We start from the raw sequence: 56,284 nt of genomic DNA, 5'->3' as shown, positions 1-56,284 counted from the left end.
CGGCGCGGGATTGTTCGGCGCCTTTCCCCTGGCCTATTCGGTATTGCTCAGCGCGCTCTACCTGCCCCTGGTGCTCATGCTGCTGGGGCTGATCTTCCGCGGCGTGGCCTTCGAGTTCCGCTTCAAGGCCAGCGACAGGAACCGCCACTGGTGGGACAAGGCCTTCATCGGCGGCTCCATCGTGGCGACCTTCGCCCAGGGCGTGGCGCTGGGCGCCTTCATCGACGGCATCCCGGTGGCCAACAACGCCTATGCCGGCGGCAGCCTCGACTGGCTGAGCCCCTTCCCGATCTTCTGCGGCTTCGCCCTGCTGGTGGCCTACGCGCAGCTGGGCAGCACCTGGCTGATCATGAAGACCGAAGGGCAGCTGCAGGCGGAGATGTACCGCTATTCCTCCTACTTCATCTGGATACTGCTGTTCGCCATCGCGATCATCAGCATCTGGACGCCCCTGTCGCACCCGCAGATCGCCCAGCGCTGGTTCAGCCTGCCGAACCTGGTCTACTTCCTGCCGGTCCCGGCGCTGCTGCTGTTCAGCTTCTTCGCCACCCTGATCACCCTCGCCCACCGGGCCACGGTGACACCCTTCATGCTCACGCTGCTGGTCATCTTCCTGGGCTACAGCGGGCTGGGCATCAGCGTCTGGCCGAACATCATCCCGCCGGCGGTCTCCATCTGGCAGGCGGCCTCACCGGTGCAGAGCCAGCTGTTCGCCCTGATCGGCGCGCTGTTCATCCTGCCCTTCATCCTGATGTACACGTCCTGGAGCTATTACGTGTTCCGCGGCAAGGTCAAGGTCGGCGAGGGCTACCACCACTGAGCAACGGGTGGCGGCATGGGATGGAATGCGAACCGGCAGGCGACCCCTGCCGGTTTCGGCCAGCCGATCTAGGCAACCGGGGACGCCACGCCCCTGCCCCGCTCCGAGGACGGCAGCGCCCACTGGAAGCAGGACTTGCCCAGGGCCTTGGCGACCAGCATGGCCGAATCCGCGGCCAGGACCAGTTCGTCGGCCTGCCGGCCGTCGCGGGGAAACTCGGCGACACCGATGCTGACGCCGATCTGCAGGGCCGGGAACTCTTCCAGCAGGCTGGCTTTCGCCACCCCCAGCAAGCGTTCGCAGAGCGCTTCGACCTCCGCGCCGGTGGCGCCGGTGATCAGCGCGAACTCATCCCCGCCCAGCCGCGCCAGCAGGTCGCCGCCGCGTATGGTCCTGCTCCACTTGTTCGCCACCACCTGCAGCAGGCGGTCGCCCATGGCGTGGCTATGCAGGTCGTTGACCTGCTTGAAGCCATCCAGGTCGAGGTAGAGCAGGGTCAGCGACTTCTTCTGGTGCCCCGCCGCCGACATCGCCTGGCGCAGCGACAGGTCGAAACCACGGCGGTTGAGCACGCCGGTCAGCACATCGTGGCCGGACTCGTATTCAAGGCTCGACAAGAGTTTCGAACGGGTTTTCATGGTGCGGTGCATGCGCACCGCGACCAGTACCAGAAAGAACAGTTGCACCGAACTCAGGCAGGCTCCCAGAACGAAACAGGCGAATGACTTCACACCCAGGGCCTGGCCATGTAGCCAGATGAATATCAATAGCCCGGCCATCGTCGCCCAGGAGAACAGTGATACGCCCAGAAGTGCATTGAACTGATGACGAAGATGGCGAACCAGACTTTCCTGACTAATCTGCAAGACACAACCCCTGGCAAAAATTTTCTACCGCAATGAATCGTCAGCCAATTGAAATACTTGAGCCATACGGACGGACGGCAGTTCCCTGCGTGCACACTAATGGCGCAGCGGAGAAATACCGCCGAAATTCTGGAATAAGAACGCGCGGAAACTCAGTGGCGGGCACTGAATCGGTGATCGAGCGCGGCGCTTTGGCTAACTCTGCGTAAAGTGGTTACTTCTTCTGCAGCCAGGCGTCCACGACATCGCTGCCATATTCCGCCTTCCAGGCCTTCAGAACTTTATGGTTGCCGCCCTTGGTTTCAACGACCTCGCCACTGTGCGGGTTGCGGTAGACCTTGACCGCCCGCGCGCGCCGCTTGGCGCGCACGCCCCGCCCCGCGCGCGCAGGCGCTTCGCCATGGGCCCGGGGGTCGAGGATGGCGGTCACGTCGCCCAGGGACTTGCCGTATGCCTGCATGAGTTCATTCAGTTTCTGCTCGAACTCGATTTCCTTCTGCAGATTGACATCGTTCTTCAGCGACTCCAGGTGGGCCATCTGTTCTGCGAGCGCTTTCTCGACAGCGCGAAACTCTGCCAGCTTGGACATGGGAAACTCCTTCAGCAAAAGTTTTTCCAACCGATGAATATACCGGACAATTTCTGCGAATCCAAACGCCCGAAGTCCTGAAGCCATACATCCGCAAAGGTCTTTCGAACCATAAGGCAGGCCTCCACGGAGTTCACCTCGTTTTCAACGATCATTCCGGGCCCGGTAATTCGATACAGCGATATCGTATATTCGCCCGCGGCTCTCCGCGCTTTATCTGGAGTCCTGGAACATACCTGCCGCTGCGATATCCGGATGCGCTTATAAGCAACTGTCTATTGGGTTATTCCCCTTCGGGCCAGCGCAAGCGCTGTTCGCGATGGAACCGAGAAAACAATGCAGGAACAACTGTCTTGCAGGCCGCGCCGGGGGGGCTCTTCGTAGGAGCGAGCTTGCTCGCGAACAGACTCCGCTGCGGGGCTCATTCGCGAGCAAGCTCGCTCCTACGAGAAGCCATGCGCGCTCCTACAGGGCAATACGGACCACCCCGGAACGTAGGGCGTATAACCGTTCGCGGTTATACGCCGCTGGCCGATGCACCAATACTCGACGAAAACGTCATGGGACTGGATCACTCCTCCCCCAACTGCCGCCACATCCGCTGCGTCAGGCGCTGGCGGACATCGCCCCAGGTAGCCCAGGGATCGTCCCCGCCACGCAAGGCCAAGCGCTCGTCGATATTCTGCAGGGTCCAGGCATTGGCCCCCCGCAACCTCTCCAATTCCTCCGGCGCCACCGGCACCGACACCGGCAGGCCCTCGCGGGCGCGCACCGACCAGGCGCACACGGTGCTGGCGCCGCGGCTGTTGCGCAGGTAGTCGACGAAGATCCTGCCGACGCGGTTCTTCGGCCCGGATACGGCGCTGAAGCGCTCCGGCATCCGTTGCGCCATGTGCCGGGTGATGGCGTGGGTGAAATCCCTGACCTCCTCCCAGCCATGGCGGCGCTCCAGCGGCACCAGGATGTGCATGCCCTTGCCGCCGCTGGTCTTGAGGAAGCTGGCCAGCTCCAGTTCCTCCAGCAGCGCGAGGATTCGCCGGGTGGCCTCGATCATCCGCGCCCAGGGCAGGCTGGGGTCGGGGTCCAGATCGAGGACGAAGCGGTCGGGGTGCTCCAGGTCGTCCACCCGCGCATTCCAGGTGTGCAGCTCCACCACCCCCATCTGCGCGGCGCCGGCCAGGGCCCGGGCGCTGGCGATGCGCAGCAGCGGCGCGTGGCCGGGGTCCAGCCCGGGGTCGAGCTGCTCCACGCCGGCCATCTCGGTGTGCGGGGCATGGCGCTGGAAGAACACCTCGCCACCGACGCCGTCCGGGGCGCGCAGCAGCGACACCGGGCGGTCGTCGAGCCAGGGCAGGATGCGTTCGGCGGCCCGCTCGTAGTAACGCGCAAGGTCCAGCTTGCGCAGGCCGCTGGCGGCGTCGATCACCCGCTCCGGGTGGGTGATGACGATACCGGCGACCCGCTCGCCGCGTTCCTCCGGGTCCGTCGCCGGCTTCTTCACCTCGGGCCTCCCGGGCGGCCCTGTTCGCCGGGCAGCGTTCGCCCACTGAGCACGCTTTGCGGCTGCTCGGCGAGGATGTCGTGGCGGGGAAAATCGCGGGCCTCGTCGTCGCGGCCCTTGACCAGGAACCACTGCGGCTTGCGCCCGGCCATGCGGGTGCGGATCAGGCTCCAGCTGCCGTGCAGCTTGCTCCCCTCCAGACGGAACTTCAGGTGGCCGCTCTCCAGGCCCTGGCGCGGGTCGCCCAGCGGCACCCAGCGGCCGCGGTCCCAGACGATGACGTCGCCGGCGCCGTAGTGCCCCTCGGGGATGTGCCCCTCGAAGCCGGCGTACTCCAGCGGGTGGTCCTCCACCTCGATGGCCAGGCGCTTCACCGACGGGTCCAGGCACGGCCCCTTGGGCACCGCCCAGCTCTTCAGCACTCCATCCAGCTCCAGGCGGAAGTCGTAGTGCAGGTGACTGGCGGCATGCTTCTGGATGACGAAGTCCAGCGCCCGGCCCCTGCGGGACGGGGCTTGCCCGCGAGGCTCCGGCGTGCCGCCGAAATCGCGGCGGCGGGCGTACTCCTCCAGGCTCGACTGATCATTGGCCATCGACGTCTCCATCAACTGGCGGCCCCGTCACTATAGCCGCCCTGCCCCTGCCGCCATGGCGCTGCCGGGCGGCGAGGCGGTTGCCGAAAGGAGCGTTCGCTGGTTGCAGATAAGAAATCGTTATAACGGCAACTCGCTAGCAGGCTACTGTTCATTTCCTGACGTCGGCTTTTCGGCGTGATCGGACGACCGATCCCAGCTTCGCCGTACCCTGCGGACCCGCTTCAATCAAGTCGATAACTCGGGAGCCACCCGATGCAAACCTATTTGCAGGCCAAACGCATTCTCGAAGACAGCTTCACGCCCTACCGCTGCCAGTGCACCCTCGAAGCGGACGGCTCGATGACCGTGCAACTGCTCGCGCCCAACAGCTGCGACGTGGAACTGACCATCCCGCAGATCCCCCGCCACGACTGGGACAGCCTGCGCGCCGTGGCGAAACTGGCGCTGGAGCTGCGCCAGGCGCTGGACATGGCGCTGTCGGAACAGCAGCGGCCGGCCAAGCCCCTGAGCCTGGCGCCCGGCTAGCCACTCTTCGGGCCACCCTGGAGCCCCCGATGCAGGCAACCCCGCCCGGACTCTCCCGCGCCACCGCCTTCACCCTGGCCCTCTGCTGCGCCTTCTCGGTCGCCACCATCTACTACAACCAGGCCATGCTCTCGCTCATCGGCGACAGCTTCGCCCTCGGCACCGCCCAGGTCGGCCAGGTGGCCATGCTCACCCAGGTCGGCTATGCCGCCGGGCTGCTGCTGTTCGTGCCCCTGGGCGACCGCCTGGTGCGCCGCCGGCTGATCCTCGCGCTGCTGGTGGGCAACGCCCTGAGCCTGCTGGCCGCGGCCCTGGCGCCGAGCTTCGCCCTGCTGCTGGCGGCCAGCGCGCTGGTCGGCCTGTCGGCGGTGAGCGCGCAGGTGATCATCCCCGCGGCCACTTCGCTGGCCGCCAGCGAACAACGCGGCTGGGCGCTGGGGTTGATGGTCAGCGGGCTGTCGGCCGGCGGCCTGCTGGCCAGGACGCTCAGCGGCGGCGTCAGCCACTGGCTGGGCTGGCGCGGCATGTTCCTGCTGGCGGCGCTGCTGAATGCCCTGCTGTTCGCCGCCATCCTGCTGCGCATGCCGCTCACCCGGCCCACCAGCGACCAGCCCTACCCGGCCCTGCTGCGTTCGATCCTCGACCTGCTGCGCGAGCACCCGGCGCTGCGCTGGTCGTCGCTGGCCGGCGCCCTGACCTTCGCCGCCCTCAACGTGTTCTGGGGCTCCATGGCGGCGCTGCTGGCGCAGCCGCCCTACGGCTACTCCAGCGCCCAGGCCGGGCTGTTCGGGCTCTCGGCCATCGCCGGCATCCTCGCCGCCTCCTACCTGGGCCGCCTCACCCAGCAGCACGGCATGCGCCTGAGCTACCTGGGCGCCGGCGCACTGCTGGCGACCTTCGCCGGCCTCTACCTGGCCGGTCCCCTGGGCCTGTGGCTGCCGCTGCTGCTCGCCGCCACGCTGCTGGACATCGGCAACCGCGCCAACCAGTTGGCCAACCAGGCCCGCGTGCTGGCCCTGGCGCCGGACGCAGTCAGCCGCCTGAACACCGCCTTCATGGTCAGCTACTTCGCCGGCGGCGCGGCCGGCTCGGCCCTGGGCGCGGTGGCCGCCGGGCATGCCGGCTGGCACGGCCTGGCCCTGGTCGGCGCGGGCTTCGCCCTGGCCGCGCTGCTGGCGGTGTGGCTGTTCGACCGGCGCAGGTACGCGGAACGCGCCGGATGACCTCCGGTCGGCAAAAACAATAACGGCATTTAAATATGCTGAAATTGCCCTTGTAGTGTTATCGACCTGCAAGAGGCTACCGCCATGAACGTCAGGACACTGCTTTTCCTCGGACTCGCCGCACTCTGCGCCAGCGCCGCCCTGCCCATCCAGGCCAACGCCGCCGACGCGCCCGCCGCGGCCTCGGCGCTGGACACGCGCCTGGCATTGCGCGACCTGTGGCTGGAACACATCTTCTGGATCCGCGACTACGCGCAGGCCAACCAGGCCGGCGACAGCCGCCAGGCCAAGGTGGCCGGCGAACAGGTGGTGGCCAACGCCACGGCCATCGCCAACAGCATCGCCCCGCTGTACGGCCAGCCGGCCGCCGACCAGTTGCTGAAGCTGCTGGCCGGGCACTGGGGCGCGGTGAAGCACTACAGCGACGCCAGCGTGGCCAAGGACGCCAACGGCCGCAAGGCCGCGGTCAAGGACCTGCAGAGCAACGCCGGAGCCATCGCCCACTTCCTCGCCGGGGCCAACCCCAACCTGCCGGAGAACGGCCTGCAGGCCATGCTCGGCACCCACGGCGCCCAGCACATCGCCCAGATCGACCAGTTGGCCGCCCACGACTACGCTGCCGAAGCCAGGACCTGGGCAGCCATGCGCGGGCACATCCTGATGCTCTCCGACGCCCTGGCCAGCGCCCTGGTCAAGCAGTTCCCCGACAAGTTCGCAGCGAGGTAGGCGCATGCTTCAGGGATTGGGCCGCACCCAGCAGGACCTGCTCAGCGCCCTGCTCTACCGCGCGCAGGGCATGAGCATCGACGAGTTGGCCGAGCAACTGGCGGTGACGCGCACCGCCGTGCGCCAGCACCTGGCGGCGCTGGAGCGCGACGCCCTGGTCCTGCGCGGTCCGTTGCGCCCCACCGGGCGCCGCCCGGAGCAGCTCTACCAGCTGGGCCCGCGCGGCCGCGAGCTGTTCCCGCGGCAGTACCAACTGCTGGCCGACCTGCTGATCGGCGAAGTGGCGCAACTCATCGGCCACGACGCCCTGGTAGCGCTGATGCGCAAGCTGGGCGAACGCATGGCCGCGGAACTGGAGCACGCCCCGGTGGACGAGGCACGCATCGTCGAGCACATGAACGCCGCCGGCTACGAGGCGCAACTGATCGCCCGCAGCGGCGGCGAACCGGAGATAGTCGCGCACAACTGCGTGTTCCACCACCTGGCCAGCCGCCACCCGGAAGTCTGCGAACTCGACCTGGCTCTGCTCGGCCGCCTCGGCGGCGCCGTCGTCGAGCACCGCGAGTGCATGCTGCGCGGCGGCCAGGTCTGCCGCTTCCAGCTGCAACGCGGCGACTAGCCCCGCTGCGCCGCCAGCGTCCGGCTGGAGGGCTCGATCTCGCCGATCTTCTCCAGCCGCGCGCGCACGATGTTGCGGCTGATGCCCAGCAGGCGGGCGGTCTGCAACTGGTTGCCGTGGCAGTAGTGGTAGGCGGTGCGGAACACGGTTTCCTCGATGTGTTCGTACAGCTCCGGCAGGTTGCGTTCGTAGAGCGCCAGCAACGCCGCATCCAGGCTCGCCTCCCCAGGCGTGGCGGCCGGCGCCGGAAGCTCGGCGCGGGCCGGCGTGGTGCGCAGGTCGGCCAGGTAGAGGTCGCCCGGCTGCACCTGCTGGTTGCGGCATACCAGCAAGGCATGGTGGATGGCGTTTTCCAGTTCGCGGATGTTGCCCGGCCAGTTGTGGCCCAGCAGCTTGCGTTCGGCTTCCGGGCTCAGGCCGGCGCGCTGGTAGCCCAGGCGCTGGCAGTGCTCCTCGAGGAAGAATTCGGCCAGCGGCAGGATGTCCCCGGGGCGCTCGCGCAATGGCGGCAGGCGGATGGTGGCGACGTGCAGGCGGTAGAACAGGTCCTCGCGGAAATGCCCGGCCACCACGGCATCGGCCAGGTTGACGTTGGTCGCCGCCACCAGGCGCACGTCGATGGGAATGGGGTTGCGCGAGCCCAGGCGCACCACTTCGCGCTCCTGCAGCACGCGCAGCAGCTTGACCTGCATGTTCAGCGGCAGGTCGCCGATCTCGTCGAGGAACAGGGTGCCGCCGTTGGCCGCCTCGAACCAGCCGGCCTTGCTGCTGGTCGCGCCAGTGAAGGCGCCCTTCTCATGACCGAACAGTTCGCTTTCCACCAGGGTTTCCGGGAAGGCGCCGCAGTTCACCGCGACGAAGGGCGCCTTGCCGCGCCGGCTGAGCTGGTGGATGTGCCTGGCCACCAGCTCCTTGCCGGTACCGGTCTCGCCGATGATCAGGGCATTGGCCTCGCTGGGGGCCAGGCGTTCGATGCGGCTGAGCAACTCGCGCGAACGCGGGTCCTCGAAGACCAGCACGGTGGCCCGGACCGATTTGCTCAGTTCGCGGGCGTGGGGATGGGTGAGCAGCGACATGGCGGCAGGTCCTTTGGCAGGCAGTGGCCGGATAGTGCCTGAAAATTCTTATTACCAAAAAATCATAAATAGTCATTTCAATATTCCACTTTGCGATTTGCTGCTCCAGCAGCACAGCAGCAGCAACGCCTGCTGCCAGCGCAGACTCGCCAGGGCGCCTCGGCGGCGCCGCCTTATTCAAATAAGGCCTTTTAAATCAATTATTTATATAGATTTTCAGTAAACCGGTACGGTTGTTGCCCTACCCCAGATCGCGCCCCGTCGTTCGGGACGCAGCGGATGCCATGCGCGCCAGCCAACGGACGCACGCACCGTCACTACGACAACGCAGCGCGACGCCGCTGCACGACGTCCGCACTGAATGCCATTGGGGAGCAACATGTTCAAACGCACCGCACTTTCCACCGCCGTCGCCCTGGTCCTGGGGGGCCTGCCAGCACTGACGGCGCTGGCCGATGAAACCGCCGCCTCCGGCAATGCCGAACAGGCTTCCGACGAAGGCGGCTCCACCCTGGCCAAGGTGGTGGTCACCGCGCAGAAGCGCGAGGAAACCGCCCAGGAAGTCCCGTCCTCGATCTCCGTGCTCAGCGGCGACAAGGTCCGCGACGACTCGCTGCAATCGGCCAACGAGGTCACCCGCTACATCCCCAACGCCTCCGCCGGCACCACCGAGGGCCATGGCCGGCCGCGCTGGTGGATCCGCGGCCTGGGCACCGGCGACCAGGGCGCCAATACCGTGAGCCCGGTGGGCATCTACGTCGACGACGTGTACATCGCCAACATCAGCGCCACCGGCTTCCCGCTGTTCGACCAGGAGCGCGTCGAGGTGCTGCGCGGCCCGCAGGGCACCCTGTGGGGCAAGAACACCACCGCCGGGGCGATCAACTTCATCTCGCGCAAGCCCACCTTCGACAAGTCCGGCTACTTCAAGGTGGCCGCCGGCAACTATGACGACCGCGTGGTGGAAGGCGCGATCAGCGACGCCCTGGTGGACGACCGCCTGGCCGCGCGCCTGTCCTTCCGCCACCAGGCCCGCGAGGGCTACAGCGAGAACATCGCCGACAACCACGACCGCGGCGGCCTGGAGGACGACGCCGCGCGCCTGCAGTTCCTGGCGCGGATCAACGACGAACTGGAGGCCAACCTCAACCTGCACGCCCGCAGCTACCACGACACCGCCGGCTACAGCACGGTGAACTACGGCCTGCGCCCGGACGGCAGCAACCAGTTCGGCTACCGCATCGACCCCGAGCAGGGCAAGGTCAACTACAACGCCAAGTACCTGGTGCAGATCGACCAGGTGGGCAGCAACCTCAACCTGAACTGGCAGTTGGGCGACCTGACGCTGACCTCCGTCAGCGCCTTCGAGCACTTCAGCCGCGACGGCTTCAGCGACTCCGACAACACCCCGCTGGAGCTGCAGCGCAGCTACGCCTACGCCGACAGCCAGCAATGGTCGCAGGAGTTCCGCCTGGCCTCGCCGCGCGAGGACCGCCTGAACTGGGTGCTGGGCTTCCACTACTTCAACGAGGACCTGGACTCGCGCAACGCCAGCGCGGCGCTGGATAACCCGTACGTCCAGCGCTACTACAACAACCTCATCTACAGCCAGGGCACCGAGAGCTACGCGCTGTTCGGCAGCAGCACCTTCCGCTTCACCGACGACTTCAGCGTCACCGCCGGCCTGCGCTGGACCCGCGAGACCAAGGACATCGACCTGCACCGCCTGCAGAACCAGGGCCAGGCCAGCTTCGCCGGCGGCGACTGGTGGAAGCCGGGCAGCGTGACCACGCCGCTGGTGGTCAACGCCGTGCAGGACGAGCGCAACACCTGGAGCGACTGGACCTACGACCTGACGCCCGAATACCGCCTCTCCGACAACGCCCGGGTGTACTTCCGCTATGCCTATGGCTTCCGCTCAGGCGGCTACAACACCGGCGCCACCAGCCAGGCCACGGTGGCCACGGTGGACCCGGAATACCTGACCGCCTACGAGCTGGGCCTGAAGTCGGAATGGCTGGACGGCCGCCTCAACGCCAACGCCGCGCTCTTCTACTACGACTACGAGGACATCCAGCTGAACATCGTCAGCGCGGTGAACAACCAGACCGTCTCGCGCCTGGCCAACGGCGCCCAGGGCGAGGCCTACGGCGCCGAGTTCGAGCTGGAGGCCATCCCGCTGCAGAACCTGCACCTGAACTTCGCCCTCGGCCTGCTGCACACCGAGTTCACCGACTACACCTCCGGCAGCAGCGACTACTCGGGCAACAAGTTCGTCCGCGCGCCCAACGTCTCGGCGGTGATCGGCGCCGACTACCGCATCCCGCTGAACGTCGGCGGCGCGCTGATCCTCGGCACCGACTGGAACACCCGCAGCCGCCAGTACTTCTTCTCCAACGACCAGAGCCAGAACATGCGCAGCGGCGGCTACACCCTCGGCAATGCGCGGGTCACCTACGAGCTGCCCGGCGAGACCACGCGGGTCACCGCCTACGTCAACAACCTGACCGACAAGGAATACCGCAACCACACCCTGCCGGGCGGCTTCCAGAGCGCCGGGGTGATGTTCGGCGACCCGCGCACCTTCGGCGTCTCCGTCACCACCGACTTCTGACCTGCCCGCCCGCGGCGCCGGCCGCGGGCCCCTTCGAGGAGAGCACCATGCACGTCCCTTCCCTATCCCGGCTGCTGCGGCGCCTGCTGCTGGTCCCCGCCGCCCTCCTGGCCAGCCAGGCTCCGGCCGCCGAGGCGCCGCAGAGCATCCGTATCGCCACCGTCGCCTATGCCAACGCCGGCAAGGTCACCTTCAACGGCCCGGCCTACGTCATGGACCGCGACAAGTGGCTCGAGCAGGAACTGGCCAGGCGCGGCATCAAGCTGGAGTGGGTACCGGCGGCCACCGCCTCGGTGGGCACCTTCGTCAACGAGGAATTCGCCAACCAGCGCATCGACTTCGCCTTCTACGGCGACCTGCCCTCGATCATCGCCAACGCCTCCGGCGTCGCCACCCGGTTGATCGTCCCCGGCGGCAGCGGCAACAACGTCTACCTGGTGGTGCCGCCGGGCTCGCCGGCGAAATCCATCGCCGACCTCAAGGGCAAGCGCATCGCGCTGCACCGCGGCCGCCCCTGGGAACTGTCCTTCGCCAAGCTGCTGGAGGCCAACCACCTGGGCTTCGACGACTTCCGCATCTTCAACCTCAACCCCCAGGCCGGCGCCGCCGCCCTCAGCGCCGGCCGCGTCGATGCCTTCTTCACCCTCAGCGACGCCTACCTGCTGGAAGACAAACAGGTGGGCCGCATCATCTGGTCCAGCAAGCAGGTGCCGGCCGACTGGAAGATGCGCGCCGAACTCTGGGGCGCCCGCGACTTCGTCGCCCAGCAGCCGGAGCTGACGCAGTTGGTGGTGAACGCCTACCTGCAGGCCGCCCACTGGACCGCCCAGGAAGCCAACAAGGACACCTACCAGGGCTACCAGGCGCAATCCGGCCAGCCGCTGAGCGTGCTGCAGCGCGAGGCCGAGGGCGAGCCCTGGGCGCAGCACTTCAGCCCGCTGTACGACCAGTCCTTGCGCCAGCACTACGCCGACGCCATCGCCTACAGCCTCAAGGCCCGGCTGATCCGTAACGAGGTGAAGGTGGAGGAGCTGCTGGAGCCGAAGTTCGTGGAGCGCGGGTTGGAAGAGCTGAAGTTGCAGGGTTACTGGAAGGATGATTCGGCGAGTGTGGCCGGGCGGCCGTGACTAGTTTGTGAAGGGTGTTTCCCGGACGCACATGGTGCATGAGGTTACCTCCGCCCCTCTCCCCAGCCCTCTCCCTGAAGGGAGAGGGAGCTTGTCCGTGCCGACGTGAAGCGTGGCATTCGCCGGATAGCCCATGATTGCCGACTAACTCAGAAATACCAGCACGCTCCGAACGGTCCCCTCTCCCTTCAGGGCGGGGCGCGCAGCCGAGGGTTAGGGAGAGGGGCGGTATCGAACCCACACACCTCCATCCCAGTGAGCACCTCCGCGCCAATCTGGACCATCGACGCCAGGGCAAACCGCAAGCGCTTGTTCGCCTACGCACCCGGCCGCTTCCTACGGTGCTCCACGACTTCGCTGGCATGAACTGCTATCATTCAACGATAGCATTCGCCGAATGAAGAGCCGTCACGCCAAGACACTGGAAGCCCTCTTTCGCACGCCCACGAGTGCGTCGCTGGCCTTCGCCGACATCGAAGCGCTGGTCCTCCACCTCGGGGGTGAAGTTCAGGAGCGCGAAGGTTCGAGGGTGAGGCTGGCCCTGGGTGGCTGCATCTGGCGATGCCATCGTCCCCACCCGGGCAAGGAGGCGAAGAAGTACCAAGTCGAAGAGGCCCGCGAATTTCTTCGCCGGGCCGGAGTTGAGCCATGAATTGCATGACCTACAAAGGCTACACGGCACGTGTCGAATTCGACGACCGCGACGACATCTTCGTCGGCCGCCTGCTCGGTGTCCGTGACATCATCAGCTTCCATGCCGACAGCGTGGCCGAGTTGCACACGGCCTTTCACGCAGCCGTCGAGGACTACCTGGCCGACTGTGCCGAACGGGGCGTGACGCCGGAGAAGCCGGCCTCGGGAAAGGTCATGCTGCGTATCCGCCCCGAGGTTCACGCCGCCGCCAGCCTCGCCGCACAGGCCGAAGGCAAGAGCCTCAACCAATGGGCAGAGAGCGTCTTCGAACGGGCGGCGAGCAAACGCGCCGGTTGATCCGGTCGCAAGCCGCGTATCGCTTCCAGACCGTACAAGTACAAGAAAGCCCTCGTTCGAGGGCTTTTTGCCGAACGGGCCTAAGCTCAGGCCACCGCTTCCAGCAACTTCTGCCCCTCCGCCCACAGCCCGGTCATCTTCCACTGCTGTTCCAGCACCCCGGGGCCGAACTCCTTGGAGCCGCCGAACTGCTCGGCCAGGCCCTGGAAGTAGGCACCCTCCTCGATCAGCAGGATCAGCTTCGACACCTGCAGCAGGTCCGCGCCCCAGAAGGTCGCGCCGCCGTTGGCCTCGAGGATCGCCGAGGTGTGCGGGTTCTGTTCGATGCGCTCGACGATGAAGGCGTGCTCGGGCTGGCGGCGGTCGATGTAGATCGGCAGCTCGCGGGCCAGGGTCACGCGCTGGGACGCCGCGTAGCGGATCGGCAGCACCCGGTGGGCACTGGCCCAGCCACCCAGGTAGGGGGTGTGCACGTGGATCACCACGTTCACCTCCGCGCGTTTCTGGAAGATGCCGGCGTAGCGCTGGCCGTTGCCGCCGGCCTTGCGCCCGCTCAGCGGCGAGGCGCCCTCGGCGGTTTCGTCCAGCACCACCTCGCCGGCGTAGCTGGCGACCACGGCGCGGATGCCCTGGTCGTCGGCCCAGGGGCTGGGGGCGTGCAGGGCGATCACCAGGTCGCTGTCGGGCACGCGGATGTAGGCCTGGTAGGTGTTGGTCGCGGTCAGGGTGCGGGTGTCGCGGAGCACCCGGAAGGCCTTGGCGAAATCGCGCCGGGCCTGGTCCAGCTGGGCGAGCAGCGCTGGGGTGAGTCGGTTGGTCATGGTGCAATTCCTCTGTGGTGAGCATCGAGCCTCGGAAAGTCGGGCTGCAAGCGCTCCAGCAGGACTTGTGCCAGCCTGGATACCCATTACGAATCAATAGTTTACGAACCAGACATCAAACGAAGGCAGCCGGCGCGAGGCAACCTGCTGCGGCCTCAGCAACGATTGCTGGCGGAGTGTTGCTGGATCAGCAATCGCAGCCGCCAGGACACCTGGGATATCGCCGAAAGCCTTGCACCACGGGGCCTCCAGGCTTTCGGCACAGGCCTTGCTCCAGTACCGGCAACCCCGAGCGCATGGCGCTGAGGCCACCTTCCACGCAGCCACTGGAGCACAAGCATGAGCACCGAATTCTTCTGGCGCCTCCCCCTGGGGAGCGACGGCCCCTACCTCGCCACCGACAAGAACAACCGCGGCGCCCCCGTCCACCGCCCGGGCAACATCGCCCCCGGGCGCCTGCCCAACGGCGAGCCGGACGGCTTCACCTACATCGACTACATCGCCCAGGTGGCCAAGGCCGCCGAGATCGCCGGCTTCGAGGGGGCGCTGCTGCCCACCGGGCCGGAGCCCTGGATCGCCGCCGCGGCCCTGGCCCGGGAAACCCGCCGGATCAAGTTCCTGGTCGCCTTCCAGGCCACCTGGACGTTGCCGGCCTATGCCGCGCAGCAGGCCGCCATCCTGCAGAACCTCAGCCGCGGCCGCCTGGAGTGGAACATCATCACCGGCGGCAACCCGGCCAGCCAGCGCGCCAATGGCGACTTCCTGGAACACGACAAGCGCTACCAGCGCACCGGCGAGTTCCTCGACATCATCGACGGCCTGTGGAGCCACGAGCAGTTCAGCTACCAGGGCGAGATCTACCAACTGGAGAACGGCTCGCTGCCCCCGGGCCTGAAGCACGAACGCAAGCCGGGCATCTACTTCTCCGGTTTCTCCGACGCCGCCCTGGACGTGGCCGCGCGCCACGCCGACGTGTACCTGAACTGGGCCGAGCCGGTCGACAAGCTCAAGCCGCACATCGAGCGCGTCCGCGAGCTGGCCGACAAGCAGGGCCGGCAGGTGCGCTTCGGCCTGCGCATCGACCTGTTCGCCCGCGAGACCGAAGAGGCCGCCTGGAGCGAGCTGCGCAAGCAATACGAGCGCATCGACGCCCGCACCAGCGCCGCCATCAAGCACTTCGCCAGCGGCTCCGACTCGGTGGGCGCGGCGCGCCAGAGTGCCTATCACCAGAACGTCGAGCGCTTCGACGACCTGATCCTCGGCCCCAACCTCTGGGCCGGCTTCGGCAAGGCCAAGCCGGGGCCGACCATCGGCCTGGTGGGCAGCCACCAGAACGTCGCCGAGCGCCTGGCCGAGTACCGCGACGCCGGCTTCTCCACCTTCATCCTGGCCGGCAACCCGCACCTGGAAGAGGCCCTGCGCATCGGCCAGGAAGTGCTGCCGCTGGTTCACCAACGGCACGACGCCCGCGCCGACCAACCCACCGCGCTGAAGGCCAGCGCCTGACCCCGCAAGGAACCGCATCATGAGTCAACCGCTCGACACCCTCTGGTACACCCGCTGCCCGGTACCCACCGGCCTCGGCATCGCGGTACAGAAAGGCTGGCTGGAACAGGCCCTGGGCGACCAGGGGACGCGCATCCAGTCGCTGCGAGAGTCGGACAACCAGGCCGTGCGCGAATCGCACTTCGACCACAGCCTGCAGAACTCGGTACGCCACGGCGGCAGCATCCCGGCCATCTGGGCCCGCGCCAGCGGCCGCGAGACGCGGGTGATCGGCCTGTCGTGGGCCGACGAGGTGCAACTGATCCTCAGCCTGCCCGACAGCGGCATCCGCAACGTCAAGGACCTCAAGGGCCGGCGCTTCGGCCTGCCCGACTGGGCCGGCGCGCAGATCGACTTCACCCGCGCCCAGGCCATCCGCGGCCTGGAGAACGCGCTCAAGCTCGAAGGCCTGGAAGTGCAGGACGTGGAACGGGTGGACTTCCGCCAGGGCGGCACCTTCAGCGACGAGACGCCGCACAGCATCGCGGGCCTCGGCGCCTTCGGCGGACGCCGCCGCGGCGGGCAGAACCCGGAACTCACCGGCCTGCTGCGCGGCGAGGTGGACGCCATCTTCCTCAAGGGCGCCCACGCCGTGCAACTGGCCCAGCAGTTCGGCCTGCACACGGTGATCGACACCGGCTCCCACCCGGAGCCGCTGATCCGCTCGAACAACGGCACGCCGCGCACCCTGAGCGTGGACCAGCACCTGCTCGACACGCACTTCGACACCGCCGTGGGCATCCTCGGCTCGGTGCTGCGCGCCGAGGAATGGGCCCAGGCCCATCCCGAGGACACCCGCCGCTACCTCGCCCGCGAGTCCAACAGCAGCGAGTACTGGGTAGCCCAGGCCTACGGCGAGGACGCCCACCAGCGCCTGCGCACCAACCTCGACGAGCGCTCCATCGCCGCCCTGCAGGACTTCACCGACTTCCTCCGGCGCTGGAACTTCATCCCCCAGGGCTTCGCCGTGCGCGACTGGATCGATCCGCGCCCGCTGGAGGCCCTGCGCAGCGCCGTCGCCAAGCGCGCCGGCTGAGCGCCGCCCGGCCCCGGCCGCTGCCGGGGCCGACCGCCCACCAGGAAAGGCTCCCTGATGAACACTCCTCTCGATACCCTCTGGTACACCCACAGTCCGGTACCCACGGGGCTCGGCATCGCCGTCGAATCCGGTCGCCTGGCCCAGGCCTTCCGCCCCTGGGGCACGCGCATCCAGGCCCTGCGCGAATCCTCCGACCGCGAGGTGCGCGAGGCGCACTTCGACCATCACCTGCGCAACTCGGTGCGCCATGGCGGCAACATCCCGGCCATCTGGGCCCGCGCCAGCGGCCGCGACACCCGCGTGCTGGGCCTGTCCTGGAGCGACGAGGTGCAGTTGATCGTCACCACCGCCGACAGCCCGGTGCGCGATATCCGCGACCTGCGCAACCGCCGCTTCGGCGTGCCCAAGTGGGCCAACGTGCAGATCGACTTCACCCGCGCCCAGGCCATCCGTGGCCTGGAGAACGCCCTCAGGCTGGAAGGCCTGCAGGTCGCCGACGTCGAACTGGTGGACTACCCCTACGGCGGCACCTACAGCGACGACCCGGTGCGCCACGTGCACGGCGCCCAGGTCAGCCTCGGCGGCAACCGCGTGCGGCGGCGCAACAACGAGCTGATCGGCCTGCTGCGCGGCGACATCGACGCCATCTTCCTCAAGGGCGCCCATGGCCTGCACCTGGCCGACGAGTTCGGCCTGCGCGTGGTGGTGGATGTCGGCTCGCACCCCGACCCGCTGATCCGCGCCAACATCGGCACGCCACGCACCCTGACCGTCGACCAGCACCTGCTGGACGAACACTTCGACGCCGCCGTGCTGATCCTCGAAACCGTGCTGCGCGCCGAGCAATGGGCCTGGGCCCACCCCGAGGAGACCCGCCGCTTCCTCGCCCGCGAGCTGAACACCAGTGAGTACTGGGTGGCCGCCGCCTACGGCGAGGACGCCCACCTGCGCCTGCAGACCAACCTGGCCGAGCGCTCCGTCGGAGCCCTGCAGGACCTCACCGACTTCCTCGAGCGCTGGGACTTCATCCCGCGCCGCTTCGACGTGCGCCAATGGATCGAGCCGGGGCCGCTGGAGCAATTGCTGGAGAAGGTCAATGTCGCCATCTAGGCCGCCGGCCTTCCTCGCCGGCTTCATGCTGCTGGCGGCCTTCAGCGGCGCCACCATCGGCATGGCGAAGATCGTCACCACCCTCTACGCCCTGCACATAGGCGCAAGCCCCATGCAACTGGGGGTGATCTCGGCCATGGAGTCGCTGGGCATGGTCCTGCTGACGCTGCCGGCGGGCTTCGTCATCGCCCGCTACGGCGCGCGCCGGGTGTACTTCCTGGCCAGCCTCGGGCCACTGCTGCTGAACCTGGCCATCCCGCTGTTCGGCACCTGGCTGTGGCTGGCCGCGGCGCGCCTGCTGATAGGCCTGTGCATCCCCTTCCGCATCGTCGCCATGAACAGCGCCTTCCTCCGCCAGCTACGGCACATCGGCAACGACAAGGCCGGCTGGTACCGCGGCGCCCTGACCCTGGGCATGGGCCTGCTCGGCCCGCTGCTGGGCAACTGGCTCAGCGGCGGCGGCTTCACCCTGGGCTTCGTGGTGATCGGCCTGTGCTTCGGCCTGATGGCGCTGTACAGCCTCGGCTTCTGGGAAGGCGAAGGCCCGGCCGAGGCGGCCGCCGAACTGGACGGCGGCATCCTGGCCCAGGCGCGGACCCTGCTCGGCCACCCGGAGGTCGCCGAGAGCTGCCTGGTGGAGCTGCTGTCCGGCGCCACCGGGGCGTTGTTCGGCACCTTCATCATCGTCCTGGCCATGGAGGTGGCCCAGCTCAGCCAGGAGCGCGCGGTGAGCCTGGTGATGATCCAGGGCCTGGCCGCGGTGCTCGGCCTGTTCGGCCTGGGCCGCCTGGTGGAGCGCGGCGGGCGGCGCCCGGCCCGCCTCGCCGGCCTGGCCCTGGGAGTGGCCGGCCTGCTGCTGCTCGGCCGCGGCCAGGGCTATGCCTGGCTGGCCCTGGGCGCCGTGCTGCTGAGCCTGGCCACGGCGCTGGTGCACCTGGTGAACATGGCGCAGCTGGGCGAGTCGGCCCTGGACAAGAGCAAGCTCTCCGGCCTGTTCAATCTCGCCGGCATGCTCGGCAGTTGCTCCGGCGCTCTGCTCGGTGGCGCCATCAGCCACTGGATCGGCCTGGCCAACCTGTTCCTGGCCTGGATTCCGCTGGTGCTGCTGGCCGCCCTGCTCTGCTGGCTGCGCCACCTGCGGCGCGGCGCTGCAGCCATGGCCGTGGAGGGCTGAAGCGATGCGTAGAATCCCCCTGCACCACCTGACCGTGCTGGTCTCGCCCCTGGCGCTGCTGGCCGCCTGGGTGCTGCTGGCCGACAGCGGACGCTTCCCCAGCCAGTTGCTGGTGCCGCCGCGCGAGGTCTGGCAGGCCTTCGTCGAACTGGCCAGCAGCGGCGAGCTGCGCGAACACCTGGACAGCAGCCTGTCGCGCCTGGCCCTGGGCTTCCTGATCGGCGCCGGCGGCGGCCTGGCGTTCGGCACCGCCATGGCCCTGTCGCCCAACGTCGAAGCCTACTGCGGGCCGCTGTTCCACACCCTGCGCCAGGTGCCTTCCATCGCCCTGATCCCGATGTTCATCCTGTTCTTCGGCGTCGAGGAGACCTTCAAGATCCTCATCGTCACCAAGGCCACCTTCTTCCCCGTGGCCCTGGCCACCTGCGAGGGCGTGCGCGGCATCCCGCGCAGCTACTTCGAGGTCGCCCAGGTCTACCGCCTGCCGCTGCCGACGCTGCTCGCCGAGGTGGCCTTCCCGGCCGCCGCGCCGCCGATCCTCACCGGCCTGCGCATCGGCCTGAGCCGCGCCTGGATGGTGCTGGTGGCGGCCGAGCTGCTGGCCGCCGACAGCGGCCTGGGGCAGATGATCGAGATGAGCCGGCAGATGCTGCGCATCGACGTGGTGATGGTCGGCGTGCTGGTGACCGGCGTCATCGGCTTCGTCCTGGACTATGGCTTCCGCCTGCTGGAGCGGCGCGTGCTGCGCTGGAAACCGCTATGAAGAGCCTCGTTTCACTGTTGCGCCGCGGCCGTGGGCTGGTCCTGCCGCTGCTGCTGATCGCCGCCTGGGAAGCCGCCTCGCGCCAGGACGCCAGCCACGCCTACGCCTTCGTGCCGCTGCGGCGCATCGGCGAAGGCCTGGCGGAACTGCTGGCCAGCGGCGAACTGTGGCTGAGCGTGGCGGCCAGCCTGCAGCGCACCTGCCTGGGCCTGCTGTTCGGAGTGGCGGCGGGCTTCGTCCTGGGCGCCGCCATGGCCCTTTCGCGCAGCGCTGGGCGCCTGCTCGCGCCGCTGTTCCACGGCCTGCGCCAGGTGCCCATCCTCGGCCTGATCCCGCTGCTGGCGCTGTGGTTCGGCAGCGGCGAGGCGACCAAGGTGCTGATCGTCTCCCTGGCCGCCTTCTACCCCATGGCGCTCAATGCCCATGAAGGCTTCAGCCACGTCGAGAAGCGCTACCGCGAAGTCGGCCGGCTATACGCGCTGTCGCCCCTGCAGCAGTTCACCCAGGTGCTGCTGCCCGGCGCCCTGCCCAGCCTGTGCAACGGCGTGCTGCACGCCCTGGCCTTCGCCTGGGTCAGCTCGGTGGGCAGCGAGCTGTTCCTTTCCACCGGCATGGGCCTGGGCAACCTGATGATGAACGCCGAGACCGGCTCGCGCATGGAGATCATCGTGATCGGCGTGCTCTGCATCGGCCTGCTCGGCTACGCCATGAACCAGCTGTTTTCCCGCCTCGCCCGCCACCTGCTGCGCTGGCGCGCCCTCCGTCGATAGGTGACCGCATGACCGCACTGCTCAATCCCTCCCCCGCCTACGCGCTCGGCCAGCCCGGCGCCCTGGAGATCCGTGGGCTGAACAAGCACTACCGGATCGATGGCAAGCCGCTGCAGGTGCTCAGCGGCATCGACCTGCAGGTGCTGCCCGGCGAGTTCGTCTGCATCGTCGGCGCCAGCGGCTGCGGCAAGTCCTCGCTGCTGCGCCTGATCGTTGGCCTGGAGCAGGACTACGAAGGGCTGATACGCCTGGACGGCGAGACCGTGCGCGGCACCAGCCTGGACCGCGGCCTGGTGTTCCAGGACCACCGCCTGTTCCCCTGGAAGACCGTCGAGCAGAACGTCGCCCTGGCCCTGAAGAACCAGCGCCTGGGCAAGCGCGAGAAGGTCGAGCGCGTCGCCGAGCACCTGGCCCTGGTCGGCCTGCAGGGCTTCGAGCAGGCCTATCCGCACCAGCTTTCCGGCGGCATGGCGCAGCGCGCGGCCATCGCCCGGGCGCTGATCACCCGGCCCAAGCTGCTGTTGCTCGACGAGCCCTTCGGCGCCCTCGACGCCCTCACCCGGGTGAACCTGCAGCGCGAGCTGCAACGCATCTGGCTGCAACAGCGCAGCAGCGTGATCATGGTCACCCACGACGTCGAGGAAGCGCTCTACCTGGGCGACCGGGTGATCGTCATGGACGCCCGCCCCGGGCGCATCCGCCATGAGGTTCGCGTCGAGCTGCCGCACCCGCGCGAACGCAACGCGCCACGCCTGCACCGGTTGCGCGACGAGCTGCTCGCCGAGCTCACCGGCCAATGACCCCGGCGGCGGCTATCCTTCGCACACGCCGCCTCCGCCTTTGTTTGATCCCGGCCAAGTTCCCGCGCCGCGGTTCGTGCCTCAATGGCACCAACGCCGGAGCCCGGCGTGCATCCATCCCCCTGCCGGCACGGGAGCGAGCATGGCCATGGAAAAGCACCATCAATGGAACCTCGGCTATTTCGTCGTGGCCTTCGTGGCCATGCTGCTGGTGCAGAACTGGCTGGGCGAGTACTCGGCCGAGGCGCCGATTCCCTACAGCGAATTCCAGCGCCTGCTGGACGCCGGCAAGGTCAGCGACCTGCGCGTCGACCAGGAGCGCATCAGCGGCACCCTCAAGGAGCCGATCCAGGGCCGCACGCGCTTCACCACCAACCGCGTCGAGCCGCAGCTGGCGGCGGAGCTGGAGAAAGCCCAGGTCGACTTCTCCGGCGTCACCCAGAGCGGCCTGGCCAAGCTGCTGGGCTGGCTGCTGCCGGTGCTGCTGTTCTTCGGCCTGTGGGTGTTCTTCTTCCGCGGGCTGGCCGAGAAGCAGGGCTTCGGCGGCATGGTCAGCGTCGGCAAGTCGAAGGCGCGGGTGTTCGTCGAACGCGACACCGGGGTGACCTTCGATGACGTCGCCGGCATCGACGAAGCCAAAGCCGAGCTGCAGGAGGTGGTGTCCTTCCTCAAGGACCGCCCCACCTACAGCCGCCTGGGCGCGCGGATTCCCAAGGGCATCCTGCTGGTGGGCCCGCCCGGCACCGGCAAGACGCTGGTGGCCAAGGCGGTGGCCGGCCAGGCCGGGGTGCCGTTCTTCTCCATCTCCGGCTCGGAGTTCGTCGAGCTGTTCGTCGGTGTCGGTGCTGCGCGGGTGCGCGACCTCTTCGAGCAGGCGCGCAAGGCCGCGCCCTGCATCATCTTCATCGACGAGCTGGACGCCCTGGGCAAGATGCGCGGGCTGGGCGCCTTCGGCGGCAACGACGAGAAGGAGCAGACGCTCAACCAGCTGCTCGCCGAGCTGGACGGCTTCGACCCGCGCGAAGGCGTGGTGCTGCTGGCCGCCACCAACCGCCCGGAAGTGCTCGACCCGGCCCTGCTGCGCGCCGGCCGCTTCGACCGCCAGATCCTCATCGACCGCCCGGACCGCCGGGGCCGCGAGGCCATCCTGCGGGTGCACCTGAAACGCGTCAGCGCCGCCGCCGACCTGGACTGCGGGCAGATCGCCGCCATCACCACCGGCTTCACCGGCGCCGACCTGGCCAACCTGGTCAACGAGGCCGCCATCGGCGCCACCCGGCGCGGCGCCGAGGCGGTGGGCATGGCCGACTTCACCGTCGCTGTTGAGCGCATCGTCGCCGGCGCCGAGCGGCGCAGCCGGCTGCTGCTGCCGCAGGAGCGCAAGGTGGTGGCCTACCACGAGATGGGCCACGCCCTGGCCGCGGCCTCGTTGCCGCGCATGGACCCGGTGCACAAGGTCTCCATCGTCCCCCACGCCATCGGCGCCCTCGGCTTCACCCTGCAGCGGCCCACCGAGGACCGCTTCCTGATCGGCCGCCAGGAACTCAAGGACCGCATGGTGGTGCTGCTGGCCGGGCGCGCCGCCGAGGCCCTGGTGTTCGACGAGATTTCCACCGGCGCCGCCGACGACCTGGCCAAGGCCACCGACATCGCCCGCCAGCTGGTGACGCGCTTCGGCATGAGCGAGCAACTCGGCCAGGCCGTGCTGGAGCGGCAGAGCGCACCTTATCTCGCGGGCGACAACGGCCACCTGGCGGGGCTGCGCGAAAAGGACTACTCGGAGCAGACCGCCCGCGAGGTGGACCTGTGCGTGCGCGAGCTGATCGACGAGGCCTTCCGCCGCGCCGGGGCCCTGCTGGAGCAACGCCGCAGCGACCTGGAGGCCGGCGCGCAACTGCTGCTGGAGCGGGAAACCCTCACCCCGGAGGATTTCCCCGCCCTGGCCGGCGCGCCGGCGCCTTGAGCGGGCCTGCTTCGAACCCATGGCTATTTGCAGCGCCGCGCATATGCCGGGGAACTCATTGACAGATTGGCGCCAGACAAGTGTCATGGGCGTTGTCGTCCGGCGCGGTCGAGGTGTGGCGCCGGGATTGCGTGGTCCGTTTGCGTGTTTCCTTATCCCCCGCACAGGAGCCGCCGGCATGTACGACTCTGCACCCAGGGCCTCGGGGCCCGCGGAGGAAGATTTCCTCTTCACCTTCGAGACCCACGTCCTGCAGAAGGCCCTGCCCGCCTTCGAGGAAGCCAGCCGCTTCGCCCGCGACCGCGGCCTGGATTGCCAGGTCGAGTTGCTGATGGACGAAGACGATCACCTGCAACTGTGCCTGTTCGCCCGCCTGGGCAGCAGCCAGCAGCCGAGCTTCTACCGCATCGTCGCCGATACCGAACTCCAGGGCCTGGTCCACGAGCAGTACGCCACCCATGGCCAGCGCATGCGCCGCCTGGGCGCGCAACTGGACTCGCTGGACGGCGAGGTGCTCGACGAACAGCTCGCCGAGTTCTTCCAGCTGGCCTTCGGCATGCACCTGGACGAGCCGGGGCACCGACGAGTCAGCGGCTTCTAGCAGCCGCCCCCTTTTGCCTTGCCTGCCGTTCCTCGCCTCGCCTTGCGCGGGCGGGTTTTCGCGCGACACTGTGCGCATGAAATGGATCGCACGCGTCCGCCTGCGTGCGGTCCGAGCAAAGGTAAGGGCCGTGATGCCCATTGCAGGAGTGCCCCTATGAAAAGCCCCGTGGATACCCCGCACCCCGACCCGGTGGTGACCAGGGAAGCCGACGAACTGGAGGAGCTGGTGGAACTGGACCCGGTCGACAGCGGCCAGGAGCCGCACCTCTCCGCCGCCCACCAGGAAGGCGTGATCGACGAGCAGCACTGAGCTTGCATTCTGCCGTGCAGGCTTCGTGCAATCGTGCGAAATGCACGGATATGCCTCTGTCGCCATCGACTAACTGACTGATTCAAAAAGAGAAAATTTTCAAGCGAAGCTGGAACGCATGCTGCAACGGCTCTCCCATCGGCTTCACGGATATTCAAGGGAGAGCGTCATGCACAACGATCGCAACCAGGCCCCGCAACTGCTCGGCGAACAATTCAGCGACTACCGCGTCGACCTCCAGCAACGCCCGGACGGCGGCCTGCTGCTGAGGCTGCGCGACAACCAGAGCCGGCGCCTGCTGACCACCTGGGCGATTCCGGCCAGCGAATGGCGCGACCCGGCGCGCCTGAACAGCTTCATCGAACGCATCCGCCGCGACCTGCTGACCGCCGAAGGCCAACCCCTGCAGGAGGACCAGGTGGACTGCTTCCGCAAGCGCATCGAACTGCAGACCTTCAACCCCGGCCAGGGCCGCCATCGCCAGCGCAAGATCGTGGTGGCTGGCGAGCGCCTGCGCGCAATGGCGGCCCACGCCTGAGTCAGTCCGCGCCCTGGCGGAACTGCCCGGGGGTCATGCCGCTCCAGCGGCGGAAGGCCTTGGCGAAGGCGCTTTCGTCGGAGAAGCCCAGGCGCTCGGCCACTTCCGCCAGCCGCGCGGGGCCCTGCAACAACTGCTCGGCCATGGCGTGCAGCACCCGCTCGCGCAACAGCTTGAAGCTGCTGCCCTCCTCGGCCAGGCGCCGGTTCAGGTGCCGGCCGCTGAGGCCCAGGCGTTCGGCGATGCGATCCTTGCCCCACTGCGGGTGTTCACGCAGCAGGCCCTGCACCTGCGCCGCCAGGCTCTGCGCGCCCAGGCGCTGCAACTGGGCGTCGGCGAGTTGGCGCAGGTGCTCGCGCATGGGCGCATTGGCCTGGATCAGCGGCACTTGCAGGTCGTTTTCGGCGAACAGCAGGCCATCCTCGTCGGCATCGAAAACAGGCAACAGGCCCAGCAGTTCGCGGTAACTGCCCGCTTCGCCACGGGCTGGATGGCCGATTCGCACTGCCCGCGGGCGCACGCGCTCGCCGGTGATCCAGGCGCTCAGCCGCACCAGGCTGGCCAGCACCGCCTCCACCCGCGCCTCGCGGCGCACGATGTAGCTGGGGCGATAGACCAGGGCCACGCCGCCGGCCTCGCGGCGCAGGGCGAACTCGCTGCCCTCGGCGATGATCGGGTAGTACTCCAGCAGCGCCTCCAGGGCTTCGCCGAAGGTCTCGCAGCTCATCAGCAGGGCGCCGACCATGTCCAGGTGGCCGACCTGCAGGGCGCTGCCCAGGCGCAGGCCCAGCAGCGGGTCGGCGCTGGCGGCGCACAGGCCCTCCCACAGCTCGTCCTGGCGCGCCAGCGGGATGCGCGCCTCGCGGCCCAGCTCGCGCAGTTCGGCGGGCAGTTGCAGGCCCAGGCGCGCAGCGGCCTGGAGGATGCCCTGGGCGTAATGCACGGTGATCGAGGGGGTGTTGGGCATGGTCCCGAAATAACCGGAAAAAGTCCTGATTGAGCCATCAAAGCGCGGCACGGGGCGGGTATCCTTGCCCATTACAACGAGAAACACAAACGAGCCGCGCATGCCTTGCAAACCGTGCCCCGCGCCCCTTAGGGAGGCGCGCTGATGCCCACCGTCCACCTGGAATTCGCCGGCGCCTCGATGCTGGCCCTGAACGCGATCATCGCGCTGATGATGTTCGGCGTCTCCCTGGAACTGCGCCGCGAGGACTTCGCCCGCATCGTCCGCGCGCCCAAGGCGCCGCTGATCGGCATGCTCATCCAGTTCCTGCTGCTGCCGGCCAGCGCCTGCCTGCTGGCCAACCTGCTGCCGATCGACCCGCAGCTGGCGCTGGGCATGCTGCTGGTGGCCACCTGCCCCAGCGGCAGCTTCTCCAACGTCATGACCTGGCTCGCGCGCGGCAACGTCGCGGTGTCGGCCAGCGTCACCGCGGTGTCCGGGCTGTCCGCCGGGTTCTTCACGCCGTTCAACTTCGCCCTCTACGCAAGCCTAGCGCCGGATACCCGCGCGCTGCTCACGCAGATCCGCATCGACCCGCTGGAACTGCTAGCCACGGTGCTGCTGGTGCTGGTGGCGCCGATGCTCGCCGGCATGGCCCTGGGCCGGCGTCGCCCGCAGCTGGCGCGGCGCCTGGAGAAGCCCATGCGGGTGTTCTCGCTGCTGGTGCTGGCGGCCTTCGTGGTGATGGCCTTCATCAAGAACTACGCGCAGTTCGTCGCCTACTTCCACCTGTTCTTCTGGCTGGTGGCGCTGCTCAACGGCGCGGCCCTGGGCCTGGGCTACCTGTGCGCGCGGGCCTGCCGGCTGGGCGAGGCCGACGTGCGCGCGGTGACGCTGGAAAGCGGCATCCACAATTCGGCGCTGGGCATGGCGCTGATCCTCACCTTCTTCCCCGAGGCCGGCGGCATGCTGCTGATCGCCGCCTTCTGGGGCTGCTGGCAACTGCTCACCGGGCTGGGCCTGGCGCTGTTCTGGTCGCGGCGCGCGCCGCTGCCCAAGCTCGCGGCGAGGCTACCATGAGCTACGTGGCGCCGGCCCTGGGCAGCTTCATCCTGCTGGCCTACACCCTGGAAGCGGTCACCGGCTTCGGCAGCGTGGTGCTGGCGCTGTCCCTCGGCGCCCTGCTGCTGCCCATCGAACAACTGCTGACGGTGCTGGTGCCGCTGAACGTCGGCCTGACCAGCTACCTGGCCTGGCGTCACCGGCGCCTGGTGCAGTGGCGGCTGCTGCTGGCCACCTTGCTGCCGGGCATGCTGCTGGGCATGGTGGCCGGCTACCTGCTGCTGCCCTGGCTGGACCCGCAACTGCTCAAGCGCGGCCTCGGCCTGCTCATCCTGTGGTTCGCCGTCCGCGAGCTGCAGCGCAGCGCCAAGGGCACGCCCAGGGGCCAGGTGCCGGCCTGGGCGATGCGCCTGGCCACCGGCGCCGCCGGCGTCTGCCAGGGCCTGTTCGCCTCCGGCGGGCCGCTGCTGGTCTACGCCCTGGCCGGCCAGCAGCTGGACAAGTCGCGCCTGCGCGCCACCCTGGTGTGCGTCTGGTTCAGCCTCAACGGCCTGCTCACCCTGGCCTTCCTGCTCGACGGCCGGCTGCGCCCGGCGCTGCCCCAGGTGCTGGCCTACGCGCCGCTGCTGCCGCTGGGCCTGTGGCTGGGCGAGCACCTGCACCGGCGCTGCCCGGAACGCTACTTCCGCCTGGCCATCCACCTCCTGCTACTGGTCAGCGGGGTCCTGCTGCTGTCTCCCTGGAGCCTCCTGTGAGCTACGACATCATCGTCAAGAACGGCCTCTACTTCGACGGCAGCGGCGCCCCCGGCGCGCTGCGCCACCTGGGCATCCGCGCCGGGCGCCTCGACACCCTCAGCGCCTCGCCGCTGGACGAGAGCGGCTGCCCGCAGGTGCTCGACGCCGCCGGCAAGTGGGTGACCCCGGGCTTCCTGGAAATCCACTCGCACTACGACGCCGAGGTGATAGCCGCGCCGGCGCTGAAGGAATCGGTGCGCCACGGCGTGACCACGGTGGCCCTGGGCTCCTGCTCGATCAGCATGGTGCTGGGCGAGGCGGAGGACTGCTCCGACCTGTTCACCCGCGTCGAGGCGGTGCCGCGCGAGGTGGTGCTGCCGATCCTGCGGGAGAAACGCACCTGGCGCGACGCCGCCGGCTACCGCGCCTTCTACGAGCAACTGCCGCTGGGGCCGAACCTGTGCTCGTTCCTCGGCCATTCCGAGCTGCGCGTGGCGGTGATGGGCCTGCAGCGCGCCACCAGCGGCGCCAAACCCACCGAGGCGGAGCTGCAGCGCATGGAACAACTGCTCAACGAAGCGCTGGACGCCGGCTGCTTCGGCCTCTCGGTGATGACCACGCGGCTGGACAAGATGGACGGCGAGCGCGCCTGGTCCAGCCCGCTGCCCTCCACCTTCGCCAGCTGGAAGGAGTTCTCCCGCCTGTTCGCGGTGCTGCGCCGGCGCGGCGCGCTGATGCAGGGCGCGCCCAACGCGGTGACCAAGATCAACGTGTTCGCCTTCCTCTGGCAGGCCCACGGCTGGTTCCGCCGGCCGCTCAAGTGCAGCATGCTCACCGCCCTGGACCTCAAGTCGCAGCCCTTCATGCACCGCATCACCCGCGCCTCCGGCTGGCTGGCCAACCGCGTGCTGCGCGGGCGCTTCCGCTGGCAGACGCTGCCGGCGCCGTTCAACGTGCGCATCGAGGGGCTGAACATGAACGGCTTCGAGGAGTTCGGCGCCGGCGAAATCCTCCGCGACATCAAGGACCCGGAAGAACTCTACGCGCGCATCCAGGACCCGGCCTTCCGCAAGCGCTTCCGCAAGGACATCAAGGCCACCCTCAGCCTGGGCCTGTGGCACCGCCGCCTCTCCGACTGCTGGGTGCGCGAATGCCCGAACGCCAGCCTGATCGGGCGCAACTTCGAGGATATCGGCCAGCAGCAGGGCAAGGATGCGGTGGACGCCTTCTTCGACCTGGCCAGCCAGTACCGCAACGCGCTGAAGTGGACCACCTGCTACGGCAACCACCGCCCGCAGGTGATGGCCAGGCTGCTGGCCAGCCCCTGGACGCAGCCGGGCTTCGCCGACTCCGGCGCGCACCTGGCGTCCCACGCCCAGTACAACTTCCCGCTGCGCCTGCTCAAGTACGTGCGCGACGCCGAACTGGCCGGCCAACCGTTCATGGACGTCGGCCGCGCGGTGCAGCGTCTGACCGGCGAACTGGCCGACTTCGCCGGGCTGGACGCCGGCTACCTGCGCGTGGGCGACCGCGCCGACCTGGTGATCGTCAACCCCGAGGGGCTGACCGACGAGCTGGACGAAGTGAGCGAAGCGCCCATGGAAAACCTCGGGCTGGTGCGCCTGGTGAAGCGCAACGATGCGGCGGTGGAGGCCACGGTGATCAATGGGCGCGTAGCGTACCGGCGGGAGGCTGGCTTCGCCGAGGAACTGGGCAAGGAACGCGGCTTCGGACGCTTCCTGCCGGGCCGGGAAGTGGTGCCGGCGTAGCGCGGATGAATCCACCCACGCCATTCCCCTGTAGGAGCGCGCCCTGCGCGCGATTTCGCGGGCAGGGCCCGCTCCTACAGGTTTCCGGGAGGCACGGCATGTCCCCGTAGGAGCGGACCTTGTCCGCGATAGCCGGAACCACCGGCGCGGTTCGCGGATAAGATCCGCTCCTACGCGGCCCCACCCACGCCATTCCCTGTGGCACGAAGCGCGGACGGAGTCCGCTCAGGCACGCTCCGCCTGTTCCCGCACCAGGCTTGCGCGATAACTGCCGCAACCCTTCCACAACAGCCCTATGGTCAGCAACGTAGCCACCGCGGAAACGATGGCGATCGACGTCCCCACCGCCGCCGGGTCGCCGAACACCCGGTCGGTGATCAGCGCCACCAGGGTGGTGCCCAGGCCCACCGCCAGCAGGTTGCTGACCAGCAGGAAGATCGCCGAGACCTGCGCGCGCACCTGGTTCGGCGCCAGGTTCTGCATGGCCGTGGTGGAGGTCGGCAGGGGGAAGGAGGCGAAGAACATCGCCGGCACCAGCAGCGCCAGGGACAGCCACAGCGGTTCGACCACGGCAAACAGGGCCACCGGCACGAGCATGCCGATAGCGCCGATCACGCCCGTGCGCATGGCCGCGTCGCCGTGGCCGCGGCGGGCCAGCAGGTCGGTCAGCCAGCCGCCGCAGTACACGCCGGCGGTATTGGCCAGCAGCAGTACCACGCCCAGGGTGTAGCCGGTGCTCACCGGATCCAGGCCGTGCTTGCGCATGTACAGCGCCGGGGTCCAGCTGAGCATGGCGTACAGGGCCATGGCGTAGCAGGAGAAGCCCAGGTACAGGCAGGTGAAGGTCAGCCGGTGGCGGCCGAGGAAGCGCACGCCGTCGCCCGGCGCCACGGCCTTGGCCTGGCCGCTGGCGTCGCGGCTCAGGCCCTGGCGCTGCGGGTCGCGCACGGTCAGCCAGATCAGCAGGCCCACCAGCACCCCGGGCAGGCCGACGATGAAGAAGGTCAGCTGCCAGGCCTTGACCTCGCCCAGCACCGGCAGCACCAGCGCGTGGGTGTCCTTGAGCAGGTCGATGACGTAGCCGCCGACCAGGAAGGCCAGGCCGCCGCCGAGGAAGGAGCCGATGGAGTAGATGCCCACCGCGCGGCCCAGCTTCTCCCTCGGGAACAGGTCGCTGAACATCGAGTAGGCCGCCGGCGACAGCGCCGCCTCGCCCACGCCGACGCCGATGCGCGCCAGGAACATCTGCAGGAAGTTCTTCGACAGCCCGCAGGCGGCGGTGGCCAGGCTCCAGAAGACCACGCCGACGGCGATGATCCGCGGCCGCGAGAAACGGTCGGCCAGGTAGGCGATGGGCCAGCCCATCACCGCGTAGAACAGCGAGAAGGCCAGCCCGTGCAGCAGGCTGAACTGGGTGTCGCTGAGCTGCAGGTCGGCCTTGATGGGCTCGATCATCAGCGCCAGGATCTGCCGGTCCACGAAGGAGAAGATGTACGCCACCATGCACAGGCTGACGACGTACCACTCGTAGGCGTAGCGCTTGCGCACCGGGCGCGCCGCGCAGGCGTCGATGGCGGCTGGAGCCGTGCGCGGGGCGCGGCACGAGGAGGAAGGGTTCATGGCGAGGTCTCTTGTCGTTATGGGCAGGCGTGTCGCTGCAAGGCGCCCTCGCCCTCGAAGGGACGGGGCCAGGGGCACCTTAGGGGATGGGCCCCGGGGCGGACCATACGGGGAAACGGCCTCGGCATGGGGGTAGGCTCCCGTAGGCATTGGGGATTTCCTTAGGCGGAAAATCCGCCCCGGCACCGCACCCATGAGCAGGAATATGCAAGACGCTCGCGCCCTGGGCGCCCTACCCTGGCCACTCGATGATCCAGGAGCTGAAACATGCCGCAAACATCCCCACGCCCCTACCAGCCGGTCAACCTCGCCGCCAAGCTGGCGGCCATCCACGAGCAGTGGCAGCCGCGGGTGGTGGCCGAGATGAACGACTACCAGTTCAAGCTGGTGAAGCTGGAAGGCGAGTTCGTCTGGCACAGCCACGCCGACACCGACGAGACCTTCATCGTGCTCGACGGCGAGCTGCGCATCGACTTCCACGACGGCGCCGTGCAACTGCGCGCCGGGGAGATGTACGTGGTGCCCCGCGGCGTGGAGCACAAGCCCTTCGCCGCGCAGGAGGTGCAGGTGCTGCTGATCGAGCCGCGCGGCGTGCTCAACACCGGCGACCAGGGCGGCGAGCGCACCGCGCCCAACGACGTGTGGGTCTGAGCCCGCCTCAGGCCAGGCGGTACCAGGCCACGCCCTGCCCATCCTCGCTGGCCGTCACCCGGCCGCGCTGCACCAGGTAGTTGAGGTTGGCCAGGCATTCGCCGGTGGCCAGGGCCAGCAGGTCCTGGTCGATGCGTCGGGCGAAGAGCGCGCCGAACAGGTCGATGGCGCGCTTCGGGCCTTCGCCCAGTAGTTCCTGCAGGCGTTCCAGGCCCCGCTGGTGGCCGCGCTCCAGGTGCTCCAGGCGCGCGTGCAGGGGCTGGAAGGGTTCGTTGTGGGCAGGCAGCACCAGCACGTCGTCGGGCACCTCGCGGCGCACCTTGGCCAGGGACTCCAGCCACTGGCCCAGCGGGTCGGCCGCAGGCTCCGTGGGGAACACCGAGACGTTCGGCGAGATGCGCGGCAGCACCTGATCGCCGGCGACCAGCAGGCGCAGGTCGGGGCAATGGAAGCTGGCGTGCTCGGGTGAATGTCCGGAACCCACCACCACCCGCCAGTCGTGCGCACCGATGCGGATGCGCTCGCCGTCGCGCAGGCGCCGGTAGCTTTCCGGCAACGGCCAGATGAACTTGCCGAAGCCGCCGAAGCGCGCCCGGTAGTGGGCGATGGCCGCCTCGTCCCAGCCGGCGCGGCGGTAGAAGCGCACGCCCTCCGGCGGCGCCTCGCGGCCGCTGTCGGCGGCCAGCACGCGGCAGTTCATGTACTCGCCGAAGGTCATCCAGAGTTCGCAGCCGTACTCGCGGGTGAGCCAGCCGGCCAGGCCGACGTGGTCCGGGTGCATGTGGGTGACGAACAGCCGCGTCGGCCGCCGCCCGCCCAGCGCGCCGCCGGGGGCCAGCAGCGCGCGCCAGGCGTCGAGGGTGGCCTGGGTGTGCATGCCGGTGTCGAACAGTGCCCAGCCGTCGCCGTCTTCCACGGCCCACAGGTTGATGTGGTCGAGGCTCAGCGGCAGGGGCATGCGCAGCCAGTGCACGCCCGGGGCGATCTCGCGGCTGGCGCCGGGGTCCGGGGCGGGGCCGCAGGGGTAGTTCAGGGGGATGCGGTCGGGTTTCATGGGGTTGCCTGGGTTGGTGTTTTGGTCATGTGGGGTGGAGTGTATGGGGTCGTTTGTGGGCGTTGGTCCTTTGCACTCAACTTAACCCCCGTCATTCCCGCGAACGCGGGACGCGGCTCCATCGCGAACAGCGCTTGCGCTGGCCCGAAGGGGAATAACCCAGAGACGTCTTGTTTGGGTGTGACGCGCCGCTCCGAGTGTGTTGATGTCTCTCGTTTCGCCCCCTCGGGCGAGTCCCTTTTGTCAAACGCCACAAAAGGAACCAAAAAGGCTTGCCCCGCATACGGGCCCGATGAAGCCGGGCTACCCTCACGAACTCCCCCGCCACGGAGGCCCGCCCCGAGGGTACGTCCCTGTAGCCCGCGGGGCTCTCGCGACATCCATGTCGCATGACCTCCTGAGCGGGGGTTTCGCTCGGCCTTCTGAAGGGGCGTTTCGGAGTGCGCAGATGTTTCTCTGGAAGCCCCAAAAGCCAGAGCAAGAGCGAGCGTGCTTTTGCTCTTCGTAGGAGCGAGCTTGCTCGCGAACCCGCCAGTCACTGGGTTATTCCCCTTCGGGCCAGCGCAAGCGCTGTTCGCGATGGAGCCGCGTCCCGCGTTCGCGGGAATGACGAGGATAGTGAGGAGTATCAGGATGACTCAGGATTCTCCCTTCACTCAGGACAGCCCCCTCTCCCTTCAGGAAGAGGGCTGGGGAGAGGGTTGCGGACTCCGCCCCCACACCTCTGCCAACCCTGACTCCGCTCCCCCTCCCTAACCCTCCCCGCAAGCGTGAGAGGGAACCGTCTGGCGTGAAGCGCATTCACGAAGCTCCCTGCCCCCTCATCCGTCTAGTCAAACCAATCGCGGACGGAGTCCGCTCCTACGCTTCCAGGAAGCACGGGCGTAGGAGCGGACTTTGTCCGCGATTGGATTCACCGGCCCCACCGAACGCTCCGGTAGCACGGCCAGCGGCGTATAACCGCGAACGGTTATACGCCCTACGAACCTGCCAGCTGACACTGCGTTATCCACCCACACCGAACGACCCCCTCTCCCTCCGGGAGAGGGCTGGGGTGAGGGCAACGGACTCCGCACACACACCTCTGCCAACCCTGTACTCCGCTCCCCTCCCCATCCGCAACTCCCGACAATACTGCGTCAAACACTCCCCCTCCGCCCCACCCACACAGACTATCCGGCCACGAAATGGCGCATATGCCCTCGGCAAAGTCACAGCTGCCGGCCCCCAACGTCACCGGAGGCTCGCCGTCAGCCGGCGCCTGCGCTATCGTCGCCGCCGGCGCCCGCGGGCTTCCCGCTTCGATTCCAGAGAGGACTGACAAGAAATGAGCACCCAAGACTCCCCCATCCGCAAGATCGGCGTGATCGGCGCCGGCACCATGGGCAACGGCATCGCCCAGGTGTGCGCCGCCGCCGGGCTGCAGGTGGCGATGGTCGATGTCTCCGACGCCGCCGTCGAACGCGGCCTGAAGACCATCGACGGCAACCTCGAACGCCTCATCAAGAAGGACAAGCTGGCCGCCGCCGACAAGCCGGGCATCCTCGCGCGCATCCAGGGCGGCACCGACTATGCCGCGCTGAAGGACGCCGACCTGGTGATCGAGGCCGCCACCGAGAACCTCGAACTCAAGCTGCGCATCCTGCGCCAGGTCGACGAGCTGGTCGGCCCCGACTGCGTGATCGCCAGCAACACCTCGTCCATCTCCATCACCCAGCTGGCGGTGGTGGTGCGCAACCCGCAGCGCTTCATCGGCCTGCACTTCTTCAACCCGGTGCCGGTGATGGGCCTGCTGGAAGTGATCCGCGGCCTGCAGACCGCCGACGAGACCCACGCCCGCGCCATGGCCTTCGCCGGCCTGGTCGGCAAGACCGCGGTGAGCGTGAAGAACGCCCCGGGCTTCGCGGTCAACCGCATCCTGGTGCCGATGATCAACGAGGCCATCTTCGTGCTCCAGGAAGGCCTGGCCAGCGCCGCCGACATCGACGCCGGCATGCAGCTGGGCTGCAACCACCCGATCGGCCCGCTGGCCCTGGCCGACCTGATCGGCCTGGACACCCTGCTGGCGATCATGCAGGTGCTCTACGACGGCTTCGACGACTCCAAGTACCGCCCCGCCCCGCTGCTCAAGGAAATGGTCGCGGCCGGCCGCCTGGGCCGCAAGAGCGGCCAGGGCTTCTTCAGCTACTGAACCGCCCCGCGGAAGGGGCCTCGCGCCCCTTCCGCCAGGTAAACGCCACTAGATCGCCATCACGAAATCCACAGCGCCAGGCTCTAGCACGCGGCCTCCAGCCGTAGGAAATTTCCGACGAATGACAACCCGGTCACTGGTGATAGCACGAAAAACTGCTAAAACCTGAAAGTTGGAAACCAAAGGAGCTATATCCATGAGGATCATGAAACGCCACGCGCTGGCCTTCGCCGTGATGGCCGCGGGCGCCCAGCTGGCCCAGGCCAGCGCCCAGGACGAGTCGAAGGGATTCATCGAGGACGCCAGGCTCGACCTGCTGCTGCGCAACGTCTACTGGAACCGCGACTACAAGGACCACACCAACGACGCCAAGGTCTGGGGCCAGGGCTTCATCGGCACCTTCGAGTCCGGCTTCACCCAGGGCACCGTGGGCTTCGGCGTCGACGCCTACGGTCTGCTCGGCGTCAAGCTCGACAGCGGCCGCGGACGCAACTACACCGGCATCTTCAACGAGCACGACGACGGCAAGCCGGTGGACAGCCTGTCCGAGGCCGGCGGCGCGGTGAAGCTGCGCTTCTCCAACACCGTGATCAAGTACGGCAACCAGTTCCCCGACCTGCCGGTGCTCTCCCGCGACGACTCGCGCATGCTGCCGCAATCCTTCACCGGCGTGCTGCTGAGCGGCGAGGAGATCAAGGGCCTGCAGCTGAACGTCGGCAAGTTCACCGCCGACAGCCCCATGGGCAGCCCGGCGCGCGACCCCAACCACCTGGACGAGATCTACCTCTACGGCGGCAGCTACGCGGTCACCGACGACCTCAGCGTGGCGCTCTACCACAGCGACGTGCGCGACGTCTTCGCCAAGACCTACGCCAACCTCAACTACACCCTGCCGCTGGCCGCCGAGCAGGCGCTGAACTTCGATTTCAACATCTACCGCACCAAGTACGACGACGGCTCCCAGGCCGCCTTGGACTTCGGCGGCGACGGCGACAACGACCGCAACACCATCTGGAGCCTGGCGGCCAAGTACAGCGTCGGCCCGCACGCCTTCATCCTCGCCCACCAGCGCAGCAGCGGCGATGCCGGCTACGCCTACGACTACGGCGACGGCGGCGGCACCATCTACCTGGCCAACTCCTACTACGCCGACTTCAACCTCAAGGACGAACGTTCCTGGCAAGCCAGCTACGAGCTGGACTTCGGCGGCTACGGCGTGCCCGGGCTGACCTACAAGATCGCCTACGTGCGCGGCGACAACATCGACACCGGCGGCGATTCCGACGGCACCGAGCGCGAGCTGTTCAACCAGGTCAAGTACGTGATCCAGAGCGGCCCGGCCAAGGACCTGTCGTTCAAGCTGCGCAACTCCATCTACCGCGCGGACAACGACGTCGGCCCGGACCTCAACGAGGTGCGCGCCTTCATCGAGTACCCGCTGAGCATCCTCTGATGCCCGGGGCCCGCGGCGCCGGCCGCGGGCCCTGCCCTCTACCGTTCGTCGCTGCGGCGCCAGCCACGCGCCTTTGCGGCCCTGCCGGCGGCAGCCACGGCCGCTGCGCTTCCCAGCCCGACTGCCATTTTTTCGCCAGTATCCCGACCGTGCATTGGCCAGTACGGTGACACCATTGCGCCCCCCTGGCGCTGAACTATGGTGGTCAACAGACCTTCGGCCCGTCTGGGCAATCGGGTTCCCGCAGTCCCGCATCAAGGCCTGACCTCGCAGCAAGGACGCGATCCCCCATCTCCCCTTCCTGCCACGCCGGGCATCGATGCCCGTCTTCCCGATCGCGTGCTGTCCTGCAGTCCGCATCGTCCCCTGTGCACCGAGTAGTTCCATACCCGGTCCGCCGCCGTTCCGCCGAGACCGGACTTCAGAGTGATTGCTGAGGAGTTCCGCTCATGCCGTCCAACCTCACCTATCCCGGCGTCTACATCGAAGAAGTACCCAGCGGCGTGCGCAGCATCACCGGCGTCGCCACCTCCATCACCGCCTTCGTCGGCCGGGCCCTGCGCGGCCCGGTGAACCGCCCGGTGCGCGTGCAGGGCTTCGCCGAGTACAGCCGGCTGTTCGGCGGCCTGTGGCAGCCCAGCACCCTGGGCTACGCGGTCATGCAGTTCTTCCAGCACGGCGGCAGCGACGCGCTGATCGTCCGGGTGTTCAACGGCGACCTCGACGACGACACCGCCACCCTCACCCTGGCCACCGCCGGCGGCAGCCTGGTGCTCGCCGCCGCCAGCCCCGGCGCCTGGGGCAACCGCCTGCGGGCGACGGTGGACCACGCCACCCGCGACACGACCGACACCCTGCTGTTCAACCTGCTGGTGGAGGAACTGGACCGCCCCGGCGGCACCACCACGCTGGCCTCGGAAGTGTTCCGCAACGTCTCGGTGGACCCGCTGAGCCCGCGCTTCGTCGATACCCTGCTCAAGGAACAGTCGGCGCTGGTCCGCGTGCTCACCTCGGCGCCGACCACCGAAAGCCCGACCGACGCCACCGTCGCCGTGGCCAACGAGGATGGCACCGCCACCGCCGCCGGCACCCTGGGCGACGACGGCGGCGACCTCGACGACGGCGACATCACCGGCGACCAGGACCTGCGCAGCGGCATCTACGCCCTGGAAGCGGCCGACCTGTTCAACCTGCTGTGCATCCCGCCGCTGACCCGCGAGGCCGACCTCGACCCCGCCACCTGGGCCACCGCCGCCGGCTACTGCCAGGAACGCCGCGCGGTGCTGATCATCGACGCGCCGGCGGACTGGACGGCCAACCCGGGCAGCGCCATCGGCGATGCGGAAACCGGGGTCAACGCCCTGCGCGCCAGCGTCGGCAACGACGACGCCATCAACGCCGCGGCCTACTACCCGCGCCTGCGCCTGGCCGACCCGCTGGCGGAGAACCGCGCGGCCGACTTCGCCCCCTGCGGCGCGGTGGCCGGGATCATCGCCCGCACCGACGTGCAGCGCGGCGTGTGGAAGGCGCCGGCGGGCCTGGCGGCATCCTTCTCCGGCGTGCAGGCCCTGACCTACACCATGACCGACCGGCAGAACGGCGTGCTCAACCCCCTGGGCCTGAACTGCCTGCGCAGCTTCCCGGTGGCCGGCCACCTGGTGTGGGGCTCGCGCACCCTGGCCGGGGCCGACCTGCTGGCATCGGAATGGAAATACCTGCCGGTGCGGCGCCTGGCGCTGTTCCTCGAGGAAAGCCTGTTCCGCGGCACCCAGTGGGTGGTGTTCGAGCCCAACGACGAGCCGCTGTGGGCGCAGATCCGCCTCAACGTCGGCGCCTTCATGCAGGACCTGTTCCGCCAGGGCGCCTTCCAGGGCAGCAGCCCGCGCGAGGCGTACTTCGTCAAGTGCGACCGCGAGACCACCACCCAGAGCGACATCAACCGCGGCGTGGTGAACATCCACGTCGGCTTCGCCCCGCTCAAGCCCGCCGAGTTCGTGGTCATCAAGCTGCAGCAGATGGCCGGCCAGGTCGCCGTCTAGGGAGGAACCTTCCATGGCACAGTTCAGCGTCAACGCCCAGCGTTTCGATCCGTACAAGAACTTCAAATTCCGCGTGAAGTGGGACGGCCGCTACGTCGCCGGCATCAGCAAGGTGGGTGCCCTGAAGCGCAGCACCGAACTGGTCGAGCACCGCGAGGGCGGCGATCCGTCCACCTCGCGCAAGTCGCCCGGGCGCACCAAGTTCGAGGCCATCACCCTGGAGCGCGGGGTGACCCACGACACCGAGTTCGAGCGCTGGGCCAACAAGGTCTGGAACTTCGGCGCCGGCCTTGGCGCGGAAGTGTCGCTGAAGGACTTCCGCAAGGACCTGATCATCGAGGTGTACAACGAGGCCGGCCAGCTCGCCCTGGCCTACAAGGTGTTCCGCTGCTGGGTCTCGGAATACCAGGCGCTGCCGGACCTGGACGCCAACGCCAACGCGGTGGCCATCCAGACCCTCAAGCTGGAGAACGAAGGCTGGGAACGCGACTACGACGTGACCGAGCCGACCGAACCCAGCTACAACGAGCCGGCCTGAGGCCATGGCCGCGCTGAGCTGCGCGCAGCTGCTGGCGCTCTGGGAACAGGGCGCGCGGCGCCACCCGCTGGACCGCGCCCTGCTGCTGTTCGCCCAGGCCGCCCCGGAACGTGCGCCGGAAAGCCTCGCCGACGCGCCCCTGGGCGCCTGCAACGCCGCGCTGATGCGCCTGCGCCGCGAGACCTTCGGCAACCGCCTGCCGCTGTGGCTGGACTGCCCCGGCTGTGGCGAACGCCTGACCTTCGAACTGGAGCCGGCGCAGTTGCCGCCGCTGCAGGCGCCGCCGGAACAGGTCGAGGTGCAGGGCCTGCGCTTCCGCTGCCCGGCCAGCCGCGACCTGGCCGCCATCGCTGGCCTGGCCGACGCCGAACACGCCGCCAATCAACTACTGCTGGCCTGCGCGGAAGACGCCACGGCGCTGCCACGGGACGAACAGGCCCTGGGCGAACTGCGCGAAGCCCTGGAAGCCGCGCTGGAGGCGGCCGATCCCTGGGCCGACCTGGCCCTGGCCTACCGCTGCCCGGCGTGTGGCGCGGAGGGCGAGGCCAGCCTAGACGTCGCCGCCTACCTGTGGGAGGAAATCGACGGCAGCGCGCAACAGTTGCTCGACGAAATCCACCTGCTGGCCCGGGCCTATGGTTGGAGCGAAGCGCAGATCCTCGCCCTGGGCGATGCGCGCCGCGCCGCCTACCTCGCGCGGGTGGCGCCATGAGCGGGCTGCTGCGCCGCCTCGCCGCCCAGGCCGGCGGCCAGCGCGGCGTCACCCTGCACGCGCCGGCGCGCCTGCCGTTCCAGCCGGCGCCCGAGCGGCTGGAAAGCAGCGAGTCGGTGTTGCCGGCGGCATTGCCCGACGCAGCGCTACCCAGCCTCATGGAGCGGCCTGTGCCTTCGGTCGTCGCGCTCGCACCTGCCGTGCCGCCAATACAGCCACGCGCGGCCGGGCCGGAGATACCGGGTGAAATGCCACCGGCTCCAACAACTCAGGCCGAAGAGCAATCGCCCGCACAGGAGCCCACGCCACCCGCGCCACTGCTGGCCGAGCAGCCGCTGAATCTGTTCGTCCAGGTGCAGAACAACCCAGGCGTCCCCGTGCAGGAAACGGCTGCACCGCCCACGGGAAGCCACCCGGCAGTACCCCGCCACGAAGCCCCGGCAAGGGCCGATGCAACACCGCCCTCGCCCGCCACCCCGCGCCTGCCGCCGCTGCTCGCCCCCATGGCGCCAGCGACCGCGCCCCAGCCCAGGGTTGCGCCGACCCAGGCCGAGCCCACGTCACGGCAACCCGACGAGGTACACATCCATATCGGCCGCATCGAAGTCACCGCCATCCAGGAAGCCGCGCCCGCCCGCCGCGAGGCGCGCAAGGGCCCGCCGCCGCTGTCGCTGGACGACTACCTGGCGCGGCGCAACGGAGACCGGCCATGAGCAGCGCCCTGGCCATCGCCGGCGTCACCGCCGTGCTGCGCGACCGCCTCAACGACGGACTGGTCAACCACAACGTCGCCGGCACCCTGGGCACCACCGTGACCGTCAGCGTGCTGCCGCCGGACCGCGTGGTGCCGGCCGACGGCACCGAGGCCAGCCAGCTCAACCTGTTCCTCTACCAGGTCACGCCCAACGCCGCCTGGCGCAGCCAGGGCCTGCCCGGCCACAGCGCCGACGGCCGCCAGCGCCTGGGCAACCCGCCGCTGGCGCTGGACCTGCACTACCTCCTCTCCGCCTACAGCGGCGGCGACCTGCACGGCGAAATCCTCCTCGGCTACGCCATGCAACTGATGCACGAATTCCCGGTGCTCACCCGCGAGATGATCCGCACCGCGCTCACCCCCTCGCCGGACCTCGGCCTGGTCCTTCCCGCGGCGCTGCAACGCCTCGCCGAATGCGGCCTGGCCGACCAGGTGGAACAGCTGCGCATCACCCCGCAGGCGCTGAACACCGAGGAAAGCGCCAAGCTCTGGGCCGCCACCCAGTCCAGCTTCCGCCCCAGCGCCGCCTACCTGGTGTCGGTGGTGCTGATCGAGGCCGAGCGCCCCACCCGCGTGCCGCTGCCGGTGCTCAGCCGCGGCGAGGTCGACGTGGACAGCGGCCGCGAGCGCGGCGTGCTGGTCGCCCCCGGCCTGGCCCCGGCGCTGCCGACCCTGGAAGCGATACTGCCGGCCGACGCCCAGCCGGTGGCGCGCCTGGGCCATACCATCGAACTGCGCGGCCACCACCTGGACGGCGCGGCCCGCGAGGTGCGCCTGGGCAACCCGCGCTTCGAACTGGACGAGATTCTCCCGGCCAGCGGCGCCAACCTCGGCAACAGCCTCGGCCTGCTGATCCCCAGCGCGCGCGCCGCTGACTTCCCGGTCGGCGTCTACGCCGCCTGCGCGCGCCTGGTGCGCCCCGGCGAAAGCCAACCGCGGGAGAGCAACCAGTTGGCCTTCACCCTGGCCCCGGAAATCACCAACCTGCCGCAGGACCTGGCCCGCGACGGCGACGGCAGCGTGCTGCTGAACATCGCCTTCACCCCCGAGCTGCGCCCCGGCCAGCGCGCCAGCCTGCTGCTCGGCCAGCGCGAAGTGGCGCCGCAAGCCTTCGCCGCGCCCACCGCCAGCCTCGACTTCCTGATCGACAACGCCGAGGCCGGCGAACACCTGGTGCGCCTGCGCATCGACGGCATCGACAGCCCCATCGTCGACTACGCCCAGACGCCGCCGCGCTTCCTCGACCAGAGGCTGACCCTCACATGAACGCGCCCGCCGCCCCGGACTGGACCGCCGCCAACCAGCGCCTGCTGGTGGCCGAGTTCGCCCGCCTGCGCGCCCTGCTCGGCGACGGCGAGGCGGACGAGGCCCAGGCCCGGCTGGCCGACCTGCGCGCGGCGATGGAGGAGCCGGCGGCCATCGACAGCCTGGCGCGGCTGTTCGAACTGAGCGCCTTCGAGCGCGACTTGTTATTGCTCGCCGCCGGCGTGGAGATGGACGCCCGCCTGGCCCAGCTGTGCGCCCAGGCCAGCGGCCAGCCGGCGCGGCCCTGGGCCACCTTCGGCCTGGCCCTGGCGGCGCTGCCGGCGACGCACTGGAGCGCCCTGGCGCCGCCGGAGCCGCTGCGCCGCTGGCGCCTGCTGGAAGTCGACGAACACGCCGGGCTGACCGCCGGGCGCCTGCGCATCGACGAGCGCGTGCTGCACTTCCTCGGCGGCCTCAACTACCTCGACCCGCGCCTGCAACCACTGCTGCAGGCAGTGCCGGGCGCCGGACTGATGAGCCACGCCCACGCGGCCGTGGTCGCCGCGGCCATCGAGCGCCTGCAGCGCAGCCACGGCCGCCTGCCGCCGATCCTCCTGCACGGCGACGACGCCCTCGGCCAGCAGGACGTCGCCGCCGACATCGCCCGGCGCCTGGGCGTGACGCTGTACCAGCTGCGCGCCGCCGACATCCCCGCCGCGGCCCACGAACAGGCGGCCCTGGCCACCCTCTGGCAGCGCGAGGCGGCCCTGCTCGGCAGCGCCTTGCTGATCGTCGCCCGGGACGACGACAAGCCGCTGGCACCCTTCGTCGCCCGCCTGGACGGCCTGCTGCTGGTGGCCAGCCGCGCGCCCTGCGGACTGGACGGCGAAGCCTTCGCCGTCGACCGCCCGGACGTCCCCGAACAGCGCCGCCTGTGGCGCGAAGCCCTGGGCGAACGGGCCGCCGCCCTGGCCCCGACCCTCGATGCCCTGGCCGGCCAGTACCGCCTCGGCGCCCGGCGCATCGCCGGCATCGCCGCGCAGCTGGACGCCAGCGACCCGGCCCGCCTGCACGCCGCCTGCCGTGGCGACGCGCGGGCCATGAGCGAGCTGGCCCAGCCCATCGAGGCCCGCGCCCAATGGCATGACCTGGTGCTGCCCGAAGCGCAGTTGCAGACCCTCCGGCAGATCGCCGTGCACACCCGCCACCGCCTCACCGTGCACCACGACTGGGGCTTCGCCGACGGCGGCAGCCGCGGCCTGGGCACCGCCACGCTGTTCTGGGGCGACTCCGGCACCGGCAAGACCCTCGCCGCCGAGGTGCTGGCCAACGCCCTGGACCTGGCGCTGTACCGCATCGACCTGTCGGCGGTGGTCAGCAAGTACATCGGCGAGACCGAGAAGAACCTGCGCCGCGTCTTCGACAGCGCCGAGGAACTGGGCGCCATCCTGCTGTTCGACGAGGCCGACGCGCTGTTCGGCAAGCGCAGCGAGGTCAAGGACAGCCACGACCGCTACGCCAACATCGAGGTCAGCTACCTGCTGCAGCGCATGGAGGCCTACCGCGGCCTGGCCATCCTCACCACCAACCACAAGGCCGCGCTGGACGGCGCCTTCGCCCGCCGGCTGCGCTTCGTGGTGCACTTCCCCTTCCCCGACGCGGCCCAGCGCGAGGCCCTGTGGCGCGGCGTGTTCCCCGCCGCCACGCCGCTGGCGGCGCTGGACTACGCCAAGCTGGCGCGCCTGGCGGTGCCCGGCGGCAGCATCCGCAACATCGCCCTGGCCGCCGCCTTCCTCGCCGCCGAGGCCGGCGGCGCGGTGGGCATGGCGCAGCTGCTGCGGGCGGCGCACCTGGAAGCGGCGAAGCGCGACAAGGCGATCTCCGACGCGGAGACGAGGGGCTGGGTATGACGCGCATCGTGCTGCACATCGACCGCCTGCTGCTGCGCGGCATCGACCCGGCGGACGCCGACGCGCTTGCGGCGGCCTTGCGCCAGGAGGTCCAGCGCCTGCTCGGCGCCAGCGGCCTGCCGCCCTTGCAGGAGCAGCCGCGGCGCGCACGCCGTCCGGCCCCGCTGCGGCTCGCCGCCGATGCCGGCGCCCAGGGGCTCGGTCAGGCCGTGGCCGCGAGCCTGGTGCACGGGCCCCAGGGGCTCTGGCCGCAGGCGCCGCGCGGCGCGAAGGATGGGGGGCCGCAGCCATGATCGCCACCCACGGCACGCGCGAGCCCTCGCCCTCCACCGGCACTGACTGGCTGCTGCAGCGCAAGTGCGCCTGCGGCGGCGATTCCGGCCCCCAGGGCCAGTGTGAGGAATGCGAACGCGAGGAACAGGCGGCCCTGCAGCCCAAGCTGTGGATCGGCGCCCAGGACGAGCCGCTGGAGCGCGAGGCCGACCGCGTCGCCGAGCAGGTCATGGCCGCCGAGCCGCCGGCGAAGGTCACGCCCGCCAGCGGCGCGCTGGCGCGCAAGCCGGCGACCGCCGGCCCCGGCGCCGGCCAGGCGCCCGGCATCGTCCACGACGTATTGCGCGAACCGGGCCAGCCCCTGGCCGCCGAGGCCCGGGGCTTCTTCGAGCCGCGCTTCGGCCACGACTTCGCCCGGGTGCGCGTGCACGCCGATACCAAGGCCGATGCCTCGGCCCAGGCAGTCCAGGCCCGCGCCTACACCGTCGGCCACGACCTGGTGTTCGCCGCCGGCCAGTACCGCCCGCAAAGCCCCGAAGGCCGCCAGTTGCTGGCCCACGAACTGACCCACGTACTGCAGCAGGGCCCCGGCCTGCGCCGCAAGCCGGCCGACAAGCCCAAGGCCGCCGCCCCCGACCCGCTGTGCGCCAAGTTCGACTTCGACAAGGCGCGCAAGGCGGTCGAGGCCCAGGCCAAGCTGGCGGCCAAGGGCGACCTGCTCCAGCTGATCCGCGCGCTCAAGCCGATCCGCCGCTGCGCCAGCGCCGCCCAGCAGGCCGAGGTCAAGAGCGCCCTGGCCAGCGCGCTCAGCGCCGACAAGGCGGACGAAGCCTGGAAAGCCGCCGGCACCGCCTTCGGCGGCTACGTCGGCTTCTACCCGGGCTTCGCCCCGGACATCAAGACGCACCTGGGCAAGCTTGGCGCCAGCGAGTCGCTGGCCTCCGACACCTTCGAGCTGTCCGCCGAGGGCACCACCCACAAGTCGCGGGCCAAGAAGACCGCCAAAGCCGACCTGGGCGACCTGGGGCGCACCGACATCGTCTACTTCCGCGGCCACCAGTACGCCCAGTACAAGGCCCCCGGCCTGTTCGCCGACGGCGACGAGACGCGCGGCTTCGACCTGCGCTACGTCGAGAAGGCCGGCGGCTTCACCAACGTCAAGCTGATGATCAGCACCAGCTGCGCGACGCTCTGCAAGGAAGCGGTGGCGGTATTCACCAGCCTGTTCCCCAACGCCGTGATCCTCGGCTACCGCAAGTCGGCGCCGCTGCAGGGCGCGGCGGTGCGCAGCGACCTGACCAAGCGCATCAACGAACTGAACCGGCCGCTGCTGATCGACGACCCGGTCGACGTGGCGGCGATCATCGACACCTGGAAATCGGTGGTGGAATCGCGCCACAAGGGCGAGACCGGCCCGCAGCCGGGCATCCTCCAGGGCGGCACCGTGACCTACTGGGACGGCTCGGCCTGGCAGACCATCGCCGCCACCGATGCGAAGAACGCCTGCAAGGTCAAGGGAGACTTCCGTGACCAGTATCCGGCGCCCTGAGGGCATGAAAACCACCGGAGGCCGGCGGTGAGCAGCCACGCCAGCCTGGCCCCGGCCGCCACCGGCGAACAGCCGGCGACGCTGCTGCAGCGCAAGTGCGCCTGCGGTGGCGAAGCCGCCGGGCTCAACGGCGAGTGCGAGGAATGCCGGCGCGCCCACGCCCTGGGCCTGCAGCCGCGCCTGGCGGTGGGCGCCAGCGACGACCCGCTGGAGCGCGAGGCCGACCGCGCCGCTGCCCAGGTACTGGGTGCCGACTCTGCCAGCGAGGCGTCGCCAGACATCGCCACGCCACGCATCAGCCGCCAACCGGAGCGCCCCGCGGCGGCCGCCGAACAGGCGCCGGGCAGCGTAGGCCAGGCCCTGCGCTCGGCCGGGGAACCGCTGCCGCTACCGGCGCGGGCATTCTTCGAACCACGCTTCGGCCATGACTTCGCCCAGGTGCGCGTGCACCACGACGCCACGGCGGCCGACTCCGCCCACGACGTCGCGGCCCACGCCTACACCGTCGGCCAGCACATCGTCTTCGCCCGCGGCCGCTACCAGCCGCACACGCCGAGTGGGCGCGCGCTGCTCGCCCACGAACTGGCCCACGTCATCCAGCAACGCGGGGCCGCCGGGCAGCCCGCGGAACAAGCCTTGGAACTCGGCGCGCCAGGCGACGCCCTGGAACAGGATGCCCACCGCGCGGTGCAACGACTCGGCGCGGGCGGGCCGGCCGGGGTCGACGGCGTCCTGCGCCGCCAGCGCATCCAGCGCTTCTCGGTCACCGAAGAGGCCGCCGGCGGTTGCGGCATCTGCTACGGCGCGGTGTTCGGTCCGCTCGGCACGGCGGAAGCCGGCAACGCCGCCCACGCCATCGTGCAACTGGCCTTCGTCGCCCGCTTCCCCCGTGGCCGCGTGGAGCTGCCGTTCAGCAGCCCGACCGACGAGAACGGCCGCCTGGACCTGGCCATCGTCACCCGCGAGAACGGCATCCCGGTGCGGGTGCAGATCGGCGAGATCAAGGCGGCGACGCCCCACGGCGAGCGCGAGGGCATGGACGACCTGGACTTCTACGAGGACGCCGTGCACGACGCCTTCGCGGTGGAGAACCCGGCCGTGGAGGTCGAGCGCCTGCGCACCAGCATCCCCGTCGGCCGCGGCCTGCCCATGCCGGACCCGCTGGCGGCGTCCGCCGGCTGCCTGCAGCAACGCCTGTCGGTGGTGATGATGCGGCCCGGGCTGTTCGGCTACTTCTGCGCGCCGCCCTTCTCCGAGGCGCGCCGGCTGTGCTCCTGCCGGCCGCCGCGGCGCGAACGCGAGGACGTGGAGGTGCCGGTCCCGGTGCCCGCACCGCGCACGGTGCCGCAACCACACTCGGTTCCCGGCACACCGCCGGTGGTGGACAGCGTGCCCGAGCCCAGGCCCGAACCGCAGCCGCACCCGACGCCCGTGCCGGAAACCGAACCCGTGCCCGACACCCCGCCGGACAATGTGGTGCCCTTCCCCGGCCGGCCCAGCCCGGAAACGGAGGAGGAAGGCGCGCCCCAGGAAGACGGCGAGTGGGTGCCCCAGGCGGCGCGGGTCGGCTGGCTGGGCGCGGCGCTGACGGCCACCTCGCTGCTGATGCGCTCGGCCCTGCGCAATGCGCCCCAGGCGGCCGGACGGCGCGTCACCGCCTACGCCCAGGCCTTCGCCGTAGTCGCGCTGCTGGTGTTCTATTCCGGACGCGCCGAAGCCCGCGTGGGCCCGGGCGAATCGCCGCTGGAATCCCTGCTCGAAGCGATGCGCAGCGACGGCATCGAGGTGCCGCCGGAGCTGCGCGAGCGCCTGGAGCACGACGAAGCCCTGCGCAATGCGCTGGAGCAGGCGGCGCAGACCGGCGACCTCAGCGCCGCGCAGCAGCAGATCGCCAACCAGATGATGCAGGCGATCGCCGAGAACCCCGACGCCTTCAGCGACGAGGACCTGCAGGTGCTGGCCAGCGCCAGCGAGATGGCCAGCGGCGGCGAAGTGGCCACGCAACCCACCCTTGAGGCCATGCGCGCCGCGCTCGAAGCCCGGCGCCGCGGCGAGCCGGCCGACGCGGGTGGTGGTGGCGGCGACGCGGATACCGATGCGGACGCCGCGGCCGAGCCGGCGCCCGCCCCGACGCCGGCGGAGCCGTTGCCGGGCATCTCCGACGAGCTGAACCAGCGCCTGGCGGCCAACCCCGAGGTGCGCCGGCTGTTCGACGCCATGACGCGCCGCGGCGGCAGCGGGCCGAGCGTCACCGACGAAGTGGTCGAGCGCTTCCTCGCCATCGTCCCCGCCGACCTCGCCGGCGCCGAGGCCGACCGGCTGATCGCCGGGCTCGGCGGCGTGCAGGGGCAGACGGTCGACGAGATTCTCGCCAGCCTGCAGGCCGCGGTGACCACGGTGCGTACGCCGGCCGGCACCGAACCCGAGGCCGAGCCCAGCGAGGACGATGCGGCCACGCCCACACCCGCGCTGCCCGAACCGGCGCCGGCCACGGCCGAGGCCGCAACGCCCTCGGAGGTCGGCCGGCGCATCGCCGCGCTGCTGGCCCGTTCACCCACCATCGGCCGCATCCTGGTGCCCAAGACCAGCCTGGCGGTCGGGCAGACGGTGGTGACCTTCGTCGCCCGCCAGCGCGGGGAGTACGTGGTGGGCGCCTTCGTGCGCCTGACGCCGACGCAGCGGCTGAGCGACGACAGCTGGCGCGTCACCCTGCACCGCTCCAGCTGGTTCAACGCCTCCGGGTTGTTCGTCGAGCAGTGGCCCGCGACCGACCAGACCACGGAGCTGACCTATGCGAACCCTTGAGGACAGGAGGCCGGCATGACGCTGAGCAGCTCACCGCGACTGATCAAGGCCGGCCTGGTGCTGGTCGACCCCGGCTCGGCCCGGGTGCGCCGGGTGATCGCCCTGCAGTACAACCCGGAGAAGCTGCGCCGCAGCCTGCAGGTGCAGGGCATGGGCGACGGCGCCGAGCGTTCCGACGCGTTGCGCCTGAAGGGCCCGGCGGTGGAGACCTTCCAGCTGGAGGCGGAGATCGACGCCAGCGACCAGCTGGAATTCCCCGAGCGCGACAGGACCGCCAGCGAGGTCGGCATCGCCCCGCAGTTGGCGGTGCTGGAGGCGCTGGTCAACCCGCGCGCGGCCGACCTGCTGGCCAGCCAGGCGCAGGCGGCCTCGGGCATCCTCGAGATCGCCCCCATGGAGTCGGACCTGGCCCTGTTCGTCTGGGGCGCCCAGCGCATCGTGCCGGTGCGGGTGACCGACTTCTCCATCAGCGAGGAGGCCTTCGACCCGCAGCTCAACCCGATCAACGCCACCGTCACCCTCGGCCTGCGCGTGCTTTCGGTCGCCGACCTCGGCTTCGAGCACAAGGGCGGCGGGCTGTTCATGGCCTACCTGCAATCCCGCGAGAAGCTGGCCGGCAAGGCCGCCACCTTCGGTTTCGACGCCCTCGGCATCGGAGGCCTGCCATGACCGACCCGCTCAAGGCCTTTCTCCAGGCCAACGCCCTGACCGCCCCGGCCTTCGCCCCGGACAGCCGCTACCACGGCCTGGACATCGCCCAGTGGACGCGCCCCGACGGCGTGGCGCTCAGCTACGTGCGGCGGCGCTTCGTGCCGCCGCCGGAGAACTTCGCCGCCCTCGGCGAGCATCTGGTGGAAGCCGGCGACCGCATCGACAACCTCGCCGCCCGCTACCTAGGCGACCCGCAGCAGTACTGGCGGCTGTGCGACGGCAACGGCGCGCTGCGCCCGGACGAGCTGACCGAGACGCCCGGGCGCAGCCTGCGCATCACCCTGCCCGAAGGGGTGCCGGGGGACGAATCATGAGTAGCGCCGTGCACCTGAGCCTGCTGATCGGGCCCATAGTGCCGATCCCGGTGCCGGCGCTGCTGATCGACGCCCTGGAAGAGGTCAGCGTGACCTGCGCCAGCGAGGGCGCCAGCGGCTTCCAGCTGCGCTTCAAGGTCAACAGCCGCTCCGAGCTCAACACCCTGTTCCTGATCGCCGTGGGCAACAACACCAGCCTGGGCACACCACCGCTGCGGGTGGTGCTGGTGGTCACCCTCGGCGGGCGCGCGCAGCCGCTGTTCGACGGCGTGCTGACCAACGTCGAGGTGCAGGCCGGGCAGGACCGCCAGGCCGGCAGCATCACCCTCACCGGCGAGGACCTGACCCGGGTGATGGACCTGATCGACTTCTCCGGCCTGCCCTACCCGGCCATGCCCATCGAGGCGCGGGTGGCGCTGATCTGCGCGAAGTACGCGGCCTTCGGCATCATCCCGCTGCCGATCCCGGCGCTGTTCCCCGACGTGCCCATCCCCATCGAGCGCATCCCCGCGCAGCAGGGCACCGACCTGGCCTACATCCGCCAGCTCGCCGAGGAGATCGGCCACGTGTTCTACATCGAGCCGGGCGAGGTGCCGCTGACCAACATCGCCTACTTCGGCCCGGAGATTAAGGTCGGCCCGCCGCAGCCGGCGCTGAACGTCGACATGGACGCGCACACCAACGTCGAGTCGCTGAACTTCAGCTTCGACCCGACCAAGGGCGTGCTGCCGGTGGTGTACATCCAGAACCCGCAGACCCGCGCGCCCATTCCCATCCCGATCCCCAACCTCAACCCGCTGCAGCCGCCGCTGGGAGCCCTGCCCGCGCCCATCGCCAACCTGAAGATGATGAAGGACACGGCCAAGCTGAACCCCATGCAGGCCATTTCCGCCGGCCTGGCCGAGGCCAAGAAGTCCCAGGACGCGGTCAGCGCCAGCGGCAGCCTCGACGTGCTGCGCTACGGCCGCGTGCTGCGCCCGCGGCGCCTGGTGGGCGTGCGCGGCGCGGGGGTGGCCTACGACGGCCTGTACTACGTCAGCAGCGTCACCAGCACCCTGGCCCGCGGCAAGTTCACCCAGAGCTTCCAGCTGACGCGCAACGGCCTGGTGTCCATCACTCCGAGGGTGCCCGCATGAGCCAGCGCTACTACGGCAAGTACCGCGGCATGGTGCTGAACAACGTCGACCCCATGCAGCAGGGCCGCCTGCAGGTGCAGGTGCCCGACGTGGCCGGGCTGGTGCCGGCGAGCTGGGCCATGCCCTGCGTGCCCATTGCCGGGCTGCAGAACGGCATGGTGGCGCTGCCGGTGATCGGCTCCGGGGTGTGGGTGGAGTTCGAGCAGGGCAACCCGGACAGCCCCATCTGGGTCGGCTGCTTCTGGGGCAGCGCCGCGGAGGTCCCGGCGCTGGCCCTGGCCACCCCGCCGGGGCTGCCGGCGATCACCCTGCAGACGCCGCTGCAGAACGGCCTGACCATCTCCGACCTGCCCGGCCCCACCGGCGGCATCATGCTCAAGAGCGCCACCGGGGCGACGCTGATCGTCAACGACACCGGCATCTACATCCAGAACGGCAAGGGCGCCGCGCTCACCCTGGTGGGCCCGGCGGTGACCATCAACAACGGCGCGCTGACGGTGATCTAGGGGCCGCCCACGTTTCGCTGCGGCCGCGACGGAGCGCCATTTGGTGCAGAACAAGGCGCGAGGAGGGAAGTTTGGTCACTCCAAATGAACGACGAGTAACGCAGTGCTGCGCCAAATGGCGCCCGTCCCGCAGGGTTGCGCAGCAACGCGGTTCGTGGCGAAGCGTGGGAGGCCCCTAATATGCCCGGGCCACTGCTTCATGTCGGCGCGACCGTGCTCTGCGCCCATGGCGGCAACGCCACCCCCACCGCGCCCAACCCGCGGGTGCTGGTGGGCGGCCAGCCGACGGTGCTGATGAGCGCGCCCTACGTCATCGCCGGCTGCCCGTTCAACGTCTCCGGCAGCCCGGTGCCCTGCGTCACCGCGCAATGGCTGGTGGCGGCGACGCGGGTGTTCAGCAACGGCCAGCCGCTGCTGCTGATGGACAGCCAGGCGCTCTGCGCGCCCAACGGCACCCCGCTGTTGCCGGTGGCGGCGCAGACCCGCGTGATCGGGAGCTGAACATGACCCAGCGACTGTACTTCCCCTACCGCTTCGACGGCCACGGCCGCACCCGCGACGCCGACGAGGCCACCTGGATCCGCGGCCTGATCGAGCAGGTGCTGTTCACCGCGCCGGGCGAACGGGTGATGCGCCCGGACTTCGGCAGCGGCCTGCGCGAACTGGTGTTCGCGCCCAACAGTCCGGAACTGGCGGCCACCGTGCAGTTCCTGGTGCAGGGCGCGCTGCAGCAGTGGCTGGCCGGGCTGATCCTGGTCGAGGGCGTGGCGGTCAGCGCCGTCGAATCGCGCCTGGCGGTGCAGGTGCAGTACCGCATCCGCCGCAGCAACGCGCTGCATTCGGAGCTGTTCGTCCAGGGAGGCGCGCCATGATCTACCACTGCTGCGAGGAACACCGCCGCGCCCTGGTGGACGCCCACCCGACGCACAACGGCATCGACTACCTGGAAGTGCTGGACCTGGACGCGCCGCCCGGCAGCCCGCGCCAGCGTACCCTGCTGGTGCGCCTGCTCAAACCGGTGCCGGCGGCGCTGGGCCTGGACAACCTGCACATCGAGGGCGGCGAACGGGTGCGCCACATCGGCATCCTCTGGCTGGGCATTGCCAGCGCGCCACCGGCCGAGGCCAGCGCCGCCGAGCAGGCGCTGTTCGCCGCGCTGGCCGAACCCGACCGCGTACTGGTGGTACGCACCGACAGCGACGGCGACCATTCCACTTACCGCCTGAGCCTGCACCGGGCCGGCGCCGAACAACCGCTGGCGGACTTCGACCCACGGCTGTCAGCGGTGGACTTCGCCTTCAAGGTCGAATGCCCCAGCGACTTCGACTGCCGCCCGCAGACCGACTGCCCCGAGCAGGCCCCGGCAACGCCGGACCTGAACTACCTGGCCCGCGACTACGCCAGCCTGCGCCGCCTGGTGATGGACCGCCTGGCGCAGCGCATGCCCGGCTGGCGCGAGCGCAGCCCGGCGGACTTGGCCACCACCCTGGGCGAGCTGATCGCCTACGTCGGCGACCTGCAGCACTACCAGCTCGACGCCATCGCCACCGAGGCCTACCTGCACACCGCGCGGCGCCGCAGCAGCCTGCGCCGCCACGCGCTGCTGGTGGACTACCACCTGCACGAGGGCTGCAACGCCCGCGCCTGGCTGCACCTGGAGGTCAGCGGCGGGCCCTTTGTGCTGCCCGACGGCCTGCGCTGCTACACCCGCGTGCCCGGCGTGCCGTGGCGCATACTCGCCGACTCGCCGGAGGAGCGCCGCGCCCTGGAAGCGGCGCCGCTGGTGTTCGAGCCGATGCACGGGGCGAGCCTGGACGAGGCGCACAACCGGCTGTACTTCCACACCTGGAGCGACGAGCGCTGCTGCCTGCCGGCCGGTTCCACCATGGCGACCTTGCGCGGCCACCTGCCGGGCCTGGCCGTGGGCGACGTGCTGGTGCTGCAGGAAGTGCTCGGCCCGCTCACCGGCGAGGCGGCCGACGCCGATCCGGCACGTCGCCATGCGGTGCGTCTGACCAGCGTGCGCGCCTTCGACGGCAGCGATCCGCTGAGCGATCCGCTGGATGGCAGCCTGGTCACCGAGATCGCCTGGCACCCCGGCGACGCCCTACCCTTCGCCCTGTGCATCTCCAGCCAAAGCGACGACGAGCACGGCAACGCGCGCCTGGACGACGTCAGCGTCGCCCTGGGCAACATCGTGCTGGTCGACCATGGCCGCAGCGTCGCCGGCGAAGCCCTGGGCCGCGTGCCGGCGCCCCTGCTGAAATACCCGGGCAGCGGCGGCGCCTGCCAGCGCCAGGCGCCCGAGCCGCTGCCGCCACGCTACCGGCCGCTGTTGGCGGAAGGACCGGTGACGCACCGCGGCCGCGTGCAGCGGCGCATCGTCGAGGGCGGCCTGCAGCACCGCGAATGGGTGTTCTTCGATGCCGCCGACTCGGCCAGCGCCGCGCTGCGCTGGCGCGCCGCCGACGCCCTGCCCGAACTGCGCCTGGAGAGCGGCGACGCCCCGGAACGCTGGAGCGTGCAGCGCGACCTGCTGGACAGCCACGCCGACGACCGCCATTTCGTCCTCGAAACCGAGCAGGACGGCAGCGCCCGCCTGCGCTTCGGCGACGACCAGCACGGCCGCCGGCCGGACAGCGGCAGCGCCTTGCGCGCCTTCTACCGCGTCGGCAACGGCGTGGCCGGCAACGTCGGCGCCAGCGCCATCGCCCACGTGGTCAGCGCCGAGGGCCGCATCCAGTGGGTGAGCAACCCGCTGCCGGCGCACGGCGGCGTCGAGCCGGAAAGCCCGGCGCAACTGCGCCGCGCCGCGCCCCAGGCATTCCGCACCCAGGAACGCGCGGTCACCCCGGCCGACTACGCCGAGGTCAGCGAACGCCTGGACGGCGTGCAGCGCGCCGCCGCCAGCCTGCGCTGGACCGGCAGCTGGCACACGGTGTTCGTCACCGTCGACCGCGAAGGCGGCGCGGCGGTGGACGCCGGCTTCGCCGCGCAACTGGTCGAGCACCTGGAGCGCTACCGCATGGCCGGCCACGACCTGCGGGTGGACGAGCCGCTGCACGTGTCGCTGGAGATCGACCTGCTGGTCTGCGTGCGCGCCGGCTACTTCCGCAGCGACGTGCGCCGCGCCCTGCTCGACGTGCTCGGCTCCCGGCGCCGCGCCGACGGCTCGCCGGGGCTGTTCCACCCGGACAACTTCAGCTTCGGCCAGACGGTCTACCTCAGCCCGCTGTACGCCGCCGCGCGTGGCGTGCCCGGCGTGGCCTCGGTGCAGGTCAAGCTGTTCCAGCGCCTCGGCCAGGCCGACGCCAAGCCCCTGGCCGACGGCTTCATGCGCCTGGGCCGGCTGGAGATAGCGCGCCTGGACAACGACCCCGACTTCCCCGAGCACGGCGTGCTGCGCCTGGAACTGCACGGAGGCAAATGATGAACGGCAAACCCGAGTGCGACTGCTGCGCCGGCGTCGAGGCCGACACCCCGCGGCGCCTCGACAACCCGCCCGGCCTGCCGGCGCTGGACTACCGCAGCGGCCGCCACGGCGACTACCTGGCCAGCCTGCAGGCGCGCCTGTCCAGCACCGACTACCCGGCCCTGGCGGCGCTCACCAGCCGCGAGGACAGCGACTTCACCCTGGCCCTGGCCGACGCCCTGGCCTGCTCGCTGGAGGTGCTGGGCTTCTACACCGAGCGCTACGCCCAGGAGCACTACCTGCGCACCGCCACCGAGCAGCTGTCGGTGCGCCAGCTGGCGCGGCTGATCGGCTACCGCCCAGCGCCCGGGGTGGCCGCCGCCACCCACCTGGCCTTCACCCTGCTGGAAGCACCCGGCGCGCCGGCCGAGCCCATCGTCATCCCACCCGGCACGCGGGTGCAGAGCGTGCCCGGCCAGGGCGAACTGGCGCAGACCTTCGAGACCACCGCGCCGGCGCCGGCCCGCGCCGCGTGGAACGCCATCCCCGTGCAGGCCAGCCAGAGCTGGCAGCCGAAAGCGGGCGACACGGCGCTGTGGCTGGCCGGCCTGGCCACCGGCCTGCAGCCCGGCGACGCCCTGCTGATCGTCGGCAACGAGCGCCTGGCCGACCCGGGCAGCGAACGCTGGGACATCCGGGTGCTGGCCAGCGTCGAGCCGGACACCGCCAACCAGCGCACCCGGGTAGCCTGGAACCACCCGCTGGGCAGCCGCTTCCCGAGCATGGCCCCGGCCGCCGCCGGCGTGCAGGTGTTCGCCCTGCGCCAGCGTACCGCGCTGTTCGGCTACAACGCGCCGGACCCGAACCTGCTGGGCAACGACGATTCCAACATCGCCCAGCAGATCGACAAGACCGACGCCGACGCCTGGCAATGGAAGAACTTCGTGCTCGACCCGGCGGCCGTCGACCTCGACGGCGAGCACCCGAAGCTGGTCGCCGGCGGCTGGTTCGCCCTGGTCTCCAACCAGGCCGGCCTGGGCAGCGCCGACCTGCCCGGCTATACCGAGCTGTACCGCATCGCCCGGGTGGTACACCGCAGCCGCAGCGCCTTCGCGCTGTCGGCCAAGGTCACCCGGCTGAGCCCGGACACCCAGGAAAACCTCAGCGCCGAGCGCTTCACCCTGCGCCGCACCCTGGTCCTGGCGCAAAGCGAAGTGCTGGCCACCACGGCGCGGCCGCTGCTGTACCCGGTGCAGGGCGACACGCTGGTGCTGGCGCGCCGCGTCGAGGGCCTGCGCCCCGGCCAGCCGCTGGCCCTTTCCGGCGTGCGCCAGCGCATCGCCGTGCTGGCCACCGGCCTTTCGCTACAACTGGACGACGGCGGCAGCGCGCCCCTGGCCGAAGGCGACGAACTCTTCATGCTCGCCCCCGCCGACCGCCTGCACGGCGCCAGCGCGGTGGCGCAGGACGCGGAGACCTTCGCCGGCCTGCTGGGCAACCCCACGGTGAACCTGCGCCTGCAACTGCTGGACCGCGACGGCCGCAGCGGCCGGCTCAGCGCCAAGGCCAGCCAGCTGCGCCTGGCCGACGCGCGCAAGGACGACGCCGTGGTGCGCCAGGTCGCCTTCATCGCCGACGGCGACGACGCCCTGGCGCTCGACCGCGACTACACCCACATCAAGCTGCGCGCCGCATTGCAGCACGTGTTCGAACGCGCCAGCCTGCGCGTCAACGCCAACGTGGCGCCGGCCAGCCATGGCGAGACGGTGGAAGCCATCCTCGGCGATGGCGACGCCGGCCAGGCCAACCAGCGCTTCGCCCTGAACCAGGCGCCGCTGACCTACGTCGCCGCCAACACCCCCAGCGGCCGCGCCTCCACCTTGGAACTGCGGGTCAACGACGTGCTCTGGGCGGAAGCCCCGACGCTGTACCGCGCCGCCGCCGACGCCCACCGCTACGAAACGGCCCAGGACGAGGCGGGCCTTGCCACCCTGCAGTTCGGCGACGGCATCGAAGGCGCGCGCCTGCCCAGCGGCCACAGCAACGTGCGGGCGCGCTACCGCAAGGGCCTGGGCAGCGCCGGCAACCTCGCCGCCGGCAAGCTCACCACCCTGCTCTCGCGGCCGCTGGGCGTCAGCGAAGTGGTCAACCCGGACCCGGCCAGCGGCGGCGAGGACGGCGAAGCGCTG

At 69.9% G+C, this 56,284-nt stretch carries 50 protein-coding genes and 1 pseudogene (2 of these 51 running past the window's edge); 43 read left to right on the top strand and 8 right to left on the bottom strand.

Annotated features, from left to right (window positions below):
• Positions 1–820, top strand: the 3' portion of a protein-coding gene (gene cydB / locus M8R19_RS32610) for a cytochrome d ubiquinol oxidase subunit II (protein ID WP_074980834.1). It extends 191 nt beyond the left edge of the window; the window shows 820 of its 1,011 coding nt (coding positions 192–1,011); the start codon falls outside the window, past its left edge; its stop codon occupies positions 818–820.
• Positions 821–888: 68 nt separating this feature from the next.
• On the opposite strand, the gene M8R19_RS32605 is transcribed toward cydB, so the two are convergent.
• The 3 genes and pseudogenes from M8R19_RS32605 to ligD all read right to left on the bottom strand — a co-directional run bounded on the left by M8R19_RS32605 (position 889) and on the right by ligD (position 4,369).
• Entirely contained in the window at positions 889–1,506 is a 618-nt protein-coding gene (locus M8R19_RS32605; RefSeq protein WP_249920073.1) for a GGDEF domain-containing protein, read from the bottom strand.
• Positions 1,507–1,900: 394 nt separating this feature from the next.
• Entirely contained in the window at positions 1,901–2,275 is a 375-nt protein-coding gene (locus tag M8R19_RS32600; RefSeq protein ID WP_249920072.1) for a histone-like nucleoid-structuring protein, MvaT/MvaU family, read from the bottom strand.
• 571 nt (positions 2,276–2,846) lie between these two features.
• Positions 2,847–4,369: pseudogene (gene ligD / locus M8R19_RS32595) on the bottom strand (non-homologous end-joining DNA ligase).
• Positions 4,370–4,624: 255 nt separating this feature from the next.
• Between ligD and M8R19_RS32590 the strand changes: the two are divergent.
• The 4 genes from M8R19_RS32590 (at position 4,625) to M8R19_RS32575 (ending at position 7,465) form a co-directional block, all read left to right on the top strand.
• Positions 4,625–4,897: a DUF1652 domain-containing protein gene (locus tag M8R19_RS32590; protein WP_009621889.1), complete on the top strand. Its 273-nt coding sequence runs from the start codon at positions 4,625–4,627 to the stop codon at positions 4,895–4,897.
• Between the two features lie 29 nt (positions 4,898–4,926).
• Complete coding sequence (locus M8R19_RS32585; protein ID WP_249920071.1) at positions 4,927–6,120, top strand: MFS transporter; 1,194 nt, start codon at positions 4,927–4,929, stop codon at positions 6,118–6,120.
• Between the two features lie 84 nt (positions 6,121–6,204).
• Positions 6,205–6,846, top strand: coding sequence for a hypothetical protein (locus M8R19_RS32580; RefSeq protein ID WP_249920070.1), 642 nt, complete (start codon positions 6,205–6,207; stop codon positions 6,844–6,846).
• Between the two features lie 4 nt (positions 6,847–6,850).
• Positions 6,851–7,465 carry a helix-turn-helix transcriptional regulator gene (locus M8R19_RS32575; protein ID WP_116424493.1) on the top strand — a complete coding sequence of 205 codons (615 nt, stop codon included), beginning with the start codon at positions 6,851–6,853 and terminating at the stop codon, positions 7,463–7,465.
• Here the strand turns inward: M8R19_RS32575 and M8R19_RS32570 are convergent.
• Entirely contained in the window at positions 7,462–8,541 is a 1,080-nt protein-coding gene (locus M8R19_RS32570; protein WP_116424492.1) for a sigma-54 interaction domain-containing protein, read from the bottom strand. The two genes, M8R19_RS32575 and M8R19_RS32570, sit on opposite strands and share 4 nt — an antisense overlap.
• Positions 8,542–8,920: 379 nt before the next feature.
• Here M8R19_RS32570 and M8R19_RS32565 point away from each other — a divergent pair, with 379 nt between their 5' ends.
• The 4 genes from M8R19_RS32565 (at position 8,921) to M8R19_RS32550 (ending at position 13,272) form a co-directional block, all read left to right on the top strand.
• Positions 8,921–11,155, top strand: a complete 2,235-nt coding sequence (locus M8R19_RS32565) for a TonB-dependent receptor (RefSeq protein ID WP_249920069.1) — start codon at positions 8,921–8,923, stop codon at positions 11,153–11,155.
• Between the two features lie 47 nt (positions 11,156–11,202).
• The gene (locus tag M8R19_RS32560; protein WP_249920068.1) at positions 11,203–12,282 is read left to right on the top strand and encodes an ABC transporter substrate-binding protein; all 1,080 of its coding nucleotides are present in this window, start codon (positions 11,203–11,205) and stop codon (positions 12,280–12,282) included.
• Between the two features lie 397 nt (positions 12,283–12,679).
• Positions 12,680–12,934 (top strand): type II toxin-antitoxin system HicA family toxin, encoded by a 255-nt coding sequence (locus M8R19_RS32555; protein WP_249920067.1) that lies wholly within the window; start codon positions 12,680–12,682, stop codon positions 12,932–12,934.
• Positions 12,931–13,272 (top strand): type II toxin-antitoxin system HicB family antitoxin, encoded by a 342-nt coding sequence (locus tag M8R19_RS32550; protein ID WP_069864930.1) that lies wholly within the window; start codon positions 12,931–12,933, stop codon positions 13,270–13,272. The genes M8R19_RS32555 and M8R19_RS32550 overlap by 4 nt, the downstream gene beginning before the upstream one ends.
• 86 nt (positions 13,273–13,358) lie before the next feature.
• On the opposite strand, the gene M8R19_RS32545 is transcribed toward M8R19_RS32550, so the two are convergent.
• On the bottom strand, positions 13,359–14,093 hold the full coding sequence (locus tag M8R19_RS32545) for a class II aldolase/adducin family protein (RefSeq protein ID WP_249920066.1): 735 nt from the start codon (positions 14,091–14,093) through the stop codon (positions 13,359–13,361).
• 339 nt (positions 14,094–14,432) lie between these two features.
• On the opposite strand from M8R19_RS32545, the gene M8R19_RS32540 reads away from it, so the two are divergent.
• The 11 genes from M8R19_RS32540 to M8R19_RS32490 all read left to right on the top strand — a co-directional run bounded on the left by M8R19_RS32540 (position 14,433) and on the right by M8R19_RS32490 (position 24,708).
• Positions 14,433–15,599 (top strand): LLM class flavin-dependent oxidoreductase, encoded by a 1,167-nt coding sequence (locus tag M8R19_RS32540; RefSeq protein ID WP_249920065.1) that lies wholly within the window; start codon positions 14,433–14,435, stop codon positions 15,597–15,599.
• A gap of 19 nt (positions 15,600–15,618) precedes the next feature.
• Positions 15,619–16,674, top strand: a complete 1,056-nt coding sequence (locus M8R19_RS32535) for an ABC transporter substrate-binding protein (RefSeq protein WP_249920064.1) — start codon at positions 15,619–15,621, stop codon at positions 16,672–16,674.
• Positions 16,675–16,731: 57 nt separating this feature from the next.
• The gene (locus tag M8R19_RS32530) at positions 16,732–17,787 is read left to right on the top strand and encodes an ABC transporter substrate-binding protein (protein WP_116424485.1); all 1,056 of its coding nucleotides are present in this window, start codon (positions 16,732–16,734) and stop codon (positions 17,785–17,787) included.
• The gene (locus M8R19_RS32525; protein WP_249920063.1) at positions 17,774–18,961 is read left to right on the top strand and encodes an MFS transporter; all 1,188 of its coding nucleotides are present in this window, start codon (positions 17,774–17,776) and stop codon (positions 18,959–18,961) included. Before M8R19_RS32530 ends, M8R19_RS32525 begins: the two co-directional genes overlap by 14 nt.
• 4 nt (positions 18,962–18,965) lie before the next feature.
• The gene (locus tag M8R19_RS32520; protein WP_074980849.1) at positions 18,966–19,724 is read left to right on the top strand and encodes an ABC transporter permease; all 759 of its coding nucleotides are present in this window, start codon (positions 18,966–18,968) and stop codon (positions 19,722–19,724) included.
• Positions 19,721–20,494: an ABC transporter permease gene (locus tag M8R19_RS32515; protein ID WP_116424482.1), complete on the top strand. Its 774-nt coding sequence runs from the start codon at positions 19,721–19,723 to the stop codon at positions 20,492–20,494. The genes M8R19_RS32520 and M8R19_RS32515 overlap by 4 nt, the downstream gene beginning before the upstream one ends.
• A gap of 8 nt (positions 20,495–20,502) precedes the next feature.
• Positions 20,503–21,294, top strand: coding sequence for an ABC transporter ATP-binding protein (locus tag M8R19_RS32510; protein WP_249920062.1), 792 nt, complete (start codon positions 20,503–20,505; stop codon positions 21,292–21,294).
• A gap of 148 nt (positions 21,295–21,442) precedes the next feature.
• Positions 21,443–23,257, top strand: a complete 1,815-nt coding sequence (ftsH, locus tag M8R19_RS32505) for an ATP-dependent zinc metalloprotease FtsH (RefSeq protein ID WP_074980929.1) — start codon at positions 21,443–21,445, stop codon at positions 23,255–23,257.
• A 178-nt stretch (positions 23,258–23,435) separates the two neighbouring features.
• Positions 23,436–23,858, top strand: a complete 423-nt coding sequence (locus tag M8R19_RS32500; protein ID WP_074980852.1) for a hypothetical protein — start codon at positions 23,436–23,438, stop codon at positions 23,856–23,858.
• Between the two features lie 156 nt (positions 23,859–24,014).
• Positions 24,015–24,170, top strand: a complete 156-nt coding sequence (locus tag M8R19_RS32495; RefSeq protein WP_009621884.1) for a hypothetical protein — start codon at positions 24,015–24,017, stop codon at positions 24,168–24,170.
• 169 nt (positions 24,171–24,339) lie between these two features.
• A complete protein-coding gene (locus M8R19_RS32490; protein ID WP_249920061.1) occupies positions 24,340–24,708 on the top strand; it encodes a DUF3509 domain-containing protein in 369 nt (122 codons plus the stop codon).
• A 1-nt stretch (position 24,709) separates the two neighbouring features.
• Here the strand turns inward: M8R19_RS32490 and M8R19_RS32485 are convergent, their stop codons facing one another.
• Positions 24,710–25,675 carry an AraC family transcriptional regulator gene (locus tag M8R19_RS32485; protein WP_249920060.1) on the bottom strand — a complete coding sequence of 322 codons (966 nt, stop codon included), beginning with the start codon at positions 25,673–25,675 and terminating at the stop codon, positions 24,710–24,712.
• Positions 25,676–25,819: 144 nt separating this feature from the next.
• On the opposite strand from M8R19_RS32485, the gene M8R19_RS32480 reads away from it, so the two are divergent.
• The 3 genes from M8R19_RS32480 to M8R19_RS32470 are packed head-to-tail and all read left to right on the top strand — an operon-like array spanning position 25,820 to position 29,222.
• On the top strand, positions 25,820–26,734 hold the full coding sequence (locus M8R19_RS32480; protein ID WP_249920059.1) for a bile acid:sodium symporter family protein: 915 nt from the start codon (positions 25,820–25,822) through the stop codon (positions 26,732–26,734).
• On the top strand, positions 26,731–27,471 hold the full coding sequence (locus M8R19_RS32475) for a sulfite exporter TauE/SafE family protein (RefSeq protein WP_249920058.1): 741 nt from the start codon (positions 26,731–26,733) through the stop codon (positions 27,469–27,471). Before M8R19_RS32480 ends, M8R19_RS32475 begins: the two co-directional genes overlap by 4 nt.
• Positions 27,468–29,222, top strand: a complete 1,755-nt coding sequence (locus M8R19_RS32470; protein ID WP_249920057.1) for an N-acyl-D-amino-acid deacylase family protein — start codon at positions 27,468–27,470, stop codon at positions 29,220–29,222. The genes M8R19_RS32475 and M8R19_RS32470 overlap by 4 nt, the downstream gene beginning before the upstream one ends.
• A 225-nt stretch (positions 29,223–29,447) precedes the next feature.
• Here the strand turns inward: M8R19_RS32470 and M8R19_RS32465 are convergent, their stop codons facing one another.
• Positions 29,448–30,842, bottom strand: a complete 1,395-nt coding sequence (locus tag M8R19_RS32465) for a spinster family MFS transporter (RefSeq protein ID WP_249920056.1) — start codon at positions 30,840–30,842, stop codon at positions 29,448–29,450.
• Between the two features lie 267 nt (positions 30,843–31,109).
• On the opposite strand from M8R19_RS32465, the gene M8R19_RS32460 reads away from it, so the two are divergent.
• Entirely contained in the window at positions 31,110–31,493 is a 384-nt protein-coding gene (locus tag M8R19_RS32460) for a cupin domain-containing protein (RefSeq protein ID WP_116424475.1), read from the top strand.
• Positions 31,494–31,500: 7 nt separating this feature from the next.
• Here the strand turns inward: M8R19_RS32460 and M8R19_RS33285 are convergent, their stop codons facing one another.
• Entirely contained in the window at positions 31,501–32,547 is a 1,047-nt protein-coding gene (locus tag M8R19_RS33285; RefSeq protein WP_253393137.1) for an MBL fold metallo-hydrolase, read from the bottom strand.
• A 1,327-nt stretch (positions 32,548–33,874) separates the two neighbouring features.
• On the opposite strand from M8R19_RS33285, the gene M8R19_RS32445 reads away from it, so the two are divergent.
• The 19 genes from M8R19_RS32445 to M8R19_RS32355 all read left to right on the top strand — a co-directional run.
• Entirely contained in the window at positions 33,875–34,738 is an 864-nt protein-coding gene (locus M8R19_RS32445; protein WP_074980860.1) for a 3-hydroxybutyryl-CoA dehydrogenase, read from the top strand.
• 196 nt (positions 34,739–34,934) lie between these two features.
• On the top strand, positions 34,935–36,191 hold the full coding sequence (locus tag M8R19_RS32440) for an OprD family porin (protein WP_135499779.1): 1,257 nt from the start codon (positions 34,935–34,937) through the stop codon (positions 36,189–36,191).
• A 449-nt stretch (positions 36,192–36,640) separates the two neighbouring features.
• Positions 36,641–38,230, top strand: coding sequence for a phage tail sheath family protein (locus M8R19_RS32435; protein WP_249920055.1), 1,590 nt, complete (start codon positions 36,641–36,643; stop codon positions 38,228–38,230).
• Between the two features lie 13 nt (positions 38,231–38,243).
• Entirely contained in the window at positions 38,244–38,768 is a 525-nt protein-coding gene (locus M8R19_RS32430) for a phage tail protein (protein ID WP_074980862.1), read from the top strand.
• Between the two features lie 4 nt (positions 38,769–38,772).
• Positions 38,773–39,480, top strand: a complete 708-nt coding sequence (locus tag M8R19_RS32425) for a hypothetical protein (protein WP_249920054.1) — start codon at positions 38,773–38,775, stop codon at positions 39,478–39,480.
• Positions 39,477–40,193, top strand: a complete 717-nt coding sequence (locus tag M8R19_RS32420; protein WP_249920053.1) for a hypothetical protein — start codon at positions 39,477–39,479, stop codon at positions 40,191–40,193. The genes M8R19_RS32425 and M8R19_RS32420 overlap by 4 nt, the downstream gene beginning before the upstream one ends.
• Positions 40,190–41,500, top strand: coding sequence for a Pvc16 family protein (locus tag M8R19_RS32415; protein WP_249920052.1), 1,311 nt, complete (start codon positions 40,190–40,192; stop codon positions 41,498–41,500). The genes M8R19_RS32420 and M8R19_RS32415 overlap by 4 nt, the downstream gene beginning before the upstream one ends.
• Entirely contained in the window at positions 41,497–43,389 is a 1,893-nt protein-coding gene (locus tag M8R19_RS33280) for an ATP-binding protein (RefSeq protein ID WP_283939530.1), read from the top strand. The genes M8R19_RS32415 and M8R19_RS33280 overlap by 4 nt, the downstream gene beginning before the upstream one ends.
• On the top strand, positions 43,386–43,682 hold the full coding sequence (locus M8R19_RS32405) for a hypothetical protein (protein WP_249920051.1): 297 nt from the start codon (positions 43,386–43,388) through the stop codon (positions 43,680–43,682). The genes M8R19_RS33280 and M8R19_RS32405 overlap by 4 nt, the downstream gene beginning before the upstream one ends.
• On the top strand, positions 43,679–45,211 hold the full coding sequence (locus tag M8R19_RS32400) for an eCIS core domain-containing protein (RefSeq protein WP_249920050.1): 1,533 nt from the start codon (positions 43,679–43,681) through the stop codon (positions 45,209–45,211). The genes M8R19_RS32405 and M8R19_RS32400 overlap by 4 nt, the downstream gene beginning before the upstream one ends.
• A gap of 27 nt (positions 45,212–45,238) precedes the next feature.
• Positions 45,239–48,016: an eCIS core domain-containing protein gene (locus tag M8R19_RS32395; protein WP_249920049.1), complete on the top strand. Its 2,778-nt coding sequence runs from the start codon at positions 45,239–45,241 to the stop codon at positions 48,014–48,016.
• 15 nt (positions 48,017–48,031) lie between these two features.
• Positions 48,032–48,685 (top strand): hypothetical protein, encoded by a 654-nt coding sequence (locus tag M8R19_RS32390; protein ID WP_074980869.1) that lies wholly within the window; start codon positions 48,032–48,034, stop codon positions 48,683–48,685.
• Complete coding sequence (locus tag M8R19_RS32385; protein ID WP_074980870.1) at positions 48,682–49,041, top strand: hypothetical protein; 360 nt, start codon at positions 48,682–48,684, stop codon at positions 49,039–49,041. The genes M8R19_RS32390 and M8R19_RS32385 overlap by 4 nt, the downstream gene beginning before the upstream one ends.
• On the top strand, positions 49,038–50,177 hold the full coding sequence (locus M8R19_RS32380; protein ID WP_181926006.1) for a hypothetical protein: 1,140 nt from the start codon (positions 49,038–49,040) through the stop codon (positions 50,175–50,177). The genes M8R19_RS32385 and M8R19_RS32380 overlap by 4 nt, the downstream gene beginning before the upstream one ends.
• Entirely contained in the window at positions 50,174–50,683 is a 510-nt protein-coding gene (locus M8R19_RS32375; RefSeq protein WP_109936471.1) for a phage baseplate assembly protein V, read from the top strand. Before M8R19_RS32380 ends, M8R19_RS32375 begins: the two co-directional genes overlap by 4 nt.
• A gap of 180 nt (positions 50,684–50,863) precedes the next feature.
• Positions 50,864–51,184, top strand: a complete 321-nt coding sequence (locus M8R19_RS32370; RefSeq protein ID WP_249920048.1) for a hypothetical protein — start codon at positions 50,864–50,866, stop codon at positions 51,182–51,184.
• Between the two features lie 2 nt (positions 51,185–51,186).
• Positions 51,187–51,555 carry a GPW/gp25 family protein gene (locus M8R19_RS32365; protein WP_074980874.1) on the top strand — a complete coding sequence of 123 codons (369 nt, stop codon included), beginning with the start codon at positions 51,187–51,189 and terminating at the stop codon, positions 51,553–51,555.
• A complete protein-coding gene (locus M8R19_RS32360; RefSeq protein WP_249920047.1) occupies positions 51,552–54,113 on the top strand; it encodes a putative baseplate assembly protein in 2,562 nt (853 codons plus the stop codon). Before M8R19_RS32365 ends, M8R19_RS32360 begins: the two co-directional genes overlap by 4 nt.
• Positions 54,113–56,284, top strand: the 5' portion of a protein-coding gene (locus M8R19_RS32355; protein WP_249920046.1) for a putative baseplate assembly protein. It continues 612 nt past the right edge of the window; only the first 2,172 of its 2,784 coding nucleotides appear in the window; its start codon is at positions 54,113–54,115; its stop codon lies off the right edge, out of view. The genes M8R19_RS32360 and M8R19_RS32355 overlap by 1 nt, the downstream gene beginning before the upstream one ends.

Origin of the sequence: Pseudomonas sp. R3.Fl (assembly GCF_023516765.1) — a bacterium.
In the GTDB taxonomy this organism is placed as follows: domain Bacteria; phylum Pseudomonadota; class Gammaproteobacteria; order Pseudomonadales; family Pseudomonadaceae; genus Pseudomonas; species Pseudomonas citronellolis.
The sequence above is the reverse complement of the archived record's forward strand: the minus strand, read 5'-3'. Positions and strand labels throughout refer to the sequence as shown.

What these genes read in the sequence shown, in the direction of transcription:
- M8R19_RS32600 (WP_249920072.1), bottom strand. Translation starts at nt 2,275, where the DNA reads ATGTCCAAGCTGGCAGAGTTTCGCGCTGTCGAGAAAGCGCTCGCAGAA.
- M8R19_RS32590 (WP_009621889.1), top strand. Translation starts at nt 4,625, where the DNA reads ATGCAAACCTATTTGCAGGCCAAACGCATTCTCGAAGACAGCTTCACG.
- M8R19_RS32585 (WP_249920071.1), top strand. Translation starts at nt 4,927, where the DNA reads ATGCAGGCAACCCCGCCCGGACTCTCCCGCGCCACCGCCTTCACCCTG.
- M8R19_RS32580 (WP_249920070.1), top strand. Translation starts at nt 6,205, where the DNA reads ATGAACGTCAGGACACTGCTTTTCCTCGGACTCGCCGCACTCTGCGCC.
- M8R19_RS32575 (WP_116424493.1), top strand. Translation starts at nt 6,851, where the DNA reads ATGCTTCAGGGATTGGGCCGCACCCAGCAGGACCTGCTCAGCGCCCTG.
- M8R19_RS32570 (WP_116424492.1), bottom strand. Translation starts at nt 8,541, where the DNA reads ATGTCGCTGCTCACCCATCCCCACGCCCGCGAACTGAGCAAATCGGTC.
- M8R19_RS32565 (WP_249920069.1), top strand. Translation starts at nt 8,921, where the DNA reads ATGTTCAAACGCACCGCACTTTCCACCGCCGTCGCCCTGGTCCTGGGG.
- M8R19_RS32560 (WP_249920068.1), top strand. Translation starts at nt 11,203, where the DNA reads ATGCACGTCCCTTCCCTATCCCGGCTGCTGCGGCGCCTGCTGCTGGTC.
- M8R19_RS32555 (WP_249920067.1), top strand. Translation starts at nt 12,680, where the DNA reads ATGAAGAGCCGTCACGCCAAGACACTGGAAGCCCTCTTTCGCACGCCC.
- M8R19_RS32550 (WP_069864930.1), top strand. Translation starts at nt 12,931, where the DNA reads ATGAATTGCATGACCTACAAAGGCTACACGGCACGTGTCGAATTCGAC.
- M8R19_RS32545 (WP_249920066.1), bottom strand. Translation starts at nt 14,093, where the DNA reads ATGACCAACCGACTCACCCCAGCGCTGCTCGCCCAGCTGGACCAGGCC.
- M8R19_RS32540 (WP_249920065.1), top strand. Translation starts at nt 14,433, where the DNA reads ATGAGCACCGAATTCTTCTGGCGCCTCCCCCTGGGGAGCGACGGCCCC.
- M8R19_RS32535 (WP_249920064.1), top strand. Translation starts at nt 15,619, where the DNA reads ATGAGTCAACCGCTCGACACCCTCTGGTACACCCGCTGCCCGGTACCC.
- M8R19_RS32530 (WP_116424485.1), top strand. Translation starts at nt 16,732, where the DNA reads ATGAACACTCCTCTCGATACCCTCTGGTACACCCACAGTCCGGTACCC.
- M8R19_RS32525 (WP_249920063.1), top strand. Translation starts at nt 17,774, where the DNA reads ATGTCGCCATCTAGGCCGCCGGCCTTCCTCGCCGGCTTCATGCTGCTG.
- M8R19_RS32520 (WP_074980849.1), top strand. Translation starts at nt 18,966, where the DNA reads ATGCGTAGAATCCCCCTGCACCACCTGACCGTGCTGGTCTCGCCCCTG.
- M8R19_RS32515 (WP_116424482.1), top strand. Translation starts at nt 19,721, where the DNA reads ATGAAGAGCCTCGTTTCACTGTTGCGCCGCGGCCGTGGGCTGGTCCTG.
- M8R19_RS32510 (WP_249920062.1), top strand. Translation starts at nt 20,503, where the DNA reads ATGACCGCACTGCTCAATCCCTCCCCCGCCTACGCGCTCGGCCAGCCC.
- ftsH (WP_074980929.1), top strand. Translation starts at nt 21,443, where the DNA reads ATGGAAAAGCACCATCAATGGAACCTCGGCTATTTCGTCGTGGCCTTC.
- M8R19_RS32500 (WP_074980852.1), top strand. Translation starts at nt 23,436, where the DNA reads ATGTACGACTCTGCACCCAGGGCCTCGGGGCCCGCGGAGGAAGATTTC.
- M8R19_RS32495 (WP_009621884.1), top strand. Translation starts at nt 24,015, where the DNA reads ATGAAAAGCCCCGTGGATACCCCGCACCCCGACCCGGTGGTGACCAGG.
- M8R19_RS32490 (WP_249920061.1), top strand. Translation starts at nt 24,340, where the DNA reads ATGCACAACGATCGCAACCAGGCCCCGCAACTGCTCGGCGAACAATTC.
- M8R19_RS32485 (WP_249920060.1), bottom strand. Translation starts at nt 25,675, where the DNA reads ATGCCCAACACCCCCTCGATCACCGTGCATTACGCCCAGGGCATCCTC.
- M8R19_RS32480 (WP_249920059.1), top strand. Translation starts at nt 25,820, where the DNA reads ATGCCCACCGTCCACCTGGAATTCGCCGGCGCCTCGATGCTGGCCCTG.
- M8R19_RS32475 (WP_249920058.1), top strand. Translation starts at nt 26,731, where the DNA reads ATGAGCTACGTGGCGCCGGCCCTGGGCAGCTTCATCCTGCTGGCCTAC.
- M8R19_RS32465 (WP_249920056.1), bottom strand. Translation starts at nt 30,842, where the DNA reads ATGAACCCTTCCTCCTCGTGCCGCGCCCCGCGCACGGCTCCAGCCGCC.
- M8R19_RS32460 (WP_116424475.1), top strand. Translation starts at nt 31,110, where the DNA reads ATGCCGCAAACATCCCCACGCCCCTACCAGCCGGTCAACCTCGCCGCC.
- M8R19_RS33285 (WP_253393137.1), bottom strand. Translation starts at nt 32,547, where the DNA reads ATGAAACCCGACCGCATCCCCCTGAACTACCCCTGCGGCCCCGCCCCG.
- M8R19_RS32445 (WP_074980860.1), top strand. Translation starts at nt 33,875, where the DNA reads ATGAGCACCCAAGACTCCCCCATCCGCAAGATCGGCGTGATCGGCGCC.
- M8R19_RS32440 (WP_135499779.1), top strand. Translation starts at nt 34,935, where the DNA reads ATGAGGATCATGAAACGCCACGCGCTGGCCTTCGCCGTGATGGCCGCG.
- M8R19_RS32435 (WP_249920055.1), top strand. Translation starts at nt 36,641, where the DNA reads ATGCCGTCCAACCTCACCTATCCCGGCGTCTACATCGAAGAAGTACCC.
- M8R19_RS32430 (WP_074980862.1), top strand. Translation starts at nt 38,244, where the DNA reads ATGGCACAGTTCAGCGTCAACGCCCAGCGTTTCGATCCGTACAAGAAC.
- M8R19_RS32425 (WP_249920054.1), top strand. Translation starts at nt 38,773, where the DNA reads ATGGCCGCGCTGAGCTGCGCGCAGCTGCTGGCGCTCTGGGAACAGGGC.
- M8R19_RS32420 (WP_249920053.1), top strand. Translation starts at nt 39,477, where the DNA reads ATGAGCGGGCTGCTGCGCCGCCTCGCCGCCCAGGCCGGCGGCCAGCGC.
- M8R19_RS32415 (WP_249920052.1), top strand. Translation starts at nt 40,190, where the DNA reads ATGAGCAGCGCCCTGGCCATCGCCGGCGTCACCGCCGTGCTGCGCGAC.
- M8R19_RS33280 (WP_283939530.1), top strand. Translation starts at nt 41,497, where the DNA reads ATGAACGCGCCCGCCGCCCCGGACTGGACCGCCGCCAACCAGCGCCTG.
- M8R19_RS32405 (WP_249920051.1), top strand. Translation starts at nt 43,386, where the DNA reads ATGACGCGCATCGTGCTGCACATCGACCGCCTGCTGCTGCGCGGCATC.
- M8R19_RS32400 (WP_249920050.1), top strand. Translation starts at nt 43,679, where the DNA reads ATGATCGCCACCCACGGCACGCGCGAGCCCTCGCCCTCCACCGGCACT.
- M8R19_RS32390 (WP_074980869.1), top strand. Translation starts at nt 48,032, where the DNA reads ATGACGCTGAGCAGCTCACCGCGACTGATCAAGGCCGGCCTGGTGCTG.
- M8R19_RS32385 (WP_074980870.1), top strand. Translation starts at nt 48,682, where the DNA reads ATGACCGACCCGCTCAAGGCCTTTCTCCAGGCCAACGCCCTGACCGCC.
- M8R19_RS32380 (WP_181926006.1), top strand. Translation starts at nt 49,038, where the DNA reads ATGAGTAGCGCCGTGCACCTGAGCCTGCTGATCGGGCCCATAGTGCCG.
- M8R19_RS32375 (WP_109936471.1), top strand. Translation starts at nt 50,174, where the DNA reads ATGAGCCAGCGCTACTACGGCAAGTACCGCGGCATGGTGCTGAACAAC.
- M8R19_RS32370 (WP_249920048.1), top strand. Translation starts at nt 50,864, where the DNA reads ATGCCCGGGCCACTGCTTCATGTCGGCGCGACCGTGCTCTGCGCCCAT.
- M8R19_RS32365 (WP_074980874.1), top strand. Translation starts at nt 51,187, where the DNA reads ATGACCCAGCGACTGTACTTCCCCTACCGCTTCGACGGCCACGGCCGC.
- M8R19_RS32360 (WP_249920047.1), top strand. Translation starts at nt 51,552, where the DNA reads ATGATCTACCACTGCTGCGAGGAACACCGCCGCGCCCTGGTGGACGCC.